Source organism: Mediterraneibacter glycyrrhizinilyticus (assembly GCF_015560805.1).
Lineage (GTDB): Bacteria > Bacillota > Clostridia > Lachnospirales > Lachnospiraceae > Schaedlerella > Schaedlerella glycyrrhizinilytica_A.
Genome location: NZ_JADMSO010000008.1, coordinates 57,672 through 115,342, shown reverse-complemented (window position 1 = coordinate 115,342; position 57,671 = coordinate 57,672). Strand labels below are relative to the sequence as shown.

General features: G+C 47.4%; 55 protein-coding genes and 1 pseudogene (2 of these 56 cut by a window edge). 4 read left to right on the top strand and 52 right to left on the bottom strand.

Going from position 1 to position 57,671, the window contains the following annotated elements:
- The 6 genes from I2H87_RS09690 to I2H87_RS09665 all read right to left on the bottom strand — a co-directional run.
- Window positions 1-68, bottom strand: partial view of an SDR family NAD(P)-dependent oxidoreductase gene (locus I2H87_RS09690; RefSeq protein ID WP_117549574.1) — the beginning only. The gene continues 694 nt to the left of window position 1, outside the view; 68 of the gene's 762 nt are visible here — the first part of the coding sequence; its start codon is at window positions 66-68; its stop codon lies beyond the left edge, outside the window.
- Window positions 65-2,089 carry a YgiQ family radical SAM protein gene (locus tag I2H87_RS09685; RefSeq protein ID WP_195609827.1) on the bottom strand — a complete coding sequence of 675 codons (2,025 nt, stop codon included), beginning with the start codon at window positions 2,087-2,089 and terminating at the stop codon, window positions 65-67. Before I2H87_RS09685 ends, I2H87_RS09690 begins: the two co-directional genes overlap by 4 nt.
- Before the next feature lie 14 nt (window positions 2,090-2,103).
- On the bottom strand, window positions 2,104-2,823 hold the full coding sequence (locus I2H87_RS09680; protein ID WP_117549570.1) for a pseudouridine synthase: 720 nt from the start codon (window positions 2,821-2,823) through the stop codon (window positions 2,104-2,106).
- A 35-nt stretch (window positions 2,824-2,858) separates the two neighbouring features.
- The gene (locus I2H87_RS09675) at window positions 2,859-4,250 is read right to left on the bottom strand and encodes an RsmF rRNA methyltransferase first C-terminal domain-containing protein (protein WP_022151970.1); all 1,392 of its coding nucleotides are present in this window, start codon (window positions 4,248-4,250) and stop codon (window positions 2,859-2,861) included.
- 83 nt (window positions 4,251-4,333) lie between these two features.
- On the bottom strand, window positions 4,334-5,182 hold the full coding sequence (locus I2H87_RS09670) for a M23 family metallopeptidase (RefSeq protein WP_195609826.1): 849 nt from the start codon (window positions 5,180-5,182) through the stop codon (window positions 4,334-4,336).
- Between the two features lie 52 nt (window positions 5,183-5,234).
- The gene (locus I2H87_RS09665) at window positions 5,235-6,677 is read right to left on the bottom strand and encodes an aminoacyl-histidine dipeptidase (RefSeq protein WP_009266146.1); all 1,443 of its coding nucleotides are present in this window, start codon (window positions 6,675-6,677) and stop codon (window positions 5,235-5,237) included.
- Between the two features lie 153 nt (window positions 6,678-6,830).
- Here I2H87_RS09665 and I2H87_RS09660 point away from each other — a divergent pair, with 153 nt between their 5' ends.
- Window positions 6,831-7,799, top strand: a complete 969-nt coding sequence (locus tag I2H87_RS09660; RefSeq protein WP_195609825.1) for a transporter — start codon at window positions 6,831-6,833, stop codon at window positions 7,797-7,799.
- A gap of 48 nt (window positions 7,800-7,847) precedes the next feature.
- Here I2H87_RS09660 and I2H87_RS09655 read toward each other — a convergent pair whose 3' ends face one another.
- From I2H87_RS09655 to I2H87_RS09615, 9 genes are all read right to left on the bottom strand, one after another.
- Entirely contained in the window at window positions 7,848-8,435 is a 588-nt protein-coding gene (locus I2H87_RS09655; RefSeq protein WP_009266144.1) for an ATP synthase subunit B family protein, read from the bottom strand.
- A gap of 3 nt (window positions 8,436-8,438) precedes the next feature.
- Window positions 8,439-8,930: a pantetheine-phosphate adenylyltransferase gene (coaD, locus tag I2H87_RS09650; protein ID WP_009266143.1), complete on the bottom strand. Its 492-nt coding sequence runs from the start codon at window positions 8,928-8,930 to the stop codon at window positions 8,439-8,441.
- Window positions 8,924-9,493, bottom strand: a complete 570-nt coding sequence (gene rsmD, locus I2H87_RS09645) for a 16S rRNA (guanine(966)-N(2))-methyltransferase RsmD (RefSeq protein WP_195609824.1) — start codon at window positions 9,491-9,493, stop codon at window positions 8,924-8,926. The genes coaD and rsmD overlap by 7 nt, the downstream gene beginning before the upstream one ends.
- Before the next feature lie 117 nt (window positions 9,494-9,610).
- Window positions 9,611-9,817, bottom strand: coding sequence for an alpha/beta-type small acid-soluble spore protein (locus tag I2H87_RS09640; RefSeq protein WP_009244730.1), 207 nt, complete (start codon window positions 9,815-9,817; stop codon window positions 9,611-9,613).
- 135 nt (window positions 9,818-9,952) lie between these two features.
- Window positions 9,953-12,016, bottom strand: a complete 2,064-nt coding sequence (recG, locus tag I2H87_RS09635) for an ATP-dependent DNA helicase RecG (RefSeq protein WP_207746074.1) — start codon at window positions 12,014-12,016, stop codon at window positions 9,953-9,955.
- Between the two features lie 10 nt (window positions 12,017-12,026).
- Complete coding sequence (locus tag I2H87_RS09630; protein ID WP_117549562.1) at window positions 12,027-13,688, bottom strand: DAK2 domain-containing protein; 1,662 nt, start codon at window positions 13,686-13,688, stop codon at window positions 12,027-12,029.
- A 14-nt stretch (window positions 13,689-13,702) separates the two neighbouring features.
- Window positions 13,703-14,062 (bottom strand): Asp23/Gls24 family envelope stress response protein, encoded by a 360-nt coding sequence (locus I2H87_RS09625; RefSeq protein WP_044954513.1) that lies wholly within the window; start codon window positions 14,060-14,062, stop codon window positions 13,703-13,705.
- Window positions 14,063-14,243: 181 nt separating this feature from the next.
- Window positions 14,244-16,916: a YhgE/Pip domain-containing protein gene (locus tag I2H87_RS09620; RefSeq protein WP_195609823.1), complete on the bottom strand. Its 2,673-nt coding sequence runs from the start codon at window positions 16,914-16,916 to the stop codon at window positions 14,244-14,246.
- A 16-nt stretch (window positions 16,917-16,932) separates the two neighbouring features.
- The gene (locus I2H87_RS09615; RefSeq protein ID WP_195609840.1) at window positions 16,933-19,035 is read right to left on the bottom strand and encodes an efflux RND transporter permease subunit; all 2,103 of its coding nucleotides are present in this window, start codon (window positions 19,033-19,035) and stop codon (window positions 16,933-16,935) included.
- 164 nt (window positions 19,036-19,199) lie between these two features.
- Here I2H87_RS09615 and I2H87_RS09610 point away from each other — a divergent pair, with 164 nt between their 5' ends.
- Both I2H87_RS09610 and rpmB read left to right on the top strand, forming a co-directional pair.
- The gene (locus tag I2H87_RS09610; RefSeq protein WP_022151966.1) at window positions 19,200-19,805 is read left to right on the top strand and encodes a TetR/AcrR family transcriptional regulator; all 606 of its coding nucleotides are present in this window, start codon (window positions 19,200-19,202) and stop codon (window positions 19,803-19,805) included.
- Window positions 19,806-19,894: 89 nt separating this feature from the next.
- Complete coding sequence (gene rpmB, locus I2H87_RS09605) at window positions 19,895-20,080, top strand: 50S ribosomal protein L28 (RefSeq protein ID WP_009266134.1); 186 nt, start codon at window positions 19,895-19,897, stop codon at window positions 20,078-20,080.
- 192 nt (window positions 20,081-20,272) lie between these two features.
- Here rpmB and I2H87_RS09600 read toward each other — a convergent pair whose 3' ends face one another.
- From I2H87_RS09600 to I2H87_RS09430, 35 genes are all read right to left on the bottom strand, one after another.
- Complete coding sequence (locus tag I2H87_RS09600; RefSeq protein ID WP_009266133.1) at window positions 20,273-20,413, bottom strand: hypothetical protein; 141 nt, start codon at window positions 20,411-20,413, stop codon at window positions 20,273-20,275.
- 108 nt (window positions 20,414-20,521) lie between these two features.
- Window positions 20,522-20,917, bottom strand: a complete 396-nt coding sequence (locus I2H87_RS09595; RefSeq protein ID WP_009266132.1) for a GerW family sporulation protein — start codon at window positions 20,915-20,917, stop codon at window positions 20,522-20,524.
- Window positions 20,918-20,939: 22 nt separating this feature from the next.
- Window positions 20,940-21,875, bottom strand: a complete 936-nt coding sequence (locus I2H87_RS09590; protein ID WP_195609822.1) for a DUF2953 domain-containing protein — start codon at window positions 21,873-21,875, stop codon at window positions 20,940-20,942.
- Window positions 21,876-21,922: 47 nt separating this feature from the next.
- Window positions 21,923-22,273: a hypothetical protein gene (locus I2H87_RS09585; RefSeq protein WP_195609821.1), complete on the bottom strand. Its 351-nt coding sequence runs from the start codon at window positions 22,271-22,273 to the stop codon at window positions 21,923-21,925.
- A gap of 2 nt (window positions 22,274-22,275) precedes the next feature.
- Window positions 22,276-23,631, bottom strand: coding sequence for a peptidoglycan D,D-transpeptidase FtsI family protein (locus I2H87_RS09580; protein WP_117549629.1), 1,356 nt, complete (start codon window positions 23,629-23,631; stop codon window positions 22,276-22,278).
- A 37-nt stretch (window positions 23,632-23,668) separates the two neighbouring features.
- Window positions 23,669-25,153: an FtsW/RodA/SpoVE family cell cycle protein gene (locus I2H87_RS09575; RefSeq protein ID WP_009266128.1), complete on the bottom strand. Its 1,485-nt coding sequence runs from the start codon at window positions 25,151-25,153 to the stop codon at window positions 23,669-23,671.
- Between the two features lie 13 nt (window positions 25,154-25,166).
- Window positions 25,167-27,602, bottom strand: coding sequence for a U32 family peptidase (locus tag I2H87_RS09570; RefSeq protein WP_165853404.1), 2,436 nt, complete (start codon window positions 27,600-27,602; stop codon window positions 25,167-25,169).
- 21 nt (window positions 27,603-27,623) lie between these two features.
- Window positions 27,624-28,034 (bottom strand): cell division protein ZapA, encoded by a 411-nt coding sequence (gene zapA / locus I2H87_RS09565; protein ID WP_009266124.1) that lies wholly within the window; start codon window positions 28,032-28,034, stop codon window positions 27,624-27,626.
- Between the two features lie 97 nt (window positions 28,035-28,131).
- A complete protein-coding gene (gene ruvB, locus I2H87_RS09560) occupies window positions 28,132-29,133 on the bottom strand; it encodes a Holliday junction branch migration DNA helicase RuvB (RefSeq protein ID WP_009266123.1) in 1,002 nt (333 codons plus the stop codon).
- Between the two features lie 21 nt (window positions 29,134-29,154).
- Window positions 29,155-29,766 carry a Holliday junction branch migration protein RuvA gene (gene ruvA / locus I2H87_RS09555; RefSeq protein WP_022152468.1) on the bottom strand — a complete coding sequence of 204 codons (612 nt, stop codon included), beginning with the start codon at window positions 29,764-29,766 and terminating at the stop codon, window positions 29,155-29,157.
- A 32-nt stretch (window positions 29,767-29,798) separates the two neighbouring features.
- Window positions 29,799-30,290, bottom strand: a complete 492-nt coding sequence (locus tag I2H87_RS09550) for a Gx transporter family protein (protein WP_195609820.1) — start codon at window positions 30,288-30,290, stop codon at window positions 29,799-29,801.
- A 37-nt stretch (window positions 30,291-30,327) separates the two neighbouring features.
- A complete protein-coding gene (locus I2H87_RS09545; protein ID WP_009266120.1) occupies window positions 30,328-30,696 on the bottom strand; it encodes a NusG domain II-containing protein in 369 nt (122 codons plus the stop codon).
- A 190-nt stretch (window positions 30,697-30,886) separates the two neighbouring features.
- Entirely contained in the window at window positions 30,887-31,696 is an 810-nt protein-coding gene (locus tag I2H87_RS09540; protein WP_195609819.1) for an RnfABCDGE type electron transport complex subunit B, read from the bottom strand.
- Between the two features lie 14 nt (window positions 31,697-31,710).
- Window positions 31,711-32,286 (bottom strand): electron transport complex protein RnfA, encoded by a 576-nt coding sequence (locus I2H87_RS09535; RefSeq protein ID WP_022152470.1) that lies wholly within the window; start codon window positions 32,284-32,286, stop codon window positions 31,711-31,713.
- Between the two features lie 13 nt (window positions 32,287-32,299).
- On the bottom strand, window positions 32,300-32,986 hold the full coding sequence (gene rsxE / locus I2H87_RS09530; RefSeq protein WP_022152471.1) for an electron transport complex subunit RsxE: 687 nt from the start codon (window positions 32,984-32,986) through the stop codon (window positions 32,300-32,302).
- Window positions 32,979-33,590: an RnfABCDGE type electron transport complex subunit G gene (locus I2H87_RS09525; RefSeq protein WP_195609818.1), complete on the bottom strand. Its 612-nt coding sequence runs from the start codon at window positions 33,588-33,590 to the stop codon at window positions 32,979-32,981. The genes rsxE and I2H87_RS09525 overlap by 8 nt, the downstream gene beginning before the upstream one ends.
- A complete protein-coding gene (locus I2H87_RS09520; RefSeq protein ID WP_009266115.1) occupies window positions 33,590-34,522 on the bottom strand; it encodes an RnfABCDGE type electron transport complex subunit D in 933 nt (310 codons plus the stop codon). The genes I2H87_RS09525 and I2H87_RS09520 overlap by 1 nt, the downstream gene beginning before the upstream one ends.
- A 15-nt stretch (window positions 34,523-34,537) precedes the next feature.
- Entirely contained in the window at window positions 34,538-35,857 is a 1,320-nt protein-coding gene (gene rsxC / locus I2H87_RS09515; protein ID WP_195609817.1) for an electron transport complex subunit RsxC, read from the bottom strand.
- A gap of 173 nt (window positions 35,858-36,030) precedes the next feature.
- On the bottom strand, window positions 36,031-37,107 hold the full coding sequence (gene rpsA, locus I2H87_RS09510; protein ID WP_009266113.1) for a 30S ribosomal protein S1: 1,077 nt from the start codon (window positions 37,105-37,107) through the stop codon (window positions 36,031-36,033).
- Entirely contained in the window at window positions 37,088-37,942 is an 855-nt protein-coding gene (ispH, locus tag I2H87_RS09505; protein WP_009266112.1) for a 4-hydroxy-3-methylbut-2-enyl diphosphate reductase, read from the bottom strand. The genes rpsA and ispH overlap by 20 nt, the downstream gene beginning before the upstream one ends.
- 12 nt (window positions 37,943-37,954) lie before the next feature.
- Window positions 37,955-38,614, bottom strand: a complete 660-nt coding sequence (gene cmk / locus I2H87_RS09500) for a (d)CMP kinase (RefSeq protein ID WP_117549547.1) — start codon at window positions 38,612-38,614, stop codon at window positions 37,955-37,957.
- 100 nt (window positions 38,615-38,714) lie between these two features.
- On the bottom strand, window positions 38,715-39,950 hold the full coding sequence (locus tag I2H87_RS09495; RefSeq protein ID WP_195609816.1) for a BaiN/RdsA family NAD(P)/FAD-dependent oxidoreductase: 1,236 nt from the start codon (window positions 39,948-39,950) through the stop codon (window positions 38,715-38,717).
- A gap of 24 nt (window positions 39,951-39,974) precedes the next feature.
- Window positions 39,975-40,835, bottom strand: coding sequence for a MurR/RpiR family transcriptional regulator (locus I2H87_RS09490; protein WP_044954509.1), 861 nt, complete (start codon window positions 40,833-40,835; stop codon window positions 39,975-39,977).
- A gap of 105 nt (window positions 40,836-40,940) precedes the next feature.
- Window positions 40,941-42,743: an aminopeptidase P family protein gene (locus I2H87_RS09485; RefSeq protein WP_195609815.1), complete on the bottom strand. Its 1,803-nt coding sequence runs from the start codon at window positions 42,741-42,743 to the stop codon at window positions 40,941-40,943.
- A 97-nt stretch (window positions 42,744-42,840) separates the two neighbouring features.
- Window positions 42,841-44,256: an oxaloacetate decarboxylase subunit alpha gene (locus I2H87_RS09480; RefSeq protein ID WP_009266107.1), complete on the bottom strand. Its 1,416-nt coding sequence runs from the start codon at window positions 44,254-44,256 to the stop codon at window positions 42,841-42,843.
- A gap of 17 nt (window positions 44,257-44,273) precedes the next feature.
- Complete coding sequence (locus I2H87_RS09475) at window positions 44,274-45,425, bottom strand: sodium ion-translocating decarboxylase subunit beta (protein ID WP_054704198.1); 1,152 nt, start codon at window positions 45,423-45,425, stop codon at window positions 44,274-44,276.
- Window positions 45,426-45,446: 21 nt separating this feature from the next.
- Window positions 45,447-45,815, bottom strand: coding sequence for a biotin/lipoyl-containing protein (locus I2H87_RS09470; RefSeq protein ID WP_117549542.1), 369 nt, complete (start codon window positions 45,813-45,815; stop codon window positions 45,447-45,449).
- 16 nt (window positions 45,816-45,831) lie between these two features.
- Complete coding sequence (locus I2H87_RS09465; RefSeq protein ID WP_022150854.1) at window positions 45,832-46,608, bottom strand: OadG family transporter subunit; 777 nt, start codon at window positions 46,606-46,608, stop codon at window positions 45,832-45,834.
- Window positions 46,609-46,622: 14 nt separating this feature from the next.
- Window positions 46,623-48,059, bottom strand: a complete 1,437-nt coding sequence (locus I2H87_RS09460) for an acyl-CoA carboxylase subunit beta (RefSeq protein ID WP_009266103.1) — start codon at window positions 48,057-48,059, stop codon at window positions 46,623-46,625.
- 496 nt (window positions 48,060-48,555) lie between these two features.
- A complete protein-coding gene (locus tag I2H87_RS09455; protein ID WP_009266102.1) occupies window positions 48,556-50,544 on the bottom strand; it encodes a 2-isopropylmalate synthase in 1,989 nt (662 codons plus the stop codon).
- 116 nt (window positions 50,545-50,660) lie between these two features.
- Complete coding sequence (locus I2H87_RS09450) at window positions 50,661-51,983, bottom strand: D-alanyl-D-alanine carboxypeptidase family protein (protein ID WP_195609814.1); 1,323 nt, start codon at window positions 51,981-51,983, stop codon at window positions 50,661-50,663.
- Window positions 51,984-52,152: 169 nt separating this feature from the next.
- A complete protein-coding gene (scpB, locus tag I2H87_RS09445; RefSeq protein WP_054704265.1) occupies window positions 52,153-52,722 on the bottom strand; it encodes an SMC-Scp complex subunit ScpB in 570 nt (189 codons plus the stop codon).
- Window positions 52,723-52,772: 50 nt separating this feature from the next.
- Window positions 52,773-53,522, bottom strand: coding sequence for a segregation and condensation protein A (locus tag I2H87_RS09440; protein ID WP_195609813.1), 750 nt, complete (start codon window positions 53,520-53,522; stop codon window positions 52,773-52,775).
- Window positions 53,523-53,576: 54 nt separating this feature from the next.
- Window positions 53,577-54,464 carry a metallophosphoesterase gene (locus I2H87_RS09435; RefSeq protein WP_195609812.1) on the bottom strand — a complete coding sequence of 296 codons (888 nt, stop codon included), beginning with the start codon at window positions 54,462-54,464 and terminating at the stop codon, window positions 53,577-53,579.
- Window positions 54,465-54,519: 55 nt separating this feature from the next.
- Window positions 54,520-55,764, bottom strand: coding sequence for a D-alanyl-D-alanine carboxypeptidase family protein (locus I2H87_RS09430; protein ID WP_195609811.1), 1,245 nt, complete (start codon window positions 55,762-55,764; stop codon window positions 54,520-54,522).
- Window positions 55,765-56,142: 378 nt separating this feature from the next.
- Here I2H87_RS09430 and I2H87_RS09425 point away from each other — a divergent pair, with 378 nt between their 5' ends.
- The gene (locus I2H87_RS09425; protein WP_195609810.1) at window positions 56,143-56,865 is read left to right on the top strand and encodes a J domain-containing protein; all 723 of its coding nucleotides are present in this window, start codon (window positions 56,143-56,145) and stop codon (window positions 56,863-56,865) included.
- Between the two features lie 114 nt (window positions 56,866-56,979).
- On the opposite strand, the gene I2H87_RS09420 is transcribed toward I2H87_RS09425, so the two are convergent.
- Both I2H87_RS09420 and I2H87_RS14110 read right to left on the bottom strand, forming a co-directional pair.
- Window positions 56,980-57,456: a low molecular weight protein-tyrosine-phosphatase gene (locus I2H87_RS09420; RefSeq protein WP_195609839.1), complete on the bottom strand. Its 477-nt coding sequence runs from the start codon at window positions 57,454-57,456 to the stop codon at window positions 56,980-56,982.
- A 183-nt stretch (window positions 57,457-57,639) separates the two neighbouring features.
- Window positions 57,640-57,671: pseudogene (locus I2H87_RS14110) on the bottom strand (site-specific integrase); its annotated part runs 469 nt beyond the window's last position; the annotation flags it as partial.

Sequence of the window (57,671 nt, the reverse complement as noted above, 5' to 3'; positions counted from 1 at the left end):
CATCCGATCTGTCTGACAAATTCCCGTCCCATCCCGGAAGAAGCACCGGTTATGATCGCTATCTTCATGATCGTCTTCCTTTCCGCTTACCGGAATGCGTTCCGGAGGAGCCTCTTCGGTCGGAATGATTGTTCCCGGAGTGATTTTGCTCTCTGCCTTTTTTCGGGGAAGCACCTCCCGAAGCCCATCTGCTCTGCGGCTTTTTCGCCTCGCCTCTCCGCTCAGCTTTTCCGCCAGCAGCCGCGGTTTTCCGATCGGTTTTTCCGGCAGCCGCCGCACGCTCTTTCGCGAACTGGCGCGGACGGATCAGACATTCTTCTCCGAAACCGATCAGATCGGTCCGTCCCGCTTTCATAAGCGCTTCTTTCACAAGCTCATAATTTGCCGGATTCCGATATTGGATCAGCGCTCTCTGCATTGCTTTCTCATGCGGATTTTTCGGCACATAGACCGGCTCCATCGTCCTTGGATCCAGTTCCGTATAGTACATACATGTGGACAATGTGGACGGCGTCGGATAAAAATCCTGCACCTGCTCCGGCATATACCCCATATCTCTGCAATACTCCGCCAGCTCCACCGCTTCTTTTAAGGTGGAGCCCGGATGCGAGGACATCAGATACGGCACAAGAAACTGCTTTTTCCCGAGTTTCTTATTCATCTCAAAAAATGCATTTGCAAACTGCGTGTAAACCTGATTCTTCGGTTTTCCCATCTTTTCCAGAACCGGATCCGACACATGTTCTGGGGCAACTTTCAGTTGCCCGCTGACATGATGCTCACAAAGTTCTTTCAAAAAAGTCTGTCCCTGCTCTGCAAGCAGATAGTCAAAACGGATTCCCGAACGAATGAATACTTTTTTCACTTTCGGGATGCTGCGCAGTCTGCGGAGCAGTTTGACATAATCGCTGTGATCTGCGTTGAGATTGCTGCAAGGCTTCGGAAACAGACACTGGCGGTTCTTGCAGACGCCGGATTTCAACTGCTTCTCACAGGACGGATGTCGGAAATTCGCCGTCGGTCCACCCACATCATGGATATAGCCTTTGAATGCCGGATCCTTTGTGAACGCTTCCGCTTCCTCCACCAGAGATTCGTGACTTCTCGTCTGCACGATCCGTCCCTGATGAAAGGTCAGGGCACAAAAACTGCATCCCCCGAAACATCCGCGGTTGCTCGTCAGACTGAACTTGATCTCTTCCACCGCCGGAACGCCGCCGTCTTTCTCATAAGACGGATGCCATGTCCGCATATAAGGAAGTGCGTAAATATCATCCATCTCCATCGTCGACAACGGCTTTGCCGGAGGATTCTGCACGACATACAGATGCGGACTGTATGGTTCCACCAGCCGCTGTCCGCGAAACGGATCCGTATTCTGATACTGTGTATAGAAGCTTCTTGCATACGTTTCTTTCTGTTCTTTTACTTGTTCAAAAGACGGCAGTTCCACTGCATCATAGACGGAATCGAGACTTTTCACCTTTACGACCGTTCCGTCCAGATAGGTGAGATCTTCCACCGCGATCCCCGCATCCAGCGCCTCCGCGATCTCGACGATCGAACGTTCTCCCATCCCGTAAGAAATGATATCTGCACCGGAATCCAAGAGGATCGACCGTTTTATCCGATCGGACCAGTAGTCATAATGCGCAAGTCTCCGAAGACTTGCCTCGATCCCTCCGAGAATGACCGGCGTCTGCTTGTATGTCTGCCGGATCAGATTTCCATAGACCACCGCCGCATAATCCGGACGCTTTCCCATCACACCGCCCGGTGTATACGCGTCGGTCGCCCTGCGTTTTTTCGAGACAGAATAGTGATTGACCATGGAATCCATATTGCCGGCGGAAACAAGAAACGCAAGCCGTGGCTCTCCAAACACCGTGATGCTTTCTTTGTTCTTCCAATCCGGCTGGGAGATGATCCCAACCCGATACCCTCTGGATTCCAGCACACGGCTGATGATCGCATGTCCAAAGGACGGATGATCCACATAAGCGTCTCCGATCACATAGACAAAATCAACCTGATCCCATCCCCGTTCTTTCATCTCTTTTCTGTTGATCGGCAAAAATCCTGTACTCATTCATTTCTCCATTTCTATTCGTTCTCTCCGGTCAAAGTCCGGCGTTCCTCGTCCGTCAGCGCCCGATATTCTCCGGTTTTTAAATTTTCATCCAGCACAAGGCTCCCCATACGAAGCCGCTTCAGATAGACAACCTCTTTTCCGACCGCATGGAACATCCGCTTCACCTGATGGAATTTTCCCTCCCGGATCGTCAGCGTGATCTCCGATTCTTCCCCGCTTTTTAAGATGTGCAGTTTAGCCGGAAGTGTCAGCTTATCTTCCCCGATGTCAACGCCCTCTGCAAATACTTTTTTGTCTTCCTCTGTCACTTTCCCTGCGATTTTTGCATAATACACTTTATCCACATGCTTTTTCGGGGAAAGGAGCCGATGTGCCAGTTCTCCGTCATTTGTGATCAGCAAAAGCCCCTCGGTATCTTTATCCAGACGTCCGACAGGGAACAGATCTTTCCGTTTCTTTTCCGTGATCAGATCGACCACGGTCGTCTCATGCCGGTCTTCGCTTGCCGAGATCACCCCGGCAGGTTTGTTCAGCATATAATATTCCATCGCCGCATAAGTGATCCGACGTCCCTGAAAGCAAACCTGATCCAAAGCCAGATCGATTTTCTGTTCCGGTTTTTTTACTGTCTCGCCGTTGACTTCGGTCAATCCTTTTATGATCGCTTTTTTCACTTCACTGCGGCTTCCCACGCTCATTTCCGTCAAATACTTATCCAGTCTTATTTTCATTTCGGTTTACTCCCTGCCATTTCGTCCTCTGCTCCTTACGACTGCCATCTCCAGCCCGGCAGATATTTGTTTTTCAATGTCTGGGACGCCAGCTTTCCGAAGCCAAGCGGATAGCCGTCCACACAGACAAGAAACCAGCCTTTTTCTTTCGGCGTCACAAGATCTTCCACATCCAGTGTCTCGCCTTTTAAATATTTTACGACACGATCATCATCGACGGAAAAATCCAGCGTCTTTTTATAGTTTTCTTTTTTCAGATACATCGCAAGCGCCTGACTCGGTTCAAACCGCTTTTTCTTCAACTCTCCGAGCAAAAGTCCGGAACGTAAGAAACGGACTCCTTTTAATGCCGGCAGATCTTCCGGCATATAATATACGCGTTCCTCCCGCAGATCGAATCTCGCCGGATCCAGCTCGATATTCAGTTCTTTCAAAAATGCTTCCAGATCTTCCGGAATCTTTTTCCCGCCTTTTTTATTTCCGGTCTTTTCTTTTCTTTCCCCCGGAGCGACATTTCCTTTTTTCAAAAGTGCAAGGTAATGACCCTCTCCATGCATCTTGTGCGGAAAAATGCGGACCGTTTTCTCCATCCCGTCGATCTTCTGTTCCGTCAGTTCCGGACGGCCTTTTTCAAATCCCTCGTAACCGTCCATTTCACAAATCTCAAATTCCGGATGTTGGGAAAGAAGATATTCGATCGTCCGCTCATTTTCCAGCGGGTCGAACGTGCAGGTGGAGTACAGAAGCATTCCGCCCGGGCGCAGCATCGAAGCCGCCTGTGTGATGATGCTCTGCTGGAGTCTGGAAAAGAACGCCGGTCCATGCTCTTCCCATGCTTTGACCATCTTCTTTTCTTTGCGGAACATTCCCTCTCCGGAACACGGCGCATCGATCAGGATCTTGTCAAAATATTCGGGAAAAAATTCCATCAGCTTTCCCGGCTCTTCGCTGATCACAAGCATATTGCCGATACCGAACAATTCCAGATTCTTCAAAAGCCCCCGCGCTCTGGAATTGCTGATGTCATTGGCGACAAGCACACCCTCGCCTTTTAATTTTGCTCCCAGTTCCGTCGCTTTTCCGCCCGGAGCCGCACAGACATCCAGCACTTTATCTCCCGGTTCGACCGGAAGCCTGTCAGCCGGCGTCATAGCGCTCGGTTCCTGCAGATAATACAGTCCCGCATAGTAATAAGGGTGTTTTGCCGGCTGGTACACACTGCCGTCATAGTAAAATCCGTTGGAGATCCATGGAACGGGTGTCAGCGGCCATGGCGCGATCTTCAAGAAATCCTCCACGGAAATTTTCCGGGTGTTGACCCTCAATCCATAGTGCCGCGGTTCATCAAAACACTGCAGATACGCGTTATATTCTTCTTCCCCAAGCAGCGATTTCATTTTTTCTTCAAATGCAATCGGTAAATTCATTCCTCTTCTCTCCTCTGTCCGTCTCACATCCATGCATGGTCACGGATCGTTCTCTCAAATAACTTTTCTTCAATAAATATCTCTCAATTTTTCCTGCCGTACACACACTCGATTCTGCGGTTCTCCAGATATTTCAATGGCTGATAGGGATTGACGCTGATCTCCTCTCCGTCATGGATCAGATAAATTCCGACGTGAAGATGTACCGGAAACATCCCCATTGTCCCCTCTTTTTTGCTGTATCCGGTATCTCCCATAAATCCGAGCAGATCTCCGGCTTTCACCGGATCTCCCTCTTCGATCTCCGCATAAGAATCCAGATGCGCATAATAAAAATAAGCCCCGCCGGGCGCTGTGATCCCGAGACGATACCCGCCCTGCTCCAGCCACCCTTTGTGGGTTACATAACCGTCGGTCATACTGACAACCGGATAATATCCCCGGACATTCTCTCCCGCCATGATGTCCGTTCCCTCATGTCCTCGTGTACCGCCGTAATTCCTCTCATACATCCAGGAATCTACAAAACTTATCTCTTCCGCTTCCCCGTCTTTCGATACAGGGATCGGAAAGTAGACAAGATCATCCCAGATGGCACGGCAGGCTTCCGCATAGACGTTCCAATAGAGTCTTCTTTTCCACGATCTTCCCATACTTTCAAACGCCTGTTCCGTGCAATTTCCCGAAAACGGCTGTTCTCCGAATCCGGTCTCCAGCCAGTAAATGCCAAGCAATTCTCCGGGATCTTCCATATCCCGTATCATATCCTGCATCCCGTCATCCAGCGTCTGTCTGCGAAATGCGCCGGTTTTCACCGTGTCTTCCTGAAGCCGACCAAAACGTCCGGCTTCTTTTACCTGCCCGATCCCCGCCGCGGACAAGATCACTGCCGCAAGCAAAAAAACGAGCAGTCTGCTCCATCGATGCCCCATCAGTCATATTCCCCGGTTCATAGTCTTTCTAGTATATGAACCGGGGAATGTCCTATTTGCATTGTTTCATGATTTCTTTTAATGCTTCCCAGATACGCGCTGCGGATGCGATCTCCAGACGCTCCTCTACGGAATGTACGCCGATCATATTCGGTCCGAAAGAGATGCAGTCCAGTTCCGGCTTATGTCCGCTTAAAAGTCCGCACTCCAATCCCGCATGGATCGTCGTCACTTCCGGACGTTTTCCGTAAATATGCTCAAATGCATCCAGAACGATCGGGCGGATCTTGGACTGTTCTTTGAACATCCATCCCGGGTACTCGCTGTTAAACTCGTAACTTCCGCCGACTAAGTTGGCAAGGCATCTGTATTTTTCTTTAAATTCTTCGAGCTTGGACGCAGTACCGCTTCTTGTCAGGACCATAAAACGGACACATCCCTCTTCTGTCTCTGTCACACCAAGGTTATCGGAAGTCTCCACCAGCCCCGGAAGCGAACGGTTGTATTCATCCACTCCATTTGGACAATTTACAAGAAATGCGATCACTTTCTTTGCGGATGCTTCCGTCATCACCTGATAGTCCGCGTCTTCCAGTTCTGTAAACTTTACAGCCAGTCCCGGTTCATCTGCTCCGAATTCTACTTTCCATGCAGCTTCCATCTCAGCGACAGCCGCTTTCAGTGGTGCAAGATCTTTTGCTGCGATCTTGATCTTGTTGGCAAGTGTGATGACATTGTCTTTAGATCCGCCGTTTGTCTCTACAAGCGCATACTCTGCCACATGGCGCAGATGACATAACAGTCTTCCTGCCAGTTTGTTGGCATTTCCTCTCTGTTTGTGGATCTCCACGCCGGAATGACCTCCGCGCAGACCGCAGATCTCAATCTCCGCGCCTTTTCCGCTCATCACTTCTCTTTCAACCGGAATCTGGCATACAAAACGGAATCCGCCTGCACATCCTGCTGTCAGGACGTCCTCCTCCTCAGAGTCCAGATTGATCAGCATCGTTCCTTTCAACGGGCTCAAATCGATGTTCATCGCACCGTTCATGCCCACTTCCTCATCTACCGTGAAAACTGCTTCGATCGGCGGATGCGGGATCGTATCGCTGTCTAAAAGAGCAAGCACCATTGCAACTGCAATTCCGTTGTCTGCCCCCAGTGTAGTCCCGTCTGCTGTCACATAACCGTCTTCTACCATCAGCTTGATCGGATCTTTCATAAAGTCATGATCGGAATCCGCTGTTTTTTCGCAGACCATATCGAGATGCCCCTGAAGGATCACAGGCTCGCTGTTCTCATATCCTGCGGTTCCGTTCTTCTTCATAATGACATTGTTCCATTCATCCTGGATCACCTCAAGTCCGCGCTCCTTTGCAAAATTCACGCAATAGTCGCTGACCGCCTTTGTATTGTAGGTTCCTCTCGGAATCTGACTGATTTCTTCAAAAAACCGGAACACTTCTTTCGGTTCCGTCTGTCCTAAAACTGACATATGATAAATTCTCCTTTCTATGTATGAAATCTACCTTTTACGGCATGTTCCATACTCACGCTATTCTTTACTATTTTGTCACAGCGGACATAAAAAATCAACCGATTTCATATATCTTTCATAACATTTGTTCTGATTTACGGAGAACTGTTGATGAAACGAACACTGACCGGACTTGGGATCGTTCTTTTATTTTCCTTTATGCTTCTTTCGCCCAAAGCTGTCTTTTCGGGGGCAAGCAGCGGACTTCTGCTCTGGTTTCAGACAATTCTCCCTACATTGTTTCCGTTTCTGCTCGTCTCCAATCTGCTTCTCGCAACCGGAAGCATACATTACCTTACCTCTGCATTCTCAAAAATCTGCCGGACATTCCTTTCCGTTTCCGATTGCGGAAGTTTTGCCGTTATCACCGGATTTTTGTGCGGATATCCGATGGGTGCCAAGACCGCTGCCGATCTGAATACACAAGGATATATCACGCATCGGGAAGCCTGCTATCTTCTCTCTTTCTGCAACAATACAAGCCCTGTTTTTATTATGAACTATATCGTCTATCAGACACTGGAAGACGAAACGCTTCTGCTCCCCACACTGTTCATCCTCCTTGTCAGTCCGCTCTTTGTAAGTCTGATCACAAGACGTATTTACAAAATGTCGCTTATCGATCGTGTCGGAAACCAAAATACGTTCGCGCGATCCGCCGCTTTTTCCACCCCTGCCGCAGAGCGGTCGAAAGAGCCCGGCTTTTCTTTCCGGCAGCTCGATCACTGCATCATGGACAGTTGTGAAACTCTGGTCAAAGTCGGCGGTTACATCATCCTGTTTTCCGTCCTTTCATCCATCGTTTCCTCTTCTCCGTTCCCCCTCCCCGGCAGCAAGTTCTTTTTGCCGTTTTTGGAAGTGACAAACGGAATCTCCATGATCGGATCCGCCTCCATGTCCATGCGGTTCAAATATCCGATGCTCCTTGGACTTACGTCATTCGGCGGATTCTGCGCCGTCATGCAGACACAGTCCATGGTACAAAAAGCCGGGCTGCCGATTTTTCCCTACTTTACAGAAAAACTGGCAGCCGCTCTGACTGCCAGTTCCTTGGGTTATCTTTACATGATCTTTCGTTGATCTTATCATTCAAAAGATATTTGTATCTGCAGGTTCTTGTATCACTGATCACTGTGCCGCCGGTTCCTGCCCGCTGTAATCGTCCGGATTCTCCTCCGGGATCTCCAGTTCTGCACGGTTCGTGCGCACAACATCGTAACACTCCTGCAGCGAATTGATCAGACCGTCGTACTTGGTCGTATAACTGTCCAGCGTATGTCCGATGATACTCTCTGCATTGGCAAGAAGATCGTCGGTATACTGGATCGCGCCGATCCGGATCGCATTGGCATCCATCGTCGCATTGTCAATGATCTCCTGCGCCTGTGCCGTTGCCTGTGTCACGATCTCATTCGCCTGCGCATATGCCTGCTGCATGATCTCATGTTCGCTGACAAGTTCTGTCGTCTGTACCTGGGCGTCCTCGATCATCGCGTCTGCCTTTGCCTGTGCATCGGCAAGGATCGCATCCCGGTTGCTGATGATCTTCTGGTATCTCTTGATCTCATCCGGAGTCTTCATACGCAGTTCCCGGAGCAATTCGTCCAGATGCTCTTTGTTCACAATGATCTTTGTCGTCGACAACGGCTGATATTTACAGTCTCTGTCGATGTATTCTTCGATTTCTTCAATAATCTGTTCAATACGGCTGCTCATTATTTACACTCTCCTTTTTGTTTTCATCTTTTCGTTCAGTTCCCGACGCACAGCTTCCGGCACAAATTGTGTTATGTCTCCCCCAAAAGCTGCGATCTCCTTAACGGTCGTCGAACTCAGATAAGAATATTCGATATTCGTTGTCAGAAATACGGTCTCAATCTCTGCTCCAAGTTTATGATTCGTCTGGGCCATCTGCAGCTCATACTCAAAATCGGTAATCGCCCGAAGCCCTCTGATAATACAATCCGCCTTTCTCTGCCGGGCAAAATCAACCAGCAGACCGTCAAACGGTTCAATGACAACATTCGGCAAATGACACGTCACCTCGTTTAACATTTTAACACGTTCTTCCACAGAAAACAACGGCATTTTTGCATTATTGTTCAACACTCCGACAATCAGTTCATCCGCAATTTTACAAGATCTTTCAATAATATCAAGATGCCCGTATGTAACCGGATCAAAACTTCCCGGATAGATCGCTCTTAACATATTTCCTCTTTCCCCGCTTTCTCCACAAACAGATGTTTATTCGTCTTATAGACTTTTTCTTTGATGACTGAGAAGCCAAGATCTTCCAGATAAGAAAAATCGGTCTCTTTTGCCGCTTCTATGATGATCACCGTATCTTCATATACAAGCGACGATTCCGACAGATATTCCATCACACGCCGCTCAAGTCCCATATGATACGGAGGATCCATAAAAATGTAATCAAATACTTTTTCACCTTCCAACTGGTACAGCGCCGTCATCACATCCTTTGTCAGTGTGATACCTTTCCGGTCTAATTTCGTATATTTCAGATTGTCACGGACACATGCCATCGCTTTCGGATTCTGTTCCACAAAAACCGCTTCTTTCGCACCGCGGCTGAGCGCCTCGATCCCGATCCCGCCGCTTCCCGCAAACAGATCCAGAAACATACTGTCGAAAAGCCCCGGGCTGATTATATTAAACAATGTCTCCTTAATCCGGTCCGTGGTCGGTCTTGTATCCATTCCCTCTAATGTCTTAAGCTGCAGTCTTTTTGCACTTCCTGCTATTACTCTCATACTCTGTCTCACCGCCTTTAACTATGCTGAATTTTAGCAGAAAAAAGCACTTAGGTCAATCCCAAGTGCTTTTTCTCTCATAGATTCCCGGCAGTATGCGTTTCACATCCGGTCAGCTTATTTGCCTGCCATCTGCTTTTCCTGCTGCTCGATCATTTTCTTGACCATATATCCTCCGACAGATCCATTCTGCTTGGATGTCAGATCTCCGTTGTATCCGTCAGAAAGCGGTACTCCGAGCTCGCTTGCTACCTCATATTTGAATTTGTCCAGTGCGCCTTTTGCCTCTGGTACGGCTGCGCGGTTTGATGAACGACTTGCCATTTTCATTTCCTCCTTTTGCATCTTTGCTGTAACATTTTCTTGTTACTTTTTTCTTTGATTTGTTTGTAACTTTGTTTTTGTTACATCCATAGTATATGGAGGAATCCATGTTTTACACTGGAAATTTATTCCAGATCAAAGCGTCGTTTCCAGCGCCACCGCCGCCACGGTATGTTCCACTGCTTTTTTCAGCATGCGGTGTTCTTCCTTTTGAAGATGCGGATCCTCAAGCAAAAGTTCCTCCGCCGCTTCGTTTGCTCTTTGAAGCAGCCCGGAATCCTGAAAGACGTCTGCCAGACCAAAATCCAGCGTGCCGCTCTGGCGGATGCCGAAGAGATCTCCCGGACCGCGAAGTCTCAGATCTTCGCTTGCAATAAAAAATCCATCGTTGGATTTGTTAAGGATTTCCAGCCGTTCTTTCGTCTCTTTTGATTTGGACGCGCTGATAAAAATACAATAAGACTGATGGCTTCCCCGCCCCACCCGGCCGCGAAGCTGATGGAGCTGCGCCAGTCCGAACCGTTCGGCATTCTCGATCATCATCACCGTCGCATTTGGCACATCGATCCCGACCTCGATCACCGTCGTCGAGACAAGCACCTGGATCTCATTTTTTCCAAACGCTTCCATGATCCGGTCTTTTTCATTCTGCTTCATCCGTCCGTGCAGATATTGTACGGAGATGGAATCTCCCATTTCCGCCTGAAGCTGTTCGGTATAATCAATGACATTTTCCGCCTCGGTCGTCTCATTTTCCTCGACCATCGGACAGATCACATAACACTGCCGTCCCTGCGCGATCTGTTTTTTCATAAAATGATAAGCGGTCGTACGATAAGACGTATCGACCACACAGTTCTTGATCGGCAGCCGGTTTTTCGGAAGCTCTTTGATCACGGAAATATCCAGATCCCCGTACAGGATGATCGCCAGCGTCCGCGGGATCGGTGTCGCGCTCATAACAAGGATATGAGGATAAAGCCCTTTTGCCGCCAGCATTTCCCGCTGCCGCACACCGAACCGATGCTGTTCATCGGTCACAACAAGGGCAAGATTTTTATATTCCACTTTTTCCTGGATCAGCGCATGCGTTCCGATGATAAAATCTGCTTCCCCCGCCGCGATCCGGGCATAAGCCTCTCGTTTTTCCTTTGCGGTCATAGATCCGGTCAGCAGTTCCGTTCGCAGGGAAATCCCATATTCCAAAAGCATATGCGTGATATTTTCATAATGCTGCCGAGCCAGCACTTCTGTCGGAGCCATCAGCGCCGCCTGAAATCCGTTCAATCCTGCATAAAGCATGGCGAGCAGTGCGACGATCGTCTTTCCCGATCCTACGTCTCCCTGCACCAACCTGGACATCACATGCACACCGGTCATATCCTGCCGGATTTCCCGCCAGACTTCTTTCTGCCCGTTTGTCAGTTCAAACGGAAGCCGTAAGAGAAATTCCTCGATCTCCGGCTGCTCCCGAAAACAGTAATGATTTTTCACACGCTCTTTTTTGACTTTCGTCATCCGAAGCGATAAGATAAACAACAAAAATTCTTCAAATACAAGCCGTTCCCTTGCTCGGATATATTCGTCTTTTGTCTCCGGAAAATGGATCCCGCAAAGCGCATCTTTATACGAAACGAACCGGTATGCTTCCACAAACCGGTCCGACAATATTCCTGTTCCGACATCACATACTTCTAAAGCCTGCTTTACCGCTTTTGTAACCATATTGTTGGTCAATCCTGACGTCAGCGGATACACCGGCCAGAGCGTGTGTCGTTTCTCTTCGTATTTTGCGCTCGGATAGAACATTTCCGGATGTTCCATTACAAGTCCGTCCCGTTTCCGGATCACCCTGCCCCGCAGCGTGATCACACCGCCTCTCGCAAGTGTACTGCGCAGAAACGGCATCCGAAACCAGATCACTTTCAATGTACCGGTCAGATCTTTCACATACAATGTGGTGATCTGCATCCGCGGGCTTCCGCCTACACTGACCCTCCCGTAGATCGCGCCGGTCACAGTCACCGTATGTCCCTCCTGTACCTCTCCGATCGGAACCGGATCTTCATACACCTCGTAGCGGTGCGGATAATAGCGGATCAGATCCCCGACTGTGGCAATCCCCACTTTCCCGAATATCTGCTCCGTTTTCTCCCCGATTCCTTTCAAAACACCTATCTTGGAATATTCATTTATCATAGTTCTATCCTTACTCTACCGACAATACATAGTAATAGATCGGCTGTCCGCCGCTGTGCATATCCACATCGGCATCCGGATACAGATCTGCGATCTCCTCCGCCAGACGCTCCGCATCTTCTTCCTGCACATCTTCTCCATAATACAGGCTGATCAGCTCGGTATCTTCATCTGCCATGATCTCGAGCATCTCTTTCACGGATCCCTCCACAGACGGTCCCACCGACAGGATTCCGTCATCGCCGATTCCCATGATATCTCCCTCATGGATCTCTTTGTCGTCGATATGGGTATCCCGGACCGCATAGGTCACCTGTCCGGTCTTCACTGCTTTGATCCCCTCCAGCATCGCCTCTTCGTTCGTATCCACATCGGCATCCGGCATGTAGTTGATCACGGCGGTGATCCCCTGCGGAACCGTGCGGGTCGGAATCACAAGGATATCTTTGTCTTTCGTCAGAGACTGTGCCTGATTTGCCGCAAGGATGATATTCTTGTTGTTCGGAAGAATGAAAATATGATCCGCGTTGACATGATCGATCGCCGTCAGCATATCCTCGGTACTCGGATTCATCGTCTGTCCGCCCTCGATGATATAGTCAACTCCCAGTTCTTTGAAAATCTCATTCATGCCCGAACCGATTGAGACCGCAATAAATCCCACCGATTTTCTCGGCTCTTTCGGCGCTGCCGCTTTCTGCTCCGCTACCAGCTTCTCCGCTTCTTTGATCAGTTTTTCCTGATGCTCTTCGCGCATATTGTCGATTTTCATGCGGGAAAGCTGTCCGTAAGTCAATGCTTTCTGGATCGCCAGTCCCGGATCATTGGTATGCACATGGATCTTTACAATATCGTCATCTGCCACACATACGATCGAATCACCGATCGATTCCAGATAGGCTTTGAACTCCGTTTCGTCTTTCTCGGTAAACTCTTTTTCCGTCATAATGATAAATTCTGTACAATAACCGAACTTAATATCCGCCTGTGCCTGCGCCCCCGGTTTTACCATCGTCGTTCCGGAACTTGCTTCGATCGCGCTGTAATCGATCTCTTTTCCGAGAAATGCATCGTACGCACCGTTCATCACTTCCAACAGTCCCTGTCCGCCAGAATCCACAACGCCGGCTTCTTTTAAGACCGGAAGCATATCCGGTGTTTTCGCCAGAACATTTTTTGCCTCTTCGATCACCGCCTCGATAAATACTTCCAGATCATCTGTCGTCTCCGCCAGTTCTCTCGCTTTCTCTGCCGCTCCTTTTGCCACAGTCAGGATTGTTCCCTCTTTTGGCTTCATAACCGCTTTATAAGCCGTTGCAGTTGCACGTTCGCATGCTGCCGCCAAGATCTCCACATCGATTTCTTTATGTTCCCGGATCTCTTTTGTAAATCCGCGCAGAAGCTGGGAAAGGATCACACCCGAGTTACCTCTTGCTCCGCGCAGGGATCCGGAAGAAATCGCTTTGGAAACCGAAAGCATATCCGGCTCGCTTAACGCGCTGACTTCTTTCGCCGCCGACATGATCGTAAGCGTCATATTCGTTCCGGTATCCCCGTCCGGAACCGGAAATACATTCAGCTCATTGATGAATTCTTTTTTTGCCTCCAGATTCGCTGCCCCCGCAAGGAACATCTTTGTAAGCAGCTCTGCATTTATCGTCTTTGTTGCCACGACAAGTATCCTCCTTAATCAATCACTCTGACACCTTCAACGAAGATGTTGATTTTCTCCACCGTCATTCCGGTAAATTCTTCGACTTTATACTTCACATTGTTCATCAGATTATCGGAAACGGAAAGAATGTTCACACCATACGCTACAATCACATGAAAGTCCAGAGTCAAGCTGTTCTCATCGGAAATCTCAACCTGGATCCCATGTGTGAGGCTCTCTTTTTTCAGAAGCCTTACCAGCCCGTCTTTCATGTTGACTGCTGCCATACCGACAATTCCAAAACACTCCACTGCTACGGAACCCGCATATTTTGCGATTACTTCCGGGTTGATCGTAATGATGCCCAGATCTGTGCTCATACTGCCTTTCATCATATATTACCTCCAGTTCTGATTGGATTTTCGCATAATTAACAATGGTATTATACGCTTTTTTAGAATACATTACAATATCAAAATGCCTGATCTTTTGGCAAACCCGCTCGGATTCGCGAAAAATCAGGCATTTCCTTTTTATTTTACGTTTTTTATCTTTTGGCTTTACACATCTCTTTTAGTCGATCGGATCCGTCTCGATCACAAATTTGACGTTTCCGTCCATTGCTCCGGATTTTCCGCTGAACGTATCATACTCCAGCGCACCGGATGCCAATGTATCCAGACGATCCAATACATCTCCGAGTTCCTCTTCCACCGTGCTTTTCAGTTTTCCGGTTCCCTCTTCTTCAAACTGCGCCGCACCGTCTTTCAAGGTCTTTGCGCCGTCATTTAGCTGTGCGATCCCGTCTTTGACCTGTGTGCTGCCCGCTTTCAGTGTCACACCGCCGTCGGAAAGTGTCTTTGTTCCGGCAAGAAGTTCCGCCGCCCCATCCCGGAGTGCCTGACTGTTTGACGTCAGTTGATAAGCGCCTGCGTTCATCTGACCGCCAAGTGTATCCAGTCCGCCGGCAAGTGCATTGGTTCCATTGGATAACGTTCCCATGCCTGACACCAATGTCTGGCTGCCAGCTTTCAAAGACCCGGCTCCGCTCAGAAGCGATTCGTTATACGAACCAAGCTGAATAAATCCATCCTGCAAAGATTGGATTCCCGATACCGCTTCCGGAAATGCATCGGTTGCCGTATCCAGTTCTCCGATTCCATTGGACAATGTTCCGATCGAACCGTTCAGCATCTGCATTCCGTTGTTCAGCGCCTGTACTTTGTCAGTTACCGTACCGATTCCACCCTCCGGCAGCTTCTCCTGCAGCTTCTGTGCCGCCTCCAGTTCCGCTTCCACTTTCGGCTGCAGTTCCGTCATCGTCTGCTGCAGTTTTCCTGCCGCCGCGGAAAATGTCTGGGCATTAGTCAGAATCGTTTTGGTACAATCCGTAATTCCGGTCAGGTCGATCTGGGAAATATCTACTGGCGGAAGTGTCTGCAGATCCGTCAGGTTTTCCAATCCATCTGTGGAATCCGCTGCCGCCTGCAATGCGGCAATGCTCTCTCTGATTGTCGCATATTCCTTAGAAGCCGGATCATATTTTGTCTGTTCCTGCTGCAATGCTGCAATAGAAGCCTGTATCGCAACCTCACTGTCCGTTCCTGCGTCTCTCGCCGTCTGGATCTGTCCATTGTCCGCCGCAATGATCTGATTCAATCCCGCAGCCGCCTGTGTGCACTGTCCCATGATCGCATTCATGGATGTCTGAAGTGTACTCAATTCGGTCTGAAGCTGTGTAAGCGCCGCTCCGATGTTTGCAACCGGGGTTCCGATCCCACTTTGAAGTTCCGATGCCATGCCCTCGGTCTGCGTCATGATCTCCTGACCGTTTACCATCAGATCGTCCATCTCTTTCAGAAGCGCCGTGATCTGATCCGAATCCAACGCTTCCGCCAGTTTCTCCGTCGCATCTGCAAGCGCATCCGACGCCGCTTTCAAATCTTCCGTCGTCGCTCCCTCTCCGTCCGTCGCTTCTTTTAACTGGCTGATCGCCGCTTTCACCTGAGTAAGCCCATCGCCAAGTTCCCCAAGGCTTCCCGCGCCCTCTGCGAGCTTTTGCTCACCCGCAATATAAGAAGTCACACCGTCCGCCAGTGTATTGGCTCCGTCCGCATAATCTTTTACGCCCTGAACAACCGTGTTGACCCCGTTGACATATTCCGTGACTTTCACGGTAAGTTCTCCGTTTTCACCGAGATACTGCCGGATCCCGCCGCCGAGCTGATCCACACCGTCGGTGTAGCTTGTGATGCCTGCCGACAAATCTCCTGCACCGCCAGACAGCACATCGATCCCGTCTTTCAGCGTCTGGATTCCCTCGTCAAACTCGCCGTAGCTGTCGCTCAAAGTCACCACGCCGTCGGAAAGCGCCGCTGATCCATCCACAAGCTGGAGCGCCGCATCTTCCAGTTCATCCACTGCATTTTTCAGTGCGTCTGTATCCCCGATTTCTTCCAGATTCAGATCATCCAGCAGATCGTTCAGCGCCACCGTAAAGGTAGAAGACATCGTAAAATCTTTCACATCCGCCGAAATCTCCAGACTTTCCGGAAGTGAAAGTTCCGTTCCATCCGATAATGTGCTGTCCACGCCGAGGCTCTCCTGCATTCCCGGCATTGCAAATCCAAACACAATATTCTTATTTCCATCGGAGATCACTTTCCCGTTGTCGATCACTACATTGGAAAATGTCTCGTTGGGCAGGATCAATCCGGTCATCATCACGAATGGGCTGTACATTTCTTCCGCTTTTCCATTGATGTCCACCGTCTTCTTTGTATTGTTCCTATAATCGATATGGATCGTCAGATGTCCGCTTTTCCCTTTCAGATCCTCCGGCTTCATCTCCTGACCGTCCAAATAGTAAGTAAACTTCATGGAAACCGGGAGCGCCTGTTCGGTCGTTCCCTGATAGTAAATATCTTTTCCGTCCGTTTCCCATGTCAGCTTGTTTCCATCAGTCGAATACGTCTCCTCTCCTTTTAAGTTTTTGATTCCGGATAGGCTGCTTTCATCATTCAATGTTCCGGAATTTCCGACATTTTTCAGCCAGTTGGAAACCGTTACGTTTTTCTGTGTTCCGGCTGCGTCTGCGTTTACATAAACTGTTTCTTCCTTATATACGTTGCCCGAGGATGCACCATTTTCCTCCGCCGCGCAGACAGGGATCGCACACAGCATGACCGACATTCCGACTGCCACCGAAGTGGTGAATCCACGTTTTATTTTTCTGTTTTTATTCATAATACGACACGTCCTTTCAATTCTGAGTTTGCTGGATCTGATTTTCCTGTTTTTGTTTTCCAAATCCAAACGTTGTCTTTAAGATCACTTTATCAAAGATCATCAACATTGCCGGCAGTACGAGGATCACGACACACATACTGATCAGCGCGCCTCTTGCAAGCAACGTACAGATCGAACCGATCATATCCACTTTGGAATAACATGCTACGCCGAATGTTGCTGCAAAGAAACTCAATCCGCTACTGATGATCGACGGCATACTTGTCTTGTGTGCGATCGCGATCGCATCTTTCTTCGTCTGTCCGCGCAGCATACGTTCTTTCTGATAACGGCTTGTCATCAAGATCGCATAGTCCACGGTTGCTCCTAATTGAATCGTACCGATCACGATACTCGCCACAAACGGAAGACTGATACCGCTGTAATACGGCACTGCCATGTTGACCGCAATCGCAAATTCGATCACAGCCACAAGGATCACCGGTAATGAAATCGATTTGAACACGATCATAATGATCAGGAAGATCGCGATCATTGACACCGCATTGACATTGATCAGATCCACATCCGTCACATCCTGCAGGTCTTTCATCAGCGGCGCTTCCCCGATCACCATCGCCGTATCGTCATACGATTTTACGATCTTGTCAATCGCTGCGATCTGGTCGTTGACCTGATCCGTTGCAGACTCATATTCCGAGCAGATAAATGCCAGTTCATAATTGTCGCTTTGGAGCATTTCCTTTACATCTTCCGGGATCATACTGTCCGGAACCATCGGTCCGATCAGCGAATCCAGTCCGAGACTCCACTTTACGCCATCGATTTTATCAACTTCTTCCAGCATATCCGCTTTTGCTTTCTGATCCATATCCTTATCCATCAGGATCATATGCATATTGCTCATTTCAAAATCTTCTTTTAATTTCTCATTGGCAACATTACTTGCCAGAGTATCCGGCAGCGATTTTGCAATATCATAATAAATCTGTGTATGATTGTTTCCGTAAATTGCCGGGAACAGCATGATCAAAAAGATCACGATCCAAACTTTGTAATGTTTTGTGATAAATGCGGACGGACGATCCATACTTTTGATCAATGGTTTATGCTTCGTCTTTTCGATCAGTTTATCAAATATAAGAACAAGAGACGGCAGCAGCGTTACGCAGCAAAGAACACCGATCACAACACCTTTCGCCATCACGATCCCCAAATCTCTTCCAAGTGCAAACGTCATAAAACAAAGTGCTGCAAATCCGGCGATCGTTGTCACGGAGCTTCCGACTACGGATTTGAATGTATTCGCGATCGCATGCCCCATCGCGCGTTCCTTTTCCCCCGGGAACCGCCGTTTATTCTCCTCATAACTGTTCAGCAGGAAAATCGAATAGTCCATGGTCACTCCAAGCTGCAGGATCGCAGTCAGCGCCTTTGTGATATAGGAAGTTTCTCCCAAAAAGACATTACTTCCTAAATTATATAAAATTGCGGCTCCGATGCTGAACAAAAATAGCAGCGGGGTCAGATAGGATGTGGAAGTCAGTTCCAATACAAGAAGCGACAACAGCACTGCGATGACCACGTAGATTGGAAGTTCTTCATCGCACAGGTTTTTGATATCAGTGACAACGCCTGTCATTCCTCCGACAAAGCATCGCTCATCTGCAATCCTGCGCAGTTCACTAACCGCCCCCATTGCCTCATCCGATGAGGTCGTATTATCAAAAAGAACCAGCATCATCGTTGCATCCCCACGGAAAAATGTCTCCCGCAGATCTTTCGGGATCATCTCAACCGGCAGGCTGATATCCGCCGCATCGTCGTACCAGAGAACATCCTTGACATGCTCCACCTCACTGAATTCTTCTTCCAGTTTCTGTACGTCTTTCAGTTCCATATTCTCCACAACGACCATGGAGAACGCCCCCATGCCGTACTCATCCACCAGAATATCCTGACCTTTTACCGTCTCCAGATTTCCCGGCAGATAGCTCAGTAAATCATAATTAATTTTCGTCCTTGCCATGCCGATCATTGACGGAATCAGTAAAAGTATACTGAGAATCAAGATCAGCACTCTGTGTCTGGCAATCCCTTTGCCGACTTTCACCACGTCTACCATCTCCTTCTTTCTTTGTCTAGTACACATTATACGCAAAAATGACCGTTAGTCAATAAAATTTGTGTAAAAAATGAACTTTGGTCATTTTGTTGACTTTTCTTCCAAACTCGTTCATAATATACAAAAAATGAACAACTTTTTAGGAGGGGACTGTCATGGGGAAAGTCGATGACAATAAACTTTCAAAACGAAACGCTCTGTTAAAGACCGCATTCGATCTGTTTGCAGAAAAAGGGTTTGCGAAGACCACCATTTCTGATATCGTGGAAAAAGCCGGTCTGGCAAAGGGAACGTTCTATCTCTATTTTAAAGATAAATATGATCTGAGGGACAAGCTCATTGCTTATAAAGGCAACCGCCTTTTTGAAGAAACTTTTCAGGAAATGCGGAAACTGAATCTTGGCAGTTTTGAAGAAGAGATCTGTTTTATCACCGATTACATTATCGACCGTTTTCAGAAACAACATGATCTTTTACAGTTTGTTGCAAAAAATCTCTCGTGGGGTGTTTTTAAGACTGCGTTTTCCAACGCCGATTTCCCTGCCACCTACGAATTTTACCAACATTATCTGGATGCCCTGGATCGGTACCGAATTCATTGCCAATCCCCGGAATTGATGTTGTTTACAATGATCGAACTGATCGGGACGACAAGCTACAACTGCATTTTGCTTGAGCAGCCGGTCAGCATGGACGAATATCTTCCATACCTGCACAAGACATTGAAACATATTTTTCTCGTGTTTACCGAAGAAAAATAAAAAACCACTTGCAATTGGCAAATCTTTCTGCTAAAATATCATTGTTGTGAGTCCGTATGGACTATATCAGATTGTTAGGAGGTGCAATGATGGCTAAATGTGCTATTTGTGAAAAGGGTGCTCATTTCGGAAACAGTGTAAGTCACTCTCATAGAAAAACACCAAAAATGTGGAAATCAAACGTAAAGTCCGTTCGTGTGAAAACAGAAGGCGGTTCTAAAAAAATGTACGTTTGCACATCCTGCCTGAAATCAGGTCGCGTTGAGCGTGCTTAATCCGCCGGGATGAACAGATTGATAAAGCGAATGCATGATTGCTTTAGAGACACGGAATTTTAAAAAGACTCAGTATCGTATGGATATTGAGTCTTTTTCTTGTATAGGCGACGAACCAAAGTCCGGGCTTGCCCGAGACCTTGGCGACTGCTTACAATCCCGGAATGTGCCTTTGGGCACTTCCGGTGATTTTTATTTGCAAAACAAAAAGTAACCGCCTGCCACACAGGCAAGAAACAAAAGCACCCGGAAGACGGAAGTGGCAGGGAGCAAAAACACTACAAGCATTCCCACCGACATATTGATCAGTGCAAATCCGCAGACACGTTTCATCTGTCTTTCTCCTGCACAGTTCTCTTACACTATACTATGCATTCTTTTCGGAAACATGCAAAAATCCCATTCCAAAACATATTCTGTCCAGAATGGGATCTCTGTTCTCTATTCTGCTTTTGCCTCATCTAAAATATCCGCAACATCTTCTTCAGATAACTTATCTTCTTTTTTCGTTGTGAAACGATCCAAAAGTTCCGGCACCATGTCGAGGATCTTTGTCATCGTATCCTGATTCCGGATGTTCACAAGGCGGGTAGATCCGTCTTTGATCACGAGCACAGCGCTAGGCGTAATCTTTCCTCCGATCCCTCCCATGCCTTTTTCTTTTTTCTCCCCGCTAAAAGAGCCGGCTCCGATTCCAAATGATACATCCACAAGAGGAACGATCGTTGTGTCTCCGATATGGATCGCATCCCCGACAACTGTTTTCGTCGATACAACTCCATCCATCCCGTCAAACAAGGACTCCACTGTATTTTTTAAATTATTTGTTTCCGACATTTCTTTTCTTCCTCCCTGTTGATCATAATTTAAAATTCTTAATATGCGAAATCGTCTTTCGGATATTTTTGTCTGTGAACAGTTCCAGTACAAGCGCTGTAAATTTCCATGCGGTAAGTTTCCCGGCGATCAAAAGCTCTCCCTCCAGAATCTCCTCTTGAAATTCCGGCTCCACCTCAAGATTTCCCTCAAAAAATGGTGCCGTCACACTGAGTACTGCCAGCGTCTTTCCGGTCACTGCAGGATCTTCAAATCCAAACCGTACATTTCCCGAAAAATCAGTTGGTTTCAGTCTTAAGACAAGTCGTTTTAAAGACTGTATCGCTTTCAAAAACGCAACATGATGGATCTCGTCTTCGAGAAAGGATCTTATTTTCTCTTTCTTTTCGATCAGCACATTCATCTTATCACAGAATACCTGAAATGTATATTCGATCCGCTCAAAAAAGCTCCTTTTTTCATCTTCTGCTTTCTTTGCGGATTTTTCAAATGACTTTTCCGGGCTTTTCCAAGGCTTTTCTCGGTTTTCCGAGTTTTCATGCGGTTTTTCCGCACTTTTCCGCGATTTTCCCTGTTCTTCTGACGGCTTCTGCCATTCTTCTGACCGTTCTTCTGACCGTCTTTCCCCGGGTTCTTCCGTTTTCTCCATCGGCTTTTCTTCCGGTATTCCCACTCCTGTCTGCGCGTTTTCCGCCATTGATTCGGCAACAGATGCCGTTTCTTCCATCACCTGCTTTGCTTCCGCTCCCTGCAGTTGTTTCCATGCCACCCTCAGCCGCCATGTCGTCTTCCCATCTGCGTATTCCACGCACCCCTCTGCAAAACGGAACAAAAGAGAAAACTGCAACTGCGCCCACAAAGTTTCCTTTTTCCCCTGACACCCCGCCTCTCCCTTATATCGAAGGGGGGTGAACAAAACGAAACAAACCGCCAGCACAAACAGTCCTAGTACCGCCAAAAGAATCCCCCCTATTATTTTCAAGATCCATAAGACAATCTGCAAAATCATATTCCTGCTCTGCTTTCCTCAAATTTCATCTGACTCCGGTTCAGATATCCCCGCACATTCACATCTCCGGTCGCCCGGATCGTATCGTTTATGATTTTCTCCACCAGTTCCACTGCTTCATAATATCCATCTGCCAGCCCGACCACAAACAGTTCCGCATGGTCGAACACATGCTGCCACAAGAGAAGACCGGAATAAAATTCCAGATGGTTCTGCTTTCCCTGTGCCAGCGTGATCAGATACACGGATGGACGCGGACGCTGTTTCATCACTTCTTCCAGGATCTGGTTCTGCTTGTTTTTCAACGATTCACTTACATATAAATCACAATAACATTTGATCTTCATCGTCAGCCCCCGTAATAATAGGAATCCAGGATCTGTCTCGCGATCGGTACCGCTTTCGCGCCGTCCTGTCCGTCGGAACCCTCCACGATCACACTAATGACCAGTTCCGGATTGTCCACATTGGTAAATCCCATGAACCAGGAATGGGTCTTCTCGCCATCCACCATGCTGTACTCCGCTGTTCCGGTCTTTCCAGCTGCCGTATAGGACTGTCCGCCAAGCAGCATTCCTGTTCCCTCATCTACCACTGCGCGCATGTATTCTTTCAACTGCGCTGCCTCTTCCGAAGTCATCAGTCTCCGATAACTCTTAGGCACATTTTTGCTGATCTCCGTTCCAGTATAATTCGTCACCTTTTCCACAAGGTACGGTTCCATCAGTGTACCGCCGTTTGCCACCGCCGCTGTGATCAGTGCCATATGATACGGGCTTACCAATGTATTTCCCTGTCCCATCGCCGTCATCATCATCTCTGCCTCACCAGTTTCTTCCGTAACGGCAAACGAACTTTTCGTATAATCCAGGACAGACGGCAGTTTTTTATTAAACAGTAATTCTTCCGCCGTTTTCCGGTATGCATTTTTATCCAGCAGCAGACCGATATTTGCAAAGGAAGCGTTACAGGAATTCGCAACAGAACTTCGCAGATCCTCCAAACCATGCACCGTATTGTCAAAACAGTGGATCGTTGTATCTCCCACCGTGATCGCGCCGCCGCATTCATACATATAATTCATGTAATCCGGATATTCCCGCATATATTCCAATGTCGTCACGATCTTAAATGTAGATCCCGGCGCATAGGCGCCCTGCGTCGCACGATTCAAAAGCGGACTGTTCTCCCCATCTGCATTCAGATAATCCCAGTTTGCCGCGATCTGGTTCGGATCATACGAAGGAGTGGACAACATCGCGAGGATCTTCCCCGTGGAAGCTTCCATAACAACAACCGCCCCTTTATTCGCTCCCATCGCATTATATGCCGCCTGCTGTAAATTTGCATCCAGCGTAGTCACAACCGTATCTCCCATATCTTTCTGATCCTGAAATTCATTTTTCAGCTTTTCCAGAAAAAACGCATTGGATGTCAGAAGATGGAAGTTCTCGACTGACTCCAGCCCGGTCTTTCCAAGCTCCGGATTACTGTATCCGACTACATGGGCAAAAATATCGCCATACGGATACACACGATATTCGCTTCCGTCTTCTGCCCACTGTGTTTCTGCAAGAACGTTTCCGTTGCGGTCCGTGATCGCGCCGCGTACAACCTGTTCCGCAAAATTATCCTGCCGCTCATTGTGTGGGTTATTGACCACCGTTTTTGCACGCACCACATTAAAATAGACAAGATACCCCATCAGGGCAAGAAACAGGATCACAAAAAAGTAGGTGACTCTAGCGAACTCTTTGTTTAGGGACCTCCTCGAACGCCGGCTTTTTTCGTTTCTGTTTCGGTCGTTCCGGTTCTGTCCCCGATGGTCTCTGCTGTTTTGGCTTTGACTGTGTTGGTTTCTTCTTTGCCGTTCTTCTCGGTTCATTTCTATTTGCTCTCTCTCTTTTCTTCTCGATGATCTCTTCCTCTTCATCTTCCCGGATAATATACAATCCCTGAATGATTCCGAACATGATCATCGTACTCAACATCGAACTTCCTCCGTAGCTCACAAGCGGAAGCGTCACTCCGGTAGACGGGATAAATTTAGTCACTCCGCCGATCGTTAAAAACACCTGAAAAATATAACAGGTTCCAAGTCCCAGCGCAATCAGTTTATAAAAGCGGTTCCGTATCTCCATTGCAATATTCAAAAACATCACATAACAGCTCACACAGACAAGGATCAGACAGAGTGCAAATATCACTCCCAGTTCCTCGGCGATCGCCGAAAAGATAAAATCGGTTTCCGCTACCGGGATCAGATCCGGACTTCCCTGGCAAAGTCCCATTCCAAACCAGCTTCCTGTTCCGATAGCGAACAGTGACTGCGCCACCTGATAGCCGCCGTCGCTGTATGTCGCAAACGGATCTTTCCAGGCAGCTACACGTACCTTGATATGCGCAAACAATTTGTAGCCAATCACGGCTGCAAAGCTCCCCGCCCCCACGCCTGCCACCGCATAAAGCGGCTGCTGTGTCGCTACATAAAGCATAACCAGATATACGACAAACATAATGAGCGCCGCGCCCAGATCCGTTGATAATACAAGGATCAGCACATGTGCCGCGGCAAGCGCCGTCGTCACCACAACATTTTTAAATTCCGTCGATTTCTTCAGACTCGACGCCACAAAAAATACAAACAGGATCTTCACAAACTCCGAGGGCTGGATTCCGATCCCTGCAATCTCAAACCCCAGTTTCGCCCCTCCCGACGTCGCCGCAAAAACAGCAACCAGCGTCAAAGCGCCAAGTCCGACTCCCGCATAAATATACGTCCAGTCGATCAGCGATTTCATCTTTCGGATGATCACCGGTACGACCAGCCCGAAAACCGATCCAAGCACTGCAAAGATAAACTGCTTTACCGCGCTTCCGTAATTCAGCCTCGTGATCATGATCAGTCCGATGCTGATCAGCATACACATATTATTGACGATCAGTTTTGAAACTGTCGGATAGATCAGCGAGTATAAAAGGATTACCGCCAGAAAATAGACAACCTGCGCCGCATAAAAGAACATAAGCTTCGGTTCGTTCATTTTCAGATACATCACCATATATGCCAGAAAATGCATCAGAAACATAACGATATTCTGCATGATCAACACACGCTTTTCATCTTCCACGTATTCTTTCGTAAAGATCGAAAAACAGGAAAATGTATAACACGCCATCAATAAGATGATCAGATATTTTGATAGTTCTACGATAATATTTGTCACTTTGTCACCTGCCTCATATTACGCCCCGCTTAAAATGTCCCCGCGTATAGTCTTCCGGCATCCGTTCCGTCTGCTTTCCCAGAACAAAACTTTCCCGGTACGCGTGCAGAATCTGTTCCGTCTGCTTCTTATCTTCCACAGAAAACTGCAGACGTACGCGCTTTGGAGCGAGTTCCCGCACCTCTTCTTTTAAATCCAGCAGATACAGCGGCGCTGAATTATAAATCACATTATAGCACTCCCGACAACGATTCCGGACAGCAAACTGATTCTGATACCGGTCTGTCAGGACTGTCATCCCGTCTTTCTTACGGCATCCTCTTGTTGTTTTCTCGACACATTGAGCGGAGATCATCACCGCAAGATTACCATATAAAACCATCTCACCATCCTCGATCCCCAGCTCTTTTATCTCCTGCCGGTTCAATTCCAACGGAACCGTAAACTGTGCGATCCCGTTCTCTTTCCAGAACTGCTTCGTATATCGATTAAACACATATAAATTATGATCCGTAATCACATTCCTGTCAAATCCGATCCGCTCCAGAAAACGGATACTTTCCAGATTCCGCACAAGAATCCCGTCAAATCCGTCCCGGATCTTCTCTGCATACTGCGCTGTAAAAAGCGCCTCCGTCTCATTCCGGAAAATATGCGGCATCGCCAGATACACTTCCACTCCCGACTGCTGCAAGCATTCACAGATCAAAAGAGCTTCCGGTGTCCGGAAGAGATCTCCCCCCATCGCGCTGTCCACATAAACCCGATGGATCCCCCGATATTCTTCCGCGAATACTTCCACTGTCCGGAACTGTTCGATCGTTTCTGTCAGAATCGTCAGTTCCGGTCTGTTTTCTACCGATCGTTCATTTGTATTCTTGTATACAATCTCTTCCCGGTCGCAAAATACCGCTCTGTTCTCCCTGTTTTCCGGATTTGCTCTCAGTTCCCGATGATATTGCCTGCAGATCTGTTTTTCTAATTCCGCAAGCGCCCGTCTGCGCATCTCATTGAGCTGCTGCATCGGTAGAAAGACATTGGGATCCATCCCGATATCCAATGTCTCGAAAATAAACGGCGTCTCTCCTGTTTTTTCAAGCTGCTTTCGAACCTGTTCCTCCGCAAGCGGTCGTTTTCCCGCCTGCTCCACCTGTATCTCCGATTCGGCTTCCACCGAGACTGTATCCGAGCATACGATCAGTTTAGCAGGTTTTCCAACGGAAAGCGTAAAATAACCATAAATTTTTTCTTGTATTTTTCCAAATTGGATCGATTTTTCTAATTCTTCTAAAAGCGTCCGGTTTTTCGTTCTGTATAAAATCGTCCCCGGTTTTATGCGAACCTGTTTCGGCACAAGAAGTTTTACATTTTCCGCGCCTTTTTTATACGCAGCGCCAAATGTATAATCTTCTTTGATTCCCGCCGGAAAAGAAAGAACATCGCCTTTTCCGATCTCTGTCAGTGCAGCTCCCGTCACTTCCCGTCCCTTTTGCCCGGTTACCCGGACTGCCGCCACTCCGGCATGATTCGGACGCTCTTTCGAGATCATCTCTTTCCCGTTATGCTGCCGATAATAACCATTGTGAAAACCGCCGCGGTTGTACAGATCCATCAACTGTTTCCGGTCCGTCTCGTCCACCCGATAACCGGCTCGTCCTCTTTCCAGATACAGATCCGTATATTTACGGTACATTCCGGTCACGCCTGCCACATATTCCGGACGCTTCATCCGCCCCTCCAATTTGAAAGAATCAATCCCGGCATCGATCAGATCCGGGATCAGGTCAAGCGTGCAAATATCTTTCGGACTCAACAAATATCCCTTTTCCCCATTCGCGCCATACGGAAGCCTGCACGGTTGCGCGCACTGCCCCCGGTTTCCGCTTCTTCCGCCGATCAGACTGCTCATGAGACACTGACCGGAATAACAATAACAAAGCGCTCCGTGCACAAAGCACTCGATTTCCATTCCGGTTTCTTTTTTCATTCTGCGCACTTCCTCCAGAGATAATTCCCGTGCGGGAACAACACGGGTCGCCCCTCTCTCCTTTAAAAATGCCGCCCCCTCACTTCCGGTTACCGTCATCTGCGTGCTCACATGGATCTCCATATCCGGAAACCATCTTCTCACAAAGGAAAAAACACCCAGATCCTGTACGATCACCGCATCTAAACCCCCGTTATAAAAGGGTTCCAGATATGCAAAAAGCTCCGCCATCTCCGGTTCTTTTAACAACGTATTGACAGTCAGATAGAACTTTCTCCCGTGAAGATGTGCCTCGTCGATCGCCGCAAGCATCTGCTCTTTTGAAAAATTCTTTGCATAAGCCCTTGCACCAAAACGAGGGCCGCCTGCATACACTGCATCCGCCCCTGCCAAAATTGCCGCACGGAAACTCTCATAAGATCCCGCCGGCGCTAATATTTCCGCTTTTCTTTCTCTATTCACTCGCTGAACCACCTATACTCTTTACTTTCTGCGATTCTTCATCTCTGTTTCCAGTTTCACGATCTGCATCTGCAGATCATTGTTTTCCTCTTTCATCTTGGCAAGCTCTTTCTCCGCATTCTCAAGCTTGATCTGTACAGAAATCAGTTCATGCTTCAGATCATACATCTCCTTATCCTTTAATTCGATGTCGCTCTCAAGAGAATCTCCCTGCTTCTTTGCTTTGAAATAATCATCAGCGATATTCAGGGCCAGGAGCACGTTGCGTGTATCAGCACTCTGCTTACGGTAACCTTCACTGTTCGTACACTCGGTGATCTTGTGGTTCAAATAAGAAGATACTTTCTGCAGATACTCTTCCCCCTCAAATCCACTCAACGTATATACTTTTCCGCCTATCAATACTTCTGTAAAATGTTTTGCTGAACTCATAGCTTCCTCCCCATGCGTTTCTTATCTGCTATTATAAACTATATGGAATTAAAAACCAACTGTTTTTTAAAAAACAACACACTCCCTGCGCAAACCGCTACACTTCTGCATGCGGAATGCCCAAATGTGCATATGCAAGATCGGTTGCAACTCTTCCCCGCGGTGTTCGCTGGATAAATCCATGTTTCAAAAGATACGGCTCATACACATCTTCCAATGTTCCGGCATCCTCTGAGATCGACGCAGCAAGCGTGTCCAATCCTACCGGACCTCCGCCAAAACGTTCGATCATCGTCAGCAGGATGTTCCGGTCTATATGATCCAAGCCATATTTATCCACATCCAGAAGATCCAATGCATAATTTGCCACTTCTTTTGTGATCACACCATCGTATTTTACCTGGGCAAAATCCCGCACCCGCTTCAAAAGACGATTCGCCAGACGCGGTGTTCCCCGGGAACGCTTCGCCAGTTCAACGGCGCCCTCCGGTTCGATCTCCACCTCCAGAACCTTAGCCGACCGCATGATGATCGTTGTCAGTTCCTCCTCCGTATAAAATTCCAGATGGTGGATCACGCCAAAGCGATCCCGAAGCGGCGCAGTCAGCATTCCTGCGCGTGTCGTCGCGCCGACCAGCGTGAATTTCGGAAGATCCAGACGGATCGATCTGGCTGTCGCTCCTTTTCCGATCATAATATCGATGGCATAGTCTTCCATCGCCGGATAGAGCACCTCCTCCACCTGACGGTTCAGCCGATGGATCTCATCCACAAATAAAATGTCGTTTTCCTGAAGATTGTTTAAGATTGCCGCCATCTCGCCCGGTTTCTCGATCGCCGGACCGGATGTGATCTTAATGTGCACGCCCATTTCATTGGCAATGATCCCTGCAAGCGTCGTCTTTCCCAATCCCGGCGGTCCGTAAAACAGTACATGATCCAGCGCATCCCCGCGTTCTCTTGCAGCGCGGATATAAATTTCCAATGTCTGTTTTGCTTTCTCCTGACCGATATAATCTTTCAGGCACTGCGGTCTGAGATGATTTTCAATTTTGATATCTTCTTCCAGATTTTCCGTTGTGATAATTCTCTTAGCCATTGTCTTCCCCACGATTTGTCATCAGAACAGATTCTTCAACGCCTGTTTCAGTACATCCTCCACCGTCTTTGCCTGTTCCAGATCTACTTTTTTCACTGCGCGCAGACTTTCGGTGCTTCCATATCCCAATGCCACCAATGCCTGTACGGCTTCCGTCTGGATTTCTCCCGCAAGACCGCCTCCGACCGGTTCTGCCGAAGGAGAAATATCTTTCGGTTCCAGCATTTCTTCCAGATCCAGTTTGTCTTTCAACTCAATGATCACTTTTTCCGCAGTCTTTTTCCCGATCCCAGGAGCGGAAGAGATTGCTTTTGCATCGCCTGAAAGTACTGCAAATCGGAGATCGTCCGCCGTCAGCTTGGATAAAATGCTCAATCCGCCTTTCGGTCCGATCCCGCTGACACCGATCAGGAGACGAAAAATTTCCAGATCATCCCGCGTCAGAAAGCCAAACAGCTGCATGGCATCTTCCCGCACATTCAAATACGTATGAAGTTTTATCTCCTCTCCCATCTGCGGAAGCATCCCCATCGATGCTTCCGGCATAAATACTCCATATCCGACGCCGCCCACATCAACGATCACCTTGTCTTTCTCTACCGCGGTCAACTCCCCGCGAACATATGAAATCATCGTAATTCCTCCATATTGCGTTTCCTCTTTTTTCAAAACGTTATATTCTTCAGCCGCTTCAATACTTCCGCTGCAACAATGCCGATCAACATCCCTGTCACGATCCCCGCGTTCAAAAGAACCGGCAAATAGTAACCGACCTGATACGTCTCCACTGCCAGCATCGCCACGAGCAGCTGCCCCAGATTATGGCACACACCGCCTGCGATACTGACGCCGATCACACTGAACGTTCCTCTTTTTTTCAAAAATGCCATCACCGCAAGGCTCAATATACCTCCCGCGAGACTATAAAGAATACTGAATAAATTCGCGAACATAAAACCTGCCAGCACGATCCGCACGATGGATAAAAGCAATGCCTCTTTTGCATTCCTTTTATATAGAAAGATCACGATCAGCAGATTCGCCAATCCCAATTTGATCCCCGGAACACCAAAATAGATCGGGATCAGTGATTCCACATAACTAAAGATCAGCGCCAATGCTGTAAAAACTCCAAAATATGCTGCTCTGTTCTTCAATCCTGTTCCTCCTGTTTTGATGCTTCCTCTGCCGGGCTCAGTTCGACACGGCATCCGGTGAAATTCCTCCATCCGTCGCATCTCCTCCGATGATCGACACAACGATTTTATTCGGCAGACAAATAATACTCTCACCCGTTCTGGAAATCTCTTTGTGATGAACGCAGATCTGATCCGGACACTCGGCCCACGTCATCTTCGCAGTTCCCTCTGAAATCTGCACTTTATTCGTCTTATTGATCGAAATCTCCTGATCTTCGTTCAGATCATATCTTCCATACAATTCCCCATCTACACTGATCTCGACCTGACGCACTGCCTCTTCGGGTCTCAGCAATAAAACGGCAAGAAAAATTCCTGCAACAGCCGCCACAAGAATGATCAATATCCAGTCATTTTTTTTCATATACGTTTCCTCTTAGAATTGTCTATAACGGTATTATCATAGCACAGTCTTTTCGGGAATGCAACCATGTGTTCGATTTGATTTTTCTTGTCTTGAATAGAAAAGAAAAAACAATATAAAAATACGTTTCTTTACAATAAAAAAATTCCGAAGAATGACATATTTTACACCCATTCTTCGGAATTTTTCTCTATGAAACCGGAATTTCCCGCGGCATAATGATCTTCCGCGGACATTTTTCCGCGCACACACCACAGTTCGTGCATTTCGATGCATCGATGTGTGCAAGGAAATTCGTTACTGTGATCGCACCCGCTTCGCAGTTCTTTTCACAAAGCTTACATCCGATACAGCCGACCAGACAAACATCCATCAGAGCCTTTCCTTTGTCGTTGGAATTGCACTGTACAAATGTCTTCTGTTCATACGGCACAAGCTCGATCAGATTTTTCGGACATGCCGCGATACACTTCTTACATGCCTTACATTTTTCTTTATCCACGACAGCCACTCCGTCTACGACATGGATCGCATCGAACGGACAGGCTTTCACGCAGCTTCCGTATCCAAGACAGCCGTAATCACAGCCTTTCGGTCCTTTATCCTGCATCATATTCGCCATCACGCAGTCCTGGATTCCATAATAATTGTATTCTTCCTGTGCTTTCTCGCATGTTCCGCCGCATTTCACAAATGCGACCTGACGCTCCTGTGCTCCGGCATCCTGTCCCATGATCTTTCCGATCTCGGCAGCAACCGGCGCACCGCCTACCGGACATCCGCCCACTTCAGCCTCACCTTTTACGATCGCGGAAGCCAGACCGGAACATCCGGCGTACCCACAGCCTCCACAGTTATTTCCCGGAAGCACGCCCAAGATCGCCTCTTCTCTTTCATCGACTTCCACCGCAAATTTCTTGCCGGACACTCCAAGGAAGACACCGATAAACAATCCTGTTCCGCCGACGATCGCGGCGGCGATCAAAATTCCTGTCAACATACTTTACGCCCTCCTTAAATCAGACCGGAGAATCCAAAGAACGCGATTGCCATCAGACCTGCAGTCACAAGCACGATCGGCGTTCCTCTGAACGCTTCCGGAACATCATTATACTCAATCTTTTCACGGATACCTGCCATCAGTACGATCGCAACAAGGAAACCTGCCGCAGTCGCAAATCCGTTCACAACACCCTCCAGAATGCTGTAAGATTTTGTCACATTTGTCAGCGCCACACCGAGCACCGCACAGTTTGTTGTGATCAGCGGCAGATACACACCCAGCGCATTGTAGAGCGGAGGCATCACTTTCTTTAAGAACATCTCCACAAACTGTACAAGCGCTGCGATCACAAGGATAAATACGATCGTCTGCAGGTATTCAAATCCTGTCGGTACAAGGATGAATTTATAGATCAGCCCTGTCACAAAGGAAGAGATCGTAATAACAAAGATTACCGCGCCGCCCATTCCGCCGGCTGTCTTTACATTTTTGGAAACGCCCAGGAACGGACAGATTCCGAGAAACTGGCTGAGCACCACGTTATTTACAAACGCGGATCCAACCGCAATCAGTAATAATTCTTTCATCTTCTATCCCCTCCTATTTCAGATTCCCGCAAGTTTCTTTTTTTCCGCACTCCGCACAGTTCGTGCCGCAGCCGATCTTCTCCGCTTTCTTTACATCGCCTTTTTCCAACGCTTTCTTTTTCATTACATTCTGAAGCGCTGTCAGACATGCCAGTACAAAGAACGCTCCCGGTGCTAAGATAAAAATCGTGATCGGCTCATAGGATTCCGGAAGCACCTGTATATCAAATACTTTTCCCGAACCAAGCAGCTCACGCACAATACCGATGCATGTCAGACCAAAAGTAAACCCAAGTCCCATACCGATTCCGTCAAACATAGACGGCAGCACCGGATTCTTGGACGCGTAACTTTCCGCTCTTCCCAAAATGATACAGTTTACAACGATCAGCGGGATATAGATTCCGAGCGACGCATAAAGGCTCGGCACAAACCCCTCCATCAAAAACTGAACGATCGTTACAAAGGATGCCACAACAACGATAAAGGCCGGCATACGCACGGAATCCGGAATGATCTTCCGAAGCATGGAGATCAGCATATTGGACAATACAAGAACGACCGTCGTGGAAAGTCCCATACCGATTCCGTTGATCGCAGATGTTGTAACCGCCAGAGTCGGACACATTCCGAGCATCAACACGAAGGTAGGGTTTTCTTTCACCAGACCATTATACAGTCTCTCTGTGTATTTATTCATTGACACTACCTCCTAACTCATTCTGAAAATATACAAGGGCAGCATCCACCGCATTTGTCACGGCATTCGTGGTGATCGTTGCGCCGCTCAAAGCGTCGATCTTGTCATCGCCCTCTTCTCCGGTCTTTGTGTAACTGAATTTTTCTACTTTTTTATCGACAAACTGCTCTTTAAATTCCGGTTCATCCGCTTTCATACCGAGACCTGCTGTCTCCGCGATCTCAAGCATCTCGATACCTTTCACCGTACCGTCGTTCAAGATACCGACAGACAACGCGATATCTCCGCCGTATCCGTCATGAGACGTCACGGAAACGACAAATCCCATCGATTCCCCCGCTTCATCTTTTGCAACGGCAACTTCTGTAATATCGTCGGTATATCCTGCATCTGCTACAAGTTTTGCAGCTGCATCCGCATCGAATTTGTCATATTCCTCAAATTCTTTCGCATTCGTCAATACTGCCCGGTATGCCTCCTGCTTCGCATTTTCCTTTGCGACTGCGATCGGCTCTTTTGTGATCTCATAAACAAGCCCGAGCAGACACCCTGCGACCAGCGTGATCGCGGTCAGGATCGCTGTATTTTTTACAATCTTTTTCATTACTTTTCTCCTCCTTTACCAAATGGTTTTGGAAGAGTAACCTTTTCGATCAACGGAACCAAAAGGTTACTGATAATGATCGCATAGGATACTCCCTCTGCGGATCCGCCAAACAGACGGAACAAACCGGTCAGAAGACCAAGACAGACTCCGTAAAGGATCTGTCCGCCTTTCGTGATCGGCGACGTTACATAATCGGTAGCCATAAACCATGCGCCAAGCATCAGTCCTCCTCCGCAGAGATGTGCGGTAATGTACTGCGGGTCAAATCCATGTCCGCCGAAGATTGTAATGAAGATCACAAATGTCACGATATAAGTGCCCGGAATCCGAAGATCGATGACGCCCATCAGGATCAAAAACATCGCTCCCGCCATGATCGCAAGCACCGAAGTCTCTCCGATCGTTCCCCTGATATTTCCGATCAGCATACTCATTGTATCGACTGCCTCGCCCGCTTTCAAATCCGCAAGCGGCGTCGGTCCAGTCACTCCGTCATAGACAAAATATGTCATCTTCCCTGTGAAAGAAATCAACAAAAAACAACGTGCTGCAAGAGCCGGGTTCATAAAGTTCTGACCGAGCCCTCCGAAAAGCTGTTTTACGACAAGGATCGCAAATACAGAACCAAGCGCGCCCATCCAGAGCGGAAGTGTCGGCGGCAGGTTCAATGCCAGAAGCAGTCCCGTCACAAGCGCACTACAGTCTTTGATCGTAACCGGTTTGTGCATCAGCTTTTCATATATGTACTCTGTCAGCACCGCTGTACCGGTCGTAACAACAACAAGAAGCCATGCATTCTCACTTCTGAAATTATAGATTCCGAAAAATGTTGCCGGCAGCAATGCGATCACGACCAACAGCATGATGTTCCCCGTTGTTGCTTTATCACGGATATGCGGTGAAGAAGATACGTTCCATTTCTCATTCACTGTTCATTCACCTCTCTACTTTTTCTTTTTGTTCGCCAGTGCAATCTTCCGCATGGAACCGATTGCCTGTTTCAATGGACGCTTTGCAGGACAGACATAACTGCAGGATCCGCATTCGACACATTCCAGACCATTCTGGTTTACAAAGATCTCCTCATCATGACGCTCTGCATAATCCGCAAGTCTCGACGGGATGATCCTGCTCGGACAGACTTCCACACAGCGTCCGCAGTTGATGCAGGCTGAAACCTGGCTCTTTGCCACAATATCTTCTTTAAATGCAAGAATTGCAGAAGAAGTCTTTGTCACCGGCGCGTCCAGTGTGATCATCGCAAATCCCATCATCGGTCCGCCCGAAATGAGCTTCTGCGGTTCTTCTTTCCATCCGCCTGCCGCTTCGATCAGCTCTCTGTGGTTCGTTCCGAGCAATACTTTATAGTTGCCCGGATTCTGCACCGCATCACCGCTTACTGTCACGATCCGTTCTGTCAGTGGTCTTCCCTCTGCCACCGCATAGTGGATGCCGATCAGTGTCTCCACATTATCCACGATACATCCCGCATCTGCCGGAAGCATTGCCGCATGGATCGCACGTTTCGTCGTAGCATAAATAAGCTGACGTTCTGCTCCCTGCGGATATTTCGTCTGCAGTACTTTTACCTCCATGCGTGGTTCGTCTTTGATCGCTTCTTTTAATTTCGCAATACAGTCCGGTTTATTATCTTCCACCCCGAAAATACCTTTGGCGTTCTCAAACAATGAAAGTACAATACGCATACCGTTGACCAGTTCTCTCGTATTCTCCAACATTCTACGGTAATCTGCCGTGATATATGGCTCACATTCCGCACAGTTGGCAATGATATAATCAATCTTATCCGGTTCTTTTGGAGAAAGTTTTACGCGCGTCGGGAAACCGGCACCTCCCATACCGACAATCCCGGCCTCCGCGATCGTATTTAAGATCTCGTCCCGGCTCATCTCTCCGATCGTTTTCACCGGCAGCTTTTCTGCTTCCTCATAAGCCCCGTCATTCTCGATCACGATACAATCCACACTGCTTCCGGTCGGATTGAGACGCTTTTCGATTGCTTTCACAGTTCCGGACACGGACGCATAAATCGGCGCTGAAACAAAACCGCCCGCCTCCGCAATCTTCTGTCCTTTTAACACATGGTCGCCTTTTTTCACCGCTGCGATCGCAGGGGCGCCAATATGCTGAGACAACGGATAGACCAAATCACCTTTCGGCAGAAGCTCCATGATCGGCTGATCCTTTGCAAGGCTCTTGCCGTCATTTGGATGAATCCCACCCTTAAAAGTCAAAAGTCCCATTTTTTGAATTCCTTCCTTTCTTCAATTTCACAATATAGTTATGATACAGGATTTCCTATGTAAAATCCAGAGCTTATATGTAATTTTGTTGTATCTTTATCCGTACATCTTGTTGCTTTTTTAACAAAAAGAAAAAGCGGAGATACATTGTATCCCCGCCCTGCTTTTTATCCTTACTCTTCGTCCTGATCTGCCTCTGCTGTTTCAAGCGCTTTCATGCTCAGGCTGATCTTCTTCTCTGCTTCGTTCAGATCTACGATCTTTGCTGTGATCTCCTGTCCGATAGAAAGAACATCAGACGGTTTCTCAACATGAGCTCTGGAAATCTGGGAAACATGAAGCAGTGCGTCTACTCCCGGTGCAAGTTCAACAAAAGCACCGAAATCAGTCATACGAGCAACTTTTCCTGTGATCACAGAACCTACCGCAAAATCTTCCGCTGCATTTGCCCACGGATTTGTCTCCGGGAACTTCAGGCTCAGTGCAACCTTTGTATCGTTGATGTCTTTTACAAGAACTTTCACTGTGTCGCCAACCTGGAATACTTTTTTCGGGTTTTCAACACGTCCCCATGACATCTCGGAAATGTGAAGCAGTCCGTCTACTCCGCCCAGATCGATGAACGCACCGAAATCTGTTACATTCTTCACAACGCCCTCGATCGTATCTCCGATCTGCAGTCTTGCAAACAGTTCTTTCTGCTTTTCAGCTCTCTCAGCAACAAGAAGCTGTCTTCTGTCACCGATCACACGGTTTCTTCTCGGATTGAACTCGCTGATCACGAATTCAATCTCCTGTCCGTCATATTTACTCAAGTCTTTCTCATAAGAATCAGAAACGAGGCTTGCCGGAATAAATACTCTCGCGCCCTCTACTTCTGCGGAAAGTCCGCCGCCAAGGATCTGTGTGACTGTTGCTTTCAGCACTTCTTTGTTCTCGAATGCTTCGCGAAGTCTTTCGTTGCCTTTTTCTGCTGCCAGTCTCTTGTATGTTAAGAGAACCTGTCCCTCTCCGTCGTTGACTTTCAATACTTTTACAGTCATCTTGTCGCCTACGGCAACCACAGTTGTCAGGTCGATGGACTGATCATTGGAATACTCGTTCTTTGTAATGATTCCATCTGCTTTATATCCGATATTGAGAATGATCTCATCTGGTTTCACATCAATAACGGTACCTTCTACAACCTCTCCATTATGAATTGTTTTGAATGACTCGTCTAACATCTGTTCAAAAGATAATTCTGACATTATTTTGAACCTCCTCAATTATATTGTTGGGCGTGGATGCCCCTGCTGTAATACCTACTGTTTCCACTGACCCTAATTGATTCACATTCAAATCGTCAAGTGTCTGTATGTAGTACGTATCGTTGCATGCTTTCGCACATATTTCAAATAACTTCTGAGTGTTGGAACTTTGTTTGTCACCAATCACAATCATCGCATCCACACTCTCTGCAATCTCCCGGGCTTCAGCCTGACGCTCCTTAGTCGCATTGCAGATTGTATTTAAAACATTTATATCATAACTCTTTTCGCTAATAATTTCAACTAAATCTTTAAATTTATTGTAATTAAATGTCGTTTGAGATACGACGCAGACTTTCGCCCCGCCTTCCGCCGAAAATTTATCTGCCTCTTCTTTATTCTGCACAACGCTCACATGCGCTCCCGCCCATCCGCGGATTCCCTGTACCTCCGGATGAGCCGGATTTCCGATGATAACGATCTCGTGCCCGAGCGCACTTTCTTTCTCTACGATCTGATGGATCTTTTTCACAAACGGACAGGTCGCATCTACGATCGTGATCCCTTTTTCATTCAGCTTCTCATAGATCCTTTTCTCTACTCCGTGGGAGCGGATGATCACGACGCCTGCATCCAGATGCTCCAGTTCTTCTTCTGTTCGCAGCACCGTCACACCTTTCTTTTCCAGATCTTTGATCACTTCATCATTATGGATGATCGGTCCGTAAGTGTAGATTGCCTCCCCCTTGTGAGCTTCGATCTGCTCATACACCGTATTGACGGCCCGCTCCACTCCAAAACAAAATCCTGCCGTTTTTGCTGTGATCACTTTCATCCCTGCTCCTCCTTATGCCCGGCAGTAACCGCAGATCGTCTCCACGACCTGATCGATCGTCATCTCGGAACTGTCCACAAGGATGGCATCTTCCGCTTTTTTCAGCGGTGCGATCTCCCGGTTCATATCCCGCGCATCCCGTTCTTTGATATCCTCTTTGATCGCTTCAAAATCGCAGTCCTGTCCTTTTTCTTTCAGTTCGTCAAAACGGCGCTTTGCTCTTGTATCAACGCTTGCCGTCAGATAAATCTTTACGTCCGCATCCGGCAGGATATTCGTTCCGATATCTCTTCCGTCCATGATCACGTCCTGCTCTCTTGCAAGCCCTCTCTGAAGCTCCAGCAGTTTTTCCCGTACCTGCGGGATGGATGACGTTCTGGAAGCCATATTGCCGACCTCTTCCCCACGGAGTCTTCCGGTCACGTTCTCTCCGTTTAAATACACCTGCTGTACGCCGTCTTCATAGGCGATCGTAACATCTGCGTCTGCACATGCCAAAACGATCTGCTCCACATTTTCCGCGGAAATATTCTTTTTCAGAAAATGGATCGCCAAAGCGCGGTACATCGCGCCGGTGTCCACATAAATATATCCTTTTTCTTTTGCCACTAATTTTGCAATCGTACTTTTCCCGGCTCCTGCCGGTCCGTCTATCGCCACATTATATCCCATTGCTCTGCCCTTTCTTTTTATGTTTTAAACTCTGTGCTCTTCCCACAGCGCCTTTAGCCGGACGTCCTCTTTTCCGGCAGCGTCCGCTCCTGCTTTTGACCTACACGGCATTGCCTGCCGCCGCTGCCGTGGACCATGCGATCTGGAGGTTAAACCCTCCGGTCAGCGCATCCAGATCCAGCACCTCGCCGATAAAATACAGTCCCTTTATTTTTTTTGATTCCATCGTTCCCGGATCGATCTCTTTCACGCTGACGCCGCCTTTCGTAATGATGGCCTCTTTATAGCTGCGAAGTCCTGTCAGCGTCATCGGAAATTCTTTGATCAATTTCACAAAGCGGATCCGCTCTTCCTTTGAGATCTCATTTACTTTCTTCTCTGCAGAGATACCGGAAAGCTCGATCATGATCGGTTTTAATTTTGCCGGAAACAGGCGGTCCACCGAATTTTTAAACTGCTTGTTTCGATTCTCCTCAAAATCCCGCAGTATTCTTTGATCCAGCTGTTCCTGTGAAAGCGCCGGTTTTAAGTCGATACACAGCCGCAGTTCTTTTTCTTTTAATTTCTTTCCGACAGAACTGCTGGCGCTGATGATGATCGGTCCGCTGACGCCGTAATGAGTAAAGAGCATCTCGCCAAATTCCTCATACAGCTTTTTCTTCCCGTCGTAAATCGCCGCAGTCACATTTCGCAGAGAAAGTCCCTGCAGTTCCTTTGCATACCATTCTTTCACTTCCATCGGCACAAGGGCGGGGAACAATTCCGTCACTTTCAGTCCCAGTTCCTCCGCAAACCGCAGACCGTCCCCGGTGGATCCGGTGGACGGATAAGAAACTCCTCCGGTTGCAACGATGCAGGCGTCTCCTGCAACTTCTTTTCCGTTCTTCAGCCGGACCCCTCTTATCCGTTCCGGATCTTCCCGATCCGTCAGGATCTTCTCTACCTCGGCATGTAGATGCACTTCCACGCCCAGGCGGTTCATTTCCCGGCTAAGCGCTCCGATCACATCCGAGGAATGATCCGAGACCGGAAAGACGCGGTTTCCCCGTTCGATCTTCACCGGGACTCCCAGTTCCTCAAAAAATGCGATCGTCTGCTCGTTGGTAAATCCATAAAACGCGCTGTAAAGAAATTTCGGATTGCTGATCACAGAAGAAAACAATGTGTCCATATCCCCGGCATTCGTAATATTGCATCTGCCTTTTCCGGTAATGAATAATTTCTTTCCCAATTTTTCATTTTTTTCAAATACATGAACTTCCCGTCCGCCTCTCGCGGCAAACACCGCTGCCATCATTCCGGCCGCGCCGCCGCCTATCACAAGTACTTTCTTCATATCTTCTCCATTTTCTTTCTGCTTTCAGTCCATCGTATTGACCTGATTTAACTCGTCGTTGCTGTAAACCTGATATTCTCCCCAGATCTTCTCCAACGTTTCCAACGTCGTCACAACTTCCCGCTGTTTCTTCATGCAGAGCGCTACGACAAGCGCATTGATCACACTGAGCGGAGCCACAAGAGAATCCACGATCGACGCCATATCGCTTCTCGCGATCAGATTACAGGATGAATAAAGATTCATCGGAGAATGGACGCTGTCCGTCAGTGTGATCACTTTTGCTTTCCGGTTGCTTGCAAATTCCAATGCTTTCAGTGTACGCATCGAGTAACGCGGAAAACTGATCCCGACGATCACATCTTCTTCATTGATCCGGATCAATTGTTCAAAAATCTCACTGGAACTGTTCGTATTGACCAACGTGACATTTTCACATACCAGATTCAGATAAAAGCTCAAAAAGGAAGCCAACGGCGCACAGCTTCTGATTCCGATCACATAAACCCGTTTCGCATTTAACAATGTGTCGATCGCAAGGTCAAACGCTTTCTGGTCGATCGCTTCCAATGTCAGTTTGATCTTCTCAATATCCGAATGCAGTACCGCCTCGATGATCTCCGACTGACTGATCCGCCCGTAAGTCACTTCCATCCGCTGGATCGAATTCAACTTGTTGCGCACCAGTTCTTCCAATGCTTTCTGAAATCCCGGATATCCTTTATAACCAAGCTGCGTGGCAAAGCGGACAACCGTCGACTCACTGACGCCGACGACTTCACCAAGTTTCGCAGCGGTCAGAAACACGGCTTTGTCATAATTCTTGGACACATAATCCGCCAGCCGTTTCTGTCCTTTACTCATCTGGGAACGTCGTTCCTCCATTCTGCCAAGCAATTCATTTGTGCTATTCTCGTTCAAATTTACGCCCTCTTTTTCTGATCATTTCCTGATAGATTATACAATACGAACGTCTGCATTGCAAGATGCCTATATTTCCCTCGTATATCTTTTCAGCCATTCCCGCTCTTCTTCTCCAAGATACGAAGAGATTTTTTCCCACACCTGCGTATGATATGCATTCAGAAGTCTTCTCTCCCGATCCGTCATCTGTTCCGGATCCACCGCGTCCAGATCGATCGGGACAAACGTCAACGTTTCAAACCGGAGAAATTGTCCATATTCATTTTCCGTATCTTTTACAACAAGCAGCTCATTTTCCGTGCGGATCCCGTGCGAGTTTTCGATATAGATCCCCGGTTCATCGGTAATGACCATCCCCGGTTCCAATGCAGGGATCGTGCATGTTCCCATCGGCATTTTCCAGAAAAACCGTGCCGGCGGCTCATGAATATTTCCAAGATAACCGACTCCGTGACCGGTTCCGTGATTGAAGTTCAGATGCTGCCTCCAGAACGGTTCTCTTGCCGCATAATCCAGACTCATCCCGGTACACCCATAGAGAAATCTCGCATCCGCCAGATTCAGCATACTGCACAGTACCGTTGTAAAATGCTTTTTTTCCTCCTCCGTCACATTTCCGAGCACGATCGTCCTTGTAATATCCGTCGATCCCTCCATATAATGACCGCCGGTATCGCAGAGGATCATCCCCTCCTTTTTTAACTCCGCATCGGTCTTAGACGACGCAGAATAATGAACGATCGCCGCATGCTCCTTGTAAGCGCAGATGGGTGCAAAACTCGGTCCGATAAAATGCTCTTGTTCCGCGCGAAATTCTTCCAGTTTTTCGGATGCCTGAATCTCAGTGATCGTCTCGGTCCCTATCTTTGTTTTCAGCCAGTACATAAATTTGGTGCAGGCGATCCCATCTTTTAAATGCGCTTTCCGGATATTTGCAATCTCTGTTTCATTTTTCAAGGCTTTCATCCGGATCACCGGATTTTCAGCCTCCAACTTCTTTACATCCTCCGGAATGCTTCTGTACAATGCATAATTCATCTGCTCCGGATCCAAAAGAATGGTCTCTCCCGGCTGGAATTTCCGCATTCTTTCTTGAATAGCCGCATACGAATGTAATTCGATATGATCCTTTGCAAACTTCCCTTTCACGGTATCGTCAAATTTATCTGCATCCGCATAAAGTTCCATGTTATCCATTCCGATCACTGCATAGGATAAGATCAGCGGACAATACGCAACGTCCCGCCCCCTCATGTTTAAGAGCCATCCGATATCATCCAGCCCCGTGATCACACAATATGCCGCGCCTGACTTCTGCATCTCTGTGCGCAGGCGTTCCAGCTTCGACGCAGTCGATTCTCCCGCATAGCACAACTCCAGCGAAAACGCCGGTTCTGACGGAAGATCCGGTCTGTCATCCCAGATTTCTCCAACCAGATCTTTCTCCAAACAAATACGACCACTCATACGTCCCGCGATTTCTTCGTAACGCTTTCCCGCCGCAATACTGACCGTCCTGCCGTCAAATCCAATCCTCGGAGCATGTTCCATTTTCTGTATTTCCGCTTCCAGCCATTCTCCGATTCCCGGCACGCCCGGTTCTCCGGATTTCTGCAGCATGATCCCGCTTTCCTCCAACTCTTTTACCGCCTGAATGAAATATCTGCCGTCCGTCCACAAATAAGCCGCTTTCTTTGTAAAAACCGCCGTTCCTGCCGATCCTGTAAATCCGGTCATATATTCGCGGCATTTAAAAAAATCCCCTACATATTCACTTTGATGATAATCTGCTGTCGGAACAATATAAATATCGATCCCGTAAGCGTCCATCCGCTCTCGCAGCTTAGCGATCCGCTCCTGTACCGTCATCTGCTTCAACCTCCTCTTTCTAAAACAGACCGGGATCTGTCTCGGCTATCCGAAACAAATCCCGGTCTGTTATTATATTGCCGGAAAAGCACTTTGCTTATACCGGATAAGATCCATTTTCTGTATCAGCCACTGTCGCATCCACTTTTGTCTGCTGTGCCTCACGATACTTGAAGAAATCTGTTGCAACCTGCGGGAAGAGAGCGTAACTTAATACGTCTTCATCCTGCTGTGCCCACTGTGCACACTCTTTACGCAGTGTATCCAGCTCATCCGGGATCAAATCTGCCGGACGGCACGTGATCACCTCGGCATCTTCACCGATTACTTTCTTCTGCACTTCCGGATCAAACGGTTTTGCAGTCTTTCCGTATTTTCCTGAGAGAACGTCTTTTGTCTCTTTTGTCGCCATCTTATAACGCTCGCCCATCAGCACGTTAAATACAGCCTGAGTTCCGACGATCTGAGAAGACGGTGTAACAAGCGGTGGCTCACCGAGGTCTTTTCTTACGCGCGGCACTTCTTCCAGTACCTCGTAGAATTTATCCTCGGCTCCCTGCTCTTTCAGCTGACTTGTCAGGTTAGAGAGCATTCCTCCCGGAACCTGATACAGAAGAGTCTTGATATTAACGCCAAGGTTCTTCGGATTGAGCAGTCCGCTGTCCAGAGCCTCATCACGGATCGGACGGAAGTAATCTGCGATCTCTGCCAAAAGTTTCTGATCCAATCCGGTGTCGTATGGTGTTCCTTTGAATGTCTCGACCATAACCTCTGTCGCCGGCTGGGATGTGCCCAGTGCGAACGGAGACATTGCAGTGTCAATGATGTCTGCGCCTGCCTCTACGGATTTCAGATAAGTCATGGACGCCACACCGGATGTATAATGTGTATGCATCTCGATCGGGATCTCAACCGCTTCTTTCAGTGCTGTTACGAGTTCTGTTGCCTGATACGGGCAAAGCAGACCTGCCATATCTTTTACACAGATAGAATCAGCGCCCATTTCCTCGATTCTCTTCGCAAGATCCATCCAGTACTCCAGTGTATATGCATCGCCGAGTGTGTAGGACATTGCCACCTGAGAATGTGCTTTTTCTTTCTTTGCTGCCGTAACTGCTGTCTGCAGGTTGCGGATATCATTCATACAGTCAAAAATACGGATGATATCGATTCCGTTTGCAACAGATTTCTGTACGAAATACTCTACCACGTCATCGGCATACGGACGATATCCGAGGATGTTCTGTCCGCGGAACAACATCTGCAGTTTTGTGTTTTTGAATCCATCACGGAATTTACGAAGTCTCTCCCACGGATCTTCTTTCAGGAAACGTAAGGATGCGTCAAATGTCGCTCCTCCCCAGCACTCTACCGCGTGGTATCCGACTTTGTCCATTTTCTCTACGATCGGCATCATCTGTTCTGTTGTCATTCTTGTAGCGATCAGAGACTGATGAGCATCACGCAGGATCGTTTCAGTTATCTTCACTGGTTTTTTTACCATTTCAGCCATTTCTTAATCCTCCAATATTATTTCACACCGAAAATTGCCATAAATGTTCCGGCCGCAACTGCCGTACCGATTACACCGGCTACGTTCGGTCCCATCGCATGCATCAGCAGGAAGTTCGTAGGATCTGCTTCCGCTCCGACTTTCTGGGAAACACGCGCCGCCATCGGAACTGCGGATACACCTGCGGATCCGATCAGCGGATTTACTTTTCCACCGGTTGCCTTGCACATGATCTTACCAAAGATCACACCTGCAGCAGTACCGAATGCAAACGCGACCAGTCCGAGGAATACGATTTTCAGCGTATCCCAATTCAGGAATGCTTCTGCGCTTGTCGTTGCTCCTACGGATGTTCCGAGCAGGATAACAACGATATACATCAGCGCATTGGATGCCGTTTCTGTCAGCTGTCTTACAACGCCGCACTCTTTGAAGAGGTTACCAAGCATCAGCATACCTACCAACGGAGCTGTTGTAGGAAGGATCACGCAGACAACGATCGTAACGATGATCGGGAACAAGATTCTCTCCAATTTGGAAACCGGTCTGAGCTGTTCCATTTTGATCTTCCGCTCTTTTTCTGTTGTCAAAGCTTTCATGATCGGCGGCTGGATGATCGGAACCAGTGACATATAAGAATATGCCGCCACGGCGATCGGTCCTAAAATTGCAGTCTGGGACAATTTACCGGCCAGGAAAATGGAGGTCGGTCCGTCTGCTCCACCGATGATGGAAATTGCTGCTGCAGCTTTGTCGGAGAATCCCATAGCCATAGCTCCAAGGTACGCTGCGAAAATACCGAACTGTGCTGCCGCTCCCAAAAGGAAACTCTTCGGGTTCGCGATCAGCGGACCGAAGTCAGTCATCGCACCGACGCCCATAAAAATCAAGGACGGCAGGATCGACCACTCATCCAGCACATAGAAGTAATAAAGAAGTCCGCCTGTTCCATTGGCTGCATCTTCTGCATGAAGCATGATATCCGGATAGATATTTACAAGCAGCATACCGAATGCGATCGGAACAAGCAGAAGCGGCTCAAAGCCGTGTCTGATTGCTAAATATAGGAATACACACGCAACCGCGATCATGATCAGATTTCCGACGGTCAGGTTCATAAATGCGGTCTGCTGTATGAGGTTTCCTAATGTATTTGAAATATATTCCATTTGTCAAACCTCCCGGAAAAACTAGTTTAATGTAGCCAGTACCGCTCCTGCCTCAACAGCATCGCCCACTGCCACATCAATACTAGCAACTGTGCCTGCCTCTGGGGCAACAACCGGGATCTCCATCTTCATTGCTTCGATGATGACAACCGGATCGCCTGCCTGTACGCTCTGTCCGACATTCGCTTCGATCTTGAACACTTTTCCTGCTGCTCCTGCTTTTACTTCAATGCTTCCTGCGCCTGCCGCTTTCGGAGCTGCCTTTGGCGCTGCTGCCGGTGCCGCTTTCGGAGCTGCCTTTGGTGCTGCTGCCGGTGCTGCTCCTGCTCCGTTTTCTTCTACGGTTACATCATACACATTGCCGTTTACTGTAATTGTATAATTTTTCATTACGATTTCCTCCTGATTATCTCCACTTATTTGTTTTTCTTCTCTTAATAGAACGTACGACAAATCCGTCTGTCGTTGTTCCCTCCGCCGCTGCGATCGCCGCTGCGATCACCGCTACAAGTTCTGCATCATCCACGGCGTCTTCCACGACAGGCGCTGCAGCCGGAACTGCTTTTTCCTCTGCCTTTTTCGCTTCGCTCTGTGCAGGTTTCTTTTTGAATTTTGCTTCAATTGCAGGAATGTACTTAAAGAGGGAAATAATAAATGCGATGAAAATCAGTACAACAAATACGGTTCCCATTCCCAGCAAGGTATTCAGTCCTGCTTTTGTCAGAATCTCACCAAGTGAATAGTGTGCGTTGATCGTGATGCTGGTCATGTTCATCTTCTCATCGAAGTCAAACTCCAGATCTGCGGTCTTATCTGCACAGGTGATCTCTGTTGTCAATACTGCGCCTTCATTTGCAGCTTCCATCTCATATTCACCGTAATCTACAAATGAACCGCACTCTTTCATTCCGGCGCTCCATGCATCGAGCATAGCGAGGAAGTCATCCCCCTCCACCGGAAGTCCTGACTGCATCAGCATCAGGTTCAGTTCCAGATCAGACATGTCCCGGAACGTATCCATCGCTTCATCATCCATGTTGCTGAAGTTCATGATGATCGCGTCCGCATACTGTTCCATCATTTCCTGATCGTAAATGTTTTCTTCTTCAGCCTTACTTCCACATCCTGCAAGTCCCAACGCAAGCACAAGGGTAAGACCTAATAAACTCATTCTTTTCTTCACTTCGCCTCACCTCACTAAACCGTTCCATGTTTCTTGTCAGGACGATCCTCTCTTTTTGTGAACAGCATCTCGAAAGCACCGATCACATATCTTCTGGTGTCTGCCGGCTCAATGATCGCATCTACATATCCCCTTCTTGCAGCAGACATCGGACTGGACTGCAGTTCTTTGTACTCTGCGGCTTTCTCTTTCAGAGTCTCGTTGTCTGCATCGGCATACATGATCTTTGCTGCCAGTTTGGAATCCATCATTCCGATCTCTGCATCCGACCACGCATATACCATATCTGCTCCGAGTGATTTACTGTTCATTGCGATATAGGCGCTTCCGTAAGCCTGTCCTACGATCACGTTTACTTTCGGAACGGTTGCGTTTGCAAATGCGTATGTCAGTTTTGCAACACTCTTTGCCATCTCTTTTTCCGCTTCTTTTGTCGCTTCAAATCCGGTTACATTCGTCAGTGTCAATACCGGGATTGAGAACGCGTCGCAGAAGTTGATGAAATCCGCTGCTTTTTTACATCCGTCCGCTGTCAGAACTTTCTCGAAAGATTCTGCATTCCCCTCTGCATCATAGATCTTGGAACGGTTCGCAACCGCGCCGACTGTCATGCCATTTAAACGGATAAATCCGGTTACCATCTCTTTCGCATATTCTTTCTTTGTCTCAAAGAAAATATTGCTGTCGGAAATTGTAGCAAGTGCAATGCCGGTATCTTCCGCTGCATTTTCCAGATCTGCGCATACACGGTTCAGATCGTCCAGACATTCTTCATAGGACAGATCGTCTTCGTTGTTCGCCGGGATCATGCAGATCAAAGAACGGATCTGATCCAGGATTTCTTCTTCTGTTCCGATACCGTCTACCAGACCTGCTGTTTTGCTCTGATACTCTGCTGTGGAGGTATCACATTTGGAAATCTCATTGCCTTCCAGTGCGTTCGGAGAATTTACAAATAATTTTGCATTCTTGCTTTCCATAAATGTAAAGTCTGTCAGCCCCGGCACTACCGCAAGACCGCCACCACACATTCCGAAGATCGCTGTGATCTGCGGGATCACTCCGGAAGCCATTGCCTGCTTGAAGTAAAGAGATCCGAACGCTTCCAACGCGTCTGTCGCCTCCTGAAGTCTTAATCCGGCACAGTCTACCAGACCGATCACCGGTGCTCCCATCTTCATTGCCATATCATAAATGTTGGCGATCTTCTTTGCGTGCATCTCGCCCACTGCACCGTTCAATACGGTTGCATCCTGGCTGTAAACGTACACAAGATTGCCGTCAATCACTCCGTATCCGGTGATCACGCCGTCGGACGGAGTTTCTTTTGCCTGCAGGTTAAAATCTGTGCTTCTCGCTGTAACAGCGCCACCGATTTCAACAAAGCTTCCCTCATCAAGCATTGCGGCAATTCTTCTGCTTGCTGAGTTTCCAGTTGCATTGTAGCTCATTTTTTAGTCCTCCATATGAAATAATTTGTTTAAACTAAACCAAAATTTTTGCCTATTTTAGTATATACTACTTATTCTAAAATTTCAATGAATTTTGTTAAATAAATAACCTAGCGTCGATGTACAAGGGGAAACACGCCTCAAATCGCGTAATTTCGGTGATTTTCAGCGTTATCCTCAATCAGCGTACGTCCAGTACGCTTCAATCGTCTGTCTTGAAAATCACCGAATTATCTGCGTTTGAGGTCGGTGAGTCGAGAAGAGACAAATCTAAGCCTCTTTTAGGCACTTGACCGACGCGTACAGAGACGTACGCGGAGTGAAAGTAACAACAAAGAGACTTAGATTTGCTCTTCATCGACCGTTTTCCCCCTTGTACACCGACGCCAGCTTCGGCATATAACGTGAAAAACGGGAACGCTTCCGCTGTCCCGGCTGCGCTCCCGCTGAATTTTATACAATCTCCCGCCTCATTTTATATCTTTTGCAAAATCCTCTACTTCTGATTCCTGTACTGAACCGGCGTCATCTCATACATTTTCTTAAAGATCCGGTTAAAATGCTCTACATTTTGATAACCGACCGATTCCGCAATACTTTCCACCGTTGCATTGCTGCTCTTTAACATAGCACGCGCTTTCTTCATCCTCACCTTTTTCAGGATATCGCCAAATGTCATACCCGATTTTTCTTTGATATATTTGGACAGATACGGCTTCGACAGGAAGAACTGTTCTGCCAGATCATCCAATGTCACGGTTTTATAATTCGCATAAATATAATTCGTAATTTCCAGAAGCCGCTTATCTTTTCCGCCATTCATCGCCCGTACGGATTCCATCTTATTGACTGCCACTTCCAAGGCCGCGATCGACGCTTTGATGATATCCGCATCCACGCCAACGCCCCAGCAATTCTCCTCGCCGCTTCCGATTCCTACATAAGCGACCGCCTTGGATGAAGAGCCTTTCGTCAGGGAATGTTCTTCATATACAGCAAGTTCATAATTGATATCAAAATAATGTTTCAACGCATTGCTGACCGCATCCAGACGTCCGTTTCCAACACCGGTGATCGTGCGCTGCTCTCCGGCATGTGTGATCGTCGCCTCCGCCACGATCCCATCGTTCTGTGTGAAATGACATTCCTCGATCGTAAACACCGGCTTCGCATTGATATAATGATCTTCAAAAATATGGTATACCCATTCCGGACTCAGCTCCTTGTGTGCTTTATCCGACACGTCTTTCACGAGATAACCGACCTCTTCTTTCATCTTCTCCGGCAGACTGATTCCGAAATTCTGTTTCAGGATATAGTTGACGCCGCCCTTTCCGGACTGGCTGTTGATACGGATCACATCCGAATCATAGGTTCTTCCCACGTCCTGTGGATCGATCGGAAGATACGGGACCGTCCATTTTTCACACGCTTTCTCTTCTCTCCAGGTCATCCCTTTCGCGATCGCATCCTGATGCGATCCGGAAAATGCGGTAAACACAAGTTCGCCGGCATACGGCTGACGCGGAGACACTTCCATTCTCGTCAGGCGTTCATAGATCTCGCAGATCTCATGCATATCGGAGAAATCCAGTTTCGGATCCACACCATGAGAAAACAGGTTCATCGCCAAAGTGATAATGTCCACATTGCCTGTACGTTCTCCGTTTCCGAATAATGTACCCTCGATCCGGTCTGCTCCCGCAAGCACACCGAGTTCCGCATCACTGATCCCGGTTCCGCGGTCGTTATGCGGATGCAGGGAAAGGATCACGTTCTTTCTATATAATAAGTGTTTGTGGAAATATTCTACCTGGCTGGCAAACACATGCGGCATTGCATTCTCCACCGTCGTCGGCAGATTGATGATCGCTTTTTTCTCTTCCGTCGGCTTCCAGATATCAAGGACTGCATTACAGACTTCCAGCGCATAGTCTACTTCCGTTCCCGGAAAACTTTCCGGACTGTATTCAAACGTAAAATTACCATCCGTTTCGTCTGCCAATTGCTTTAACAGTTTCGCACCGTCGATCGCAATCTGCTTTACCTGCTCTTTATCTTTCCGGAACACCTGCTCCCTCTGTGCAACGGAAGTTGAATTGTATACATGTATAACCGCATGCGGCGCACCTTTTACCGCTTCGAAAGTCCGCTTGATAATATGTTCTCTCGCCTGTGTCAGTACTTGAACCGTCACATCATCCGGGATCAGATTTTCTTCGATCAGTGTCCGCATAAAACGAAACTCTGTCTCAGATGCTGCCGGAAAACCAACCTCAATCTCCTTGAAGCCGACTTTCACGAGCAGCTTAAAAAATTCCACTTTCTCTTCCAGACTCATCGGTTCGATCAACGCCTGATTTCCATCTCGCAGATCCACACTGCACCAGACCGGCGGATGATCGATATAATCTTTCTTCACCCAGTCATAACAAGCCTCCGGCGGCATAAAATATGCACGCTCGTATTTCTCATAATTTTTCATCCCAACCACTCCCTTATATTTTATCAATACAGTTGTCTTTTTTTATCTTCGACCATACTACCATATCTACTTTTGAGATTCCAGTGACAATTTTAATCTCTTTTCATTGATCTTTTTTAACATTGCAAAAACAATCGTTTCGCCACTTCTTCAATACACCATTTAAAATCTCTGCTTCGCGCCCCCGCTTTTGTCACAAGCACGCAGGAACCGATCTCTTCCCCGTCCAGAAAAAACTGCACTTTCCCGGCTTCGCTTCCTTTTTCTACCGGCGCATCCAGATAAGGTTTTCTGCTTGTTTTCATTTCAATCTTTTCATCATCCCGAAGCAGCATCCGCACCGTTTCCGTGTCGCCGCCGTTTTCTTTATTTTTTTGAACGATCTGTTTTGCGATCCCGTCTGCCGTTTTCCAGTCGGGACCAAGTTCCAACATCCGCTCTCCCTGTAATACGCCGCCTTGCGGTACAGCCCCCTCTGCTTGAATTTCTCCAAAATCTGCCGGCATATTCACTTCCCGATAATGAAAAGATTCCATTCCGTAAGTCATCAGTTTTTTCGTGTCCGCCCATTTATATCCTTTATGATTCGGCCATCCGCACGCCAGAAGCGCCACCACATATGTGCGTCCCTCATTTTCTAACGCTCCCACATAGCAATATCCGGCATCCGACGTAAATCCTGTTTTTCCGGAAATCGCCCCCTCCATCATCTGCAAAAACGCATTGTGGTTCCGGCAGGAAAACTGCCGTGCCCCGGTACTGTCCGTAAACTCATATTCCAAAGTCTGTGTAAGATCCAAAAAGGCTTCCTTTCGCGGCGAATCCATAATACAATATTTCATCACACGCGCCAGATCTTCGGCCGTCGTATGGTGCCACCCCTTCTCATCTTTTTCATCCAATCCGTTCGGCGTCACAAAATACGTCTGTTCACATCCGATTTTTTCCGCCTTTGCATTCATCAGATCTGCAAATCCCTCTACTGTATTTCCAACCGCCTCCGCCAGAACAACTGCGGCGTCATTATGGGATTCCAGCATCAGCGAATATAACAGATCCCGAATCCGGAACCGTTCCCCCTCCTGTGCCCCCAATCTGACTTCCGGCTGCGCAGCTGCCCGCGCACTGACAGTCACTTCCCGATCCAGATCCCCCTGTTCCAACACCAGAATACAGGTCATGATCTTTGTCGTGCTTGCCATCGCACGCTCTTTATTCCCCTCTTTCGCAAACAAAACACGCCCGCTTTCCGCATCCATCAGCACTGCCGACTGGGCATACAAATCCGTCGGTTCCTGAATTTCATCTACAGTATCCGCCGCTTTCTCCTCCTGCGCAGTTAGGTCGTTTTCCTGTATCAATCCAACATTTTCTCCCGCAAGCGCAATGTTTCCCTGCATACAAAGGCTTAGGATCAGCAGACTTATAAGTGCTTTCATACTTTTTCCCGTTATACATTTTTCCAAAAAGGATCTGTATTTATTTTTCTTTTTCAGGCACTTTCTCATCAAAAAAGACTCCGAAACATACTCCCTTAATCATAGGTATGTCTCGGAATCCCCTTTCATTCTCATATATTCTTTTTCCGTATTCCATGTGGAATTTTACTCAAATATCCAGTTTCAACTGTGCCTCGTCTTCCGCCTCTTCTTTAAACTGTTCCATTCTGACCGGATCCAATGTCGGAAGTTCATCCAACGACTGTACGCTGAATCTCCGCAGAAATTCTTCCGTCGTTCCGAACAAAAGCGGACGTCCCGGCGCGTCCAGACGTCCCACCTCTTCCACAAGTCCATACTCTACCAGTTTGTTTACCGCATGATCCGATTTTACGCCGCGGATCTTCTCGATCTCCAGCTTCGTCACTGGCTGTTTATATGCGATGATCGACAACGTTTCCAGCAAAACATCCGTCAGCACATACCGCTTCGGCTGCTTTGCGATCCGGATCAGATATTCATACATCTCTTTTTTTGTACACATCTGGTAAGAACGGTCCAGTTCAATGATCCGGATTCCCCGTCCCTCCTCCGCATATTGATCCATCAAACCGTTGATAAGCTTTCGTGTCGTCTCTTCGTCATGTTCAATCGCAGCCGCGATCCGCTCCAGCTCCACCGATTCTCCCATTGTAAACAGAATCGCCTCAATCACGCCCTGCAGCTTTTTTATTTCCATTTCATCCATCCTTTTGTTATCTTCCCGTTCTGCCTGCTTTGACATCTATCTTACTCCTCAATCAGAGAGTCTATCATGATTTCTCCAAATGTCTCTTCCTGCGCCACCCGGATCGCCCCGGTCTTCATCAATTCCAGAATCGCAAGAAAGGTTACAACAACATGCATCTTACTCGACTGCGCTTCCAAAAGCTGCCGAAAGCTAAAATGCCGGTGTTCTCTCGCATAATTTTCTACATAAGTCATTTTCGACGGCAGCGGAACTTCTTCTTTTTCAATCTTTCCAAACTTGCTCCGCACCGGGTCGATCTTATTATCCTGACGCTTCATCACATCCTGAAAAATCTGATTCAATTTGGAAAGCGTCAATCCGTCCAGAAGAGCATCCAGATCCACCGGTTCCGTATATGCCAAAACTTCCTCCGGCACCGTCGGCTGTTTGAACAATACCTGTTCTGCATCTGACTGCCGGTCTTTCAGCTCATATGCCATATATTTGTACATTTTATACTGCAAAAGCTGTTCTACCAGTTCTTTTCTCGGATCTTCCTCTTCGCCCTCTTCATTTATCTCTTTCGGAAGCAGCATCTTGCACTTGATATCCAAAAGCGTCGCAGCCATCACGAGGAATTCACTCATCACATTCAGATCTTCTTTCTGCATCCCCCGAATATATTCCATATACTGATTGGTGATCTCTACGATCGGAATATCGTAAATATCAATCTTGTTTTTATCGATCAAATGAAGTAACAGATCCAACGGACCTTCAAACACTTCCAGTTTTACGGGTATCCCCATGTGCTGTTCATCCTCCTGAAACCATTTCTCTTTCTTCCAAATAAATATGCTGTTTTATTTCTTCCTGTGCCCGCCGTGGATATGCACAACAACAACCTCCGGCTCGTTAAACAAACGCAGATTGATCGTGTGTGTCCCAAGTCCTTTGCTCACGATGATCGTATGTTCTTCTTCCGTTGTCATCTCCCCGGAATACTTCGGAAACGGAAACGCCTGCGGCGTGATACATCCGCGCCAGCCCGGGATCCGCACGATCCCTCCGTGCAGATGTCCCGACAGGACAAGATCTGCCCCCCATTCTTTATATCCCGAAAAATAGACCGGATTATGCGCCATTAATATATGGAAATATCCTTCCGACGCCGTGCCGACCTGTCGAGCCACATCTTCCCCACACACATCCATATGCCGGAACTTCTCATACGTTTCCATCGGAAGTTCCAATCCGGTCAGCATGATCCGAAGTCCGTTCTTTGTAAATTCCGCGGAATCATTTTCCAGAAAACGAACGTCCGCTTCCCGAAGCTTTTTCTGATAACGCTCAAATACATTGCCATATTTTTTTGTATTCTCTTTCATCCGCTGTTCGTGATTGCCGTTGCTGTAATACGTCGGCGCGATCTTCGGAAGCTTCCGCACAAATGTCAGCGCAGGTTTCGGAAGACGATCCCGCTTTCCGATCAGCATATCTCCGCCGACCAGGATCACATCCGGCTTCACATCCGCAACAGTCCGTAACAGCACATCATTATTAGCCCCGTAAATCTGATTGTGCAGATCACTTAAAAATACAATGGTCACCTCGCCCGCGTCTGCTTCCATCTTCGGCGTGTCAAGATCATAATGTGTCACCCGAAAATGTCTGCGTTCACGAATGCTTTCCACACAGATAGCTGCAGATGCAACCGCACCCGCAGCCAGAATTTTTCTCATCTCGATCATATTTTATACTCCACTATATTCTGTGAAATCATCCCCTATTATCTTATTTATCCTATCATTTTTTTCGGATAAAGTAAAGGAAACTTTCTTTCAAATAGTCGAGAAATCCTGCCTTTTCCACCGCTCCTTTTGTCAGGATCTCCACATTTCCCACTTCCTTTTCTCCCAGAAAATAATGCACAGTTCCCACTTTTGCTCCTTTTTTTACCGGCGCTTTCACTGACTGTTTCAGTTCTGTTTTTTTCGTCATCTGCGAAAGATCTGCTCCGGTCGTATCCAGATAAGTAAATGTATCCTTGTATTCTAAGGCAACCGTATCTTTCACTCCACCGTCAACAGGAAGATCTTTTAGTTTTTCCGGTTCAGTATCCTCATAGAGCTGACATTTTCCAAATCCGTAATTCAACAGATTCACCGCATCTTTAAACCTCGACTTCGAATCCTCCGCCGCCATAATGACTGCGATCAGATCGATTCCATTCTTCTTGGCCGTTGCCGAAACACAAAACTTTGCTTCCCCGGTCGATCCGGTTTTTAAACCGGTTGCATACTCATATTGTCTTACCAGCTTATTTGTATTTGTCAATCCAAACTCCGTCGTTCCTTTGTTTGTCGTATGAGTGATATTTTCCATCCAGGTCATACAGTAATCCTGGATCTGCGGATATTTTGTGATCATTTCCCGGGACATCAGTGCAATATCTCTCGCACTGGTCTCATGCCCCTTGGCATCCAGACCATTGCAGTTCACAAATCTGGTATTTTCCATGCCAAGTCCTTTCGCCCGCTCATTCATCTGCTGCACAAATGTTTCTTCACTCCCGCTTATGTACTCCGCCATCGCCACACAGGCGTCGTTCGCACTTGCGATGGAAATGCATTTTAACATCGTATCGACGGTCTGTCTCTCCTCAGGCTCAAGAAATACTTGCGATCCGCCCATAGACGCCGCAAACTCCGAGGTGCTCACCTCATCCTCCAGATGAATCTTCCCTTGTTCCAGTGCATCAAATATCAACAGCATCGTCATGATCTTTGTAACACTCGCCGGTGGTCTGGCTGTATCCGCATCCTTTTCATAGATGATCGTTCCCGTAGACGCTTCCATCAGAATCGCAGACGGCGCGCTGATCTCGATTTCCTGTCCTGCGGATACAGGATTCGGATTTTCCGAAACTGCATCCTCCGTATTCAGGTTTTCAACATCCGGCTCCGGAGCATCTTCCGCGCCGACTTGTATCCCAAAACATATTTGCGCTCCCAACAATACACTCAAAAATACCGCCAGAAACTTCCTCATAAAACCGCTCCCCAATTGTTGCATCCATGTATACAATTATATAAAACCTCTTCTTTTCTTTCCGTTCTATATCTTCCTACACAAAGACACACTCTTTCTTTTCAAATATAATCAGGAATTGTAATTTTTAGAACCTTCACCTGAAAGAACGCGTTGAAAAGTTAAGACCTGAAAAAGGCATGAAATCACAGGGATTGATTCCTTAGATGAATATTTTATACAGCTTCGCACAATTTCATACAGTTGCGCCGAATCAGGTTTTCTAAATGCTTGATTTTTTTTGCAGAGTATCGTAAAATTATAAAGTTAGCTTATGCACGATCCTTTATGCATAACTGCTGAATATGGGGAGTACTATCGTAATTATAAGGAGGAATCATGCCAGTTCGTACATATTATCATGTTCTGGGAGTATCCAGAGAAGCAACTCTGGAAGAAATAACAAACGCAAAAAATGCATTAGCAAAAGTATACCATCCGGATGCCAATATGCATAATGATATTGATACAACCGCATATATGCAGGAAATATTAGAAGCCTATCGCACACTTTCCGATCCGGAAAAACGCAGGCAATACGATCTGGAACTCGGCGGTGGAAAAAAACGGGTTTTTCGTACTTTTACGGTCGGAGATCCTGAGCGCGAAAAAAAGAAAGCTGAGAAAAAAGAATCTGATTCCTTTGTCACTTATTGGAATGCAGCATGCAAACTCAATGAGATCGTCAATAAAGGCTGCCATCTGGAAGAACAGGCATCCAGACGCGCCAGCCTGCCGATGAAAATATTGCGAAAAATCGGAAAGACAGATAGGGTGGAACAGGAAATCGAAGAACAACTCAGTGATCTTTCTTTACAAGCTGTTCAGTATATCACGATCTTGAAAAATGCCGGAATTCCGATGGAATACTGGCAGCCCGAGACAATGAATTGGGTTCTTGTCCGCTGGGGGCAAAATCAAGATGCCGATTATCACACATTATTTGCAAAATATGATGCTTATCTGAACCAGAACGCCTCTACAACCGAACGCAGAAAATACAAAGCTCAGCACCGGCATTTTCACAACAGCCTGAAACGCCTGCTGTCATATGCATTATAAATATCAATTTTAAAAAACCGCTTACGGTCAAACAGCAATGATCCATTCCGATCATTCTGCATCTTGTCCACAAGCGGTTTTCTTTTCTTCTCTTTTTTCCTTATTTCTATTGTTTTACCACTTTTTCAGTTCCTCTTCCCGTTCTTCCAGAAAATGCAGTAAACCTTCACAGCCCTCTGACACATCCCGATAAGTCAAATCAAAATTTCCGGTGTACCACGGATCCGCAATATCCCCTTTTCGTTCTGTAAAATCAAGTAATTTCTGCACTTTCGCTTCCGGATCTCCGCCGAGAATCCGGTTCATATTACGGATATTTGCGGAATCCATTCCGATCAGATAGTCATATTCTTGATAATCCGCTTTTGTCATCTGACGTGCACGATGAGAAAGCACCGGAATCCCCACTTCTTTTAATTTCCTCACAGTCCCGTAATGCGGGGGATTCCCGATTTCCTCGCGGCTTGTAGCTGCAGAATCAATATGAAAGTGGTCGGAAAGACCACGCTTGTTGACCATGTCCTGGAAAACAAACTGGGACATGGTGGAACGGCAGATATTGCCGTGGCAGATGAATAGTATTTTTATCATTGTTACATAACCTCGCATTTCCTTGTGTTTCTTGATATTTCGGGCTTTGTAAGCCCCTGTAAAAAATTGCTTTCTGGCATAAATTGATGTGTTATGGCATATGTTATACCGCAAAAGGTATAACATATGGTGTAAATTCCACGTTTTTACACCTTGCCATTTTAAGTTATAAAATCGTAATTGCACAATCCGAAGTCTGGCGACTTCTTCTCTGG

Bases quoted from the DNA above. Each gene is read 5' to 3' on its own strand.
- I2H87_RS09685 (WP_195609827.1), bottom strand. From the start codon at position 2,089: ATGAGTACAGGATTTTTGCCGATCAACAGAAAAGAGATGAAAGAACGG.
- I2H87_RS09680 (WP_117549570.1), bottom strand. From the start codon at position 2,823: ATGAAAATAAGACTGGATAAGTATTTGACGGAAATGAGCGTGGGAAGC.
- I2H87_RS09675 (WP_022151970.1), bottom strand. From the start codon at position 4,250: ATGAATTTACCGATTGCATTTGAAGAAAAAATGAAATCGCTGCTTGGG.
- I2H87_RS09670 (WP_195609826.1), bottom strand. From the start codon at position 5,182: ATGGGGCATCGATGGAGCAGACTGCTCGTTTTTTTGCTTGCGGCAGTG.
- I2H87_RS09665 (WP_009266146.1), bottom strand. From the start codon at position 6,677: ATGTCAGTTTTAGGACAGACGGAACCGAAAGAAGTGTTCCGGTTTTTT.
- I2H87_RS09660 (WP_195609825.1), top strand. From the start codon at position 6,831: ATGAAACGAACACTGACCGGACTTGGGATCGTTCTTTTATTTTCCTTT.
- I2H87_RS09655 (WP_009266144.1), bottom strand. From the start codon at position 8,435: ATGAGCAGCCGTATTGAACAGATTATTGAAGAAATCGAAGAATACATC.
- coaD (WP_009266143.1), bottom strand. From the start codon at position 8,930: ATGTTAAGAGCGATCTATCCGGGAAGTTTTGATCCGGTTACATACGGG.
- rsmD (WP_195609824.1), bottom strand. From the start codon at position 9,493: ATGAGAGTAATAGCAGGAAGTGCAAAAAGACTGCAGCTTAAGACATTA.
- I2H87_RS09640 (WP_009244730.1), bottom strand. From the start codon at position 9,817: ATGGCAAGTCGTTCATCAAACCGCGCAGCCGTACCAGAGGCAAAAGGC.
- recG (WP_207746074.1), bottom strand. From the start codon at position 12,016: ATGATAAATGAATATTCCAAGATAGGTGTTTTGAAAGGAATCGGGGAG.
- I2H87_RS09625 (WP_044954513.1), bottom strand. From the start codon at position 14,062: ATGAAAGGCAGTATGAGCACAGATCTGGGCATCATTACGATCAACCCG.
- I2H87_RS09620 (WP_195609823.1), bottom strand. From the start codon at position 16,916: ATGAATAAAAACAGAAAAATAAAACGTGGATTCACCACTTCGGTGGCA.
- I2H87_RS09610 (WP_022151966.1), top strand. From the start codon at position 19,200: ATGGGGAAAGTCGATGACAATAAACTTTCAAAACGAAACGCTCTGTTA.
- rpmB (WP_009266134.1), top strand. From the start codon at position 19,895: ATGGCTAAATGTGCTATTTGTGAAAAGGGTGCTCATTTCGGAAACAGT.
- I2H87_RS09600 (WP_009266133.1), bottom strand. From the start codon at position 20,413: ATGAAACGTGTCTGCGGATTTGCACTGATCAATATGTCGGTGGGAATG.
- I2H87_RS09595 (WP_009266132.1), bottom strand. From the start codon at position 20,917: ATGTCGGAAACAAATAATTTAAAAAATACAGTGGAGTCCTTGTTTGAC.
- I2H87_RS09585 (WP_195609821.1), bottom strand. From the start codon at position 22,273: ATGAAGATCAAATGTTATTGTGATTTATATGTAAGTGAATCGTTGAAA.
- I2H87_RS09580 (WP_117549629.1), bottom strand. From the start codon at position 23,631: ATGGGGTATCTTGTCTATTTTAATGTGGTGCGTGCAAAAACGGTGGTC.
- zapA (WP_009266124.1), bottom strand. From the start codon at position 28,034: ATGAGTTCAGCAAAACATTTTACAGAAGTATTGATAGGCGGAAAAGTA.
- ruvB (WP_009266123.1), bottom strand. From the start codon at position 29,133: ATGGCTAAGAGAATTATCACAACGGAAAATCTGGAAGAAGATATCAAA.
- ruvA (WP_022152468.1), bottom strand. From the start codon at position 29,766: ATGATTTCATATGTTCGCGGGGAGTTGACCGCGGTAGAGAAAGACAAG.
- I2H87_RS09545 (WP_009266120.1), bottom strand. From the start codon at position 30,696: ATGAAAAAAAATGACTGGATATTGATCATTCTTGTGGCGGCTGTTGCA.
- I2H87_RS09540 (WP_195609819.1), bottom strand. From the start codon at position 31,696: ATGTTGACAGGAATTTTGATCGCCGCCGCGATCGTCGGCGGAACAGGA.
- I2H87_RS09535 (WP_022152470.1), bottom strand. From the start codon at position 32,286: ATGAAAGAATTATTACTGATTGCGGTTGGATCCGCGTTTGTAAATAAC.
- rsxE (WP_022152471.1), bottom strand. From the start codon at position 32,986: ATGAATAAATACACAGAGAGACTGTATAATGGTCTGGTGAAAGAAAAC.
- I2H87_RS09525 (WP_195609818.1), bottom strand. From the start codon at position 33,590: ATGAAAAAGATTGTAAAAAATACAGCGATCCTGACCGCGATCACGCTG.
- rsxC (WP_195609817.1), bottom strand. From the start codon at position 35,857: ATGGGACTTTTGACTTTTAAGGGTGGGATTCATCCAAATGACGGCAAG.
- rpsA (WP_009266113.1), bottom strand. From the start codon at position 37,107: ATGTCAGAATTATCTTTTGAACAGATGTTAGACGAGTCATTCAAAACA.
- ispH (WP_009266112.1), bottom strand. From the start codon at position 37,942: ATGAAAGTGATCACAGCAAAAACGGCAGGATTTTGTTTTGGAGTGGAG.
- cmk (WP_117549547.1), bottom strand. From the start codon at position 38,614: ATGGGATATAATGTGGCGATAGACGGACCGGCAGGAGCCGGGAAAAGT.
- I2H87_RS09495 (WP_195609816.1), bottom strand. From the start codon at position 39,950: ATGAAGAAAGTACTTGTGATAGGCGGCGGCGCGGCCGGAATGATGGCA.
- I2H87_RS09490 (WP_044954509.1), bottom strand. From the start codon at position 40,835: ATGGAGGAACGACGTTCCCAGATGAGTAAAGGACAGAAACGGCTGGCG.
- I2H87_RS09485 (WP_195609815.1), bottom strand. From the start codon at position 42,743: ATGACGGTACAGGAGCGGATCGCTAAGCTGCGAGAGCGGATGGACGCT.
- I2H87_RS09480 (WP_009266107.1), bottom strand. From the start codon at position 44,256: ATGGCTGAAATGGTAAAAAAACCAGTGAAGATAACTGAAACGATCCTG.
- I2H87_RS09475 (WP_054704198.1), bottom strand. From the start codon at position 45,425: ATGGAATATATTTCAAATACATTAGGAAACCTCATACAGCAGACCGCA.
- I2H87_RS09470 (WP_117549542.1), bottom strand. From the start codon at position 45,815: ATGAAAAATTATACAATTACAGTAAACGGCAATGTGTATGATGTAACC.
- I2H87_RS09460 (WP_009266103.1), bottom strand. From the start codon at position 48,059: ATGAGCTACAATGCAACTGGAAACTCAGCAAGCAGAAGAATTGCCGCA.
- I2H87_RS09455 (WP_009266102.1), bottom strand. From the start codon at position 50,544: ATGAAAAATTATGAGAAATACGAGCGTGCATATTTTATGCCGCCGGAG.
- I2H87_RS09450 (WP_195609814.1), bottom strand. From the start codon at position 51,983: ATGAAAGCACTTATAAGTCTGCTGATCCTAAGCCTTTGTATGCAGGGA.
- scpB (WP_054704265.1), bottom strand. From the start codon at position 52,722: ATGGAAATAAAAAAGCTGCAGGGCGTGATTGAGGCGATTCTGTTTACA.
- I2H87_RS09440 (WP_195609813.1), bottom strand. From the start codon at position 53,522: ATGGGGATACCCGTAAAACTGGAAGTGTTTGAAGGTCCGTTGGATCTG.
- I2H87_RS09435 (WP_195609812.1), bottom strand. From the start codon at position 54,464: ATGATCGAGATGAGAAAAATTCTGGCTGCGGGTGCGGTTGCATCTGCA.
- I2H87_RS09430 (WP_195609811.1), bottom strand. From the start codon at position 55,764: ATGAGGAAGTTTCTGGCGGTATTTTTGAGTGTATTGTTGGGAGCGCAA.
- I2H87_RS09425 (WP_195609810.1), top strand. From the start codon at position 56,143: ATGCCAGTTCGTACATATTATCATGTTCTGGGAGTATCCAGAGAAGCA.
- I2H87_RS09420 (WP_195609839.1), bottom strand. From the start codon at position 57,456: ATGATAAAAATACTATTCATCTGCCACGGCAATATCTGCCGTTCCACC.